A 57671-nucleotide genomic window follows, 5' to 3' on the forward strand; every position below is an offset into this window, starting at 1 on the left:
CCAAGAAAACAAATGAATAAGGTTATTATACTAGTTAAACTATTTAGCACTAAGAGTTTGACAAAAATATTTACATTTTTAAGTAATAAATAGATCATTAAACCAATAAACAAAATATTGATAACTAAATAAAAATTTATCATGATACAAAATTAATTTAAACTGATTAGTTGATTATTTATCCATTCTAACATAAAATCCCGGTATCGTTAAGAGTTTGACTATTTTTTTATTTATAAAAATTTTATTTTATGCACAACACTGATATTATAATAATTGGTGCAGGTCCAGTTGGGTTATTTGCTATTTTCCAAGCTGGAATGCTTGGTATGCGTTGCCATGTTGTTGACTCGCAGGAGATAATAGGAGGGCAATGTAGCCAACTTTACCCAGAGAAACCTATATATGACATACCAGCATATCCTAAAATTATGGCAGAAGAGTTGATAGCACAATTGGCATTGCAAGCACAACCGTTTAATCCGGTCTATCATCTAAATCAGCAAGTAGTGCAGTTGGAAAAAGAAGAGGGGCAATTCCAAATTACCACTTCTAAAGACACCATAATTACTGCTAAAGTTATTATTATAGCTGCTGGATGCGGTTCTTTTGGACCTAATAGACCTCCATTACCTAATATAGAAGCATTTGAGGGAAAATCAGTATTTTATTTTATCAATAACCGCAATAGTTTTGCCAACAAAGAAATTGTAATAGCTGGTGGAGGCGATTCGGCTGTAGACTGGGCAATATCACTCTGTGAAATTGCTAAAAAAATATATTTAGTGCATAGGCGTGAGAGATTTCGGGCAGCTCCTGAAACTATAAGACAACTGAAAGAATTAGCAGATAATGGCAAAATTGAGTTGGTAATTAATTATCAACTAGACCATTTAGTAGGAAAAGATGGTATCCTAGAAGCAATCGGAGTAAAGGATTTTGAAGGGAATATTCGCACCTTACCAGCAAATATATTATTGCCATTTTTTGGACTTAGCCAAGAACTTGGTCCGATAAAAAATTGGGGATTAAATCTCAAAACTAATCATATAATTGTAGAACCTTCATATTTTGAAACAAATATTTCAGGCATTTATGCAATTGGCGATATTGCTAGTTATCCGGCAAAATTAAAATTAATTCTTACTGGTTTTGCCGAAGCAGCTAGCAGCTTACATCACGCCTATGGCAGGGTATTTGAGGGTAAGGCCTTACACTTCGAATATTCAACTACCAAAGGAGTGCATAAATAGTGAATGAACGTAGTAATATAATCAATGGTAAATATGTTGCAGAACAAATATTATCTAAGTTAAGGGCAGAGATTAATTTAATCAAGGAGCAACACAAGTTAGTACCAACTCTTGCTATTATACTAGTGGGTGATAACCCAGCTAGTAGTATATATGTAAGAAATAAGATCAAAGCAGCAGGAGCAATTGGTATGAACGCTTTGCAAATAAATTTGCCCAGTGAAATTGATATTGACCATATGCTGCATGAAATCAGCATGCTCAACAATGATTCAAATATTTCTGGAATTATCGTACAACTTCCTCTACCTGAACATATCAATAAAAATTTAATCTTATCTGCCATCGATCCTAGCAAAGATGTCGATGGTTTCCATCCTATAAATGTTGGTTATCTACATAGTAACTCAGGCAATGGCTTTATACCTTGCACGGCTCTTGGTTGCATTGAATTACTTAAACACGTTGAGAAAAATTTAGCTGGAAAAAATGCTGTAGTTATAGGGCGTTCTAATATTGTAGGTAAACCATTATCAGCTTTATTACTTAGAGAAGATTGTACTGTGACGATATGCCATTCAAGAACTCAAAATTTAAGTTCTATAACTTCCCGTGCTGACATAGTAATATCAGCTACCGGATCCCCTTTGACATTAACAGAAGAATATTTTAACCCTCAATCTATAGTGATTGACGTTGGTATTAGTAAACTTCCTAATAGCGACAAGATGGTAGGAGACGTTGATTTTACCAATGTTGTTGATAAAGTGAGATATATAACCCCAGTTCCAGGTGGTGTTGGACCAATGACTGTCGCTTATTTGCTAAAGAATACACTTAAAGCAGCAAAACAAAATATAACACATATTAGGTATAAAAGATGAGCTGGCTTTGTAAAGGTATTATTGCCATTTATTGGTTTCTAACCATAGCCTATGCTGAAGTAGAGTTCTTGCATAACTCTACTTCTACTGGTAATTTGGGCGTCGGGACTAGACTCGAATCCTCACGTACACTAGAGTACGCTACGGTTCTGCGTTCCGATCCTCCTACAAATTCCCTAGTAGAAGCGAATTCTGCTAGAGTTCTAATATTAGATAATAGATCTTTTGATAACAAAGCTATTGATCAACTTAAAATATATTTACGTGAAATAAAATCCATGGCTGTGGACTTTAGCCAAGAGGATTCAGCAGGGAATAAAGCTGAAGGTAAGTTATTAATAAATAAGCCTTCTAAGTTTCGATGTAATTATTACCCACCATTCCCTTTGGTAGTTATTGGTAATACTAATTATGTTTCCGTGTATGATTATGATATGAAACATGTAAGTCGTATTAAGGCAGAGGAGAATGTATTTAATTTTTTATTAGAAGATAGTATAGATTTTGATAAATATTTCAAAATTGAGTCAGTAATAGATCAAGATAATATGTTTAAAATTACTATTTATCATACTTTATCAGAGCGGCGTAGTCAGATTACCTTTGATAAAAAAACTAAACAAATAAAAAAGCTAGAAATACTTGAAGATGAAAATGTTATTACGATAATATTTAATCATATTGCAAAAGTACAAAAATTTGATGATGATTTATTTAAGCTTAAGAATCCAGACATATTCGGAACACCAAGTAGACTGACAAAAAACGATATAGAAAAAAAATACAATTTAGCTACTTAAATAACTTGCCTCTAGATGATAAAAGAACTATTTTATCATGTGCTAGTAGTGGGCATTGGTGCTGTTCAGGTGGTCAGGTTCGAAAGGAAGCAGCCAAAATAGTCTCTAGTGGGTCATTACTAGCATACTCTTCTGTTTTCAAGAATTGGATTTGAAATCATTTGAGTAGATCATATTTTTGTGAATATACCATAGTGACAAAAACAACTGACCAATATATTAATTTTGCTAGAAAATATCGCCCTACTAATTTCTCTGAGCTATACGGACAAGAAGTTTTAACAAAAATTTTAAGCTATACTATTCTAAAAAATCGTATATCTCAAGGTTATCTTCTTACTGGTATTAGGGGTGTTGGCAAAACTACTTCAGCACGTATTATCGCTAAAACTATTAATTGTACCAATCTGATAGTTGAAGGTGATAGTATTAAACCTTGTGAGAGTTGTCAGAATTGTAGCAGTTTTAATAAAAATAACCATCCCGATATAATTGAAATTGATGCTGCTAGCAAGACAAGTGTTGATGATATCCGTAAAATAATAGAAAGTAGTGAATATAAGCCGCTAATCGCTAGGTACAGTATCTTCATAATTGATGAAGTTCATATGCTATCTAAAGGTGCATTCAACGCTCTACTTAAAATCCTTGAAGAACCACCAGCACATGTAATATTTATATTTGCTACTACTGAACCACAAAAAATTCCATTAACCGTAATTTCTAGATGTCAGCGATATGATTTAAGGAGGCTAACATTTGATGAGATTTTTCAATTGCTTCAGTCCATCGCTAAAAAAGAACAGTTAAACGTTGAGATAGAGGCTCTTAGAATAATTGCATCTAGATCTGATGGTTCAGCTAGAGATGCAGTTTCAGTACTAGACCAAGCAACAAGCTTGGCAGCAGGAGACTTGATCACTCCTGAAATCGTTTATCAAATACTTGGTTTGGTGGATACAGCTAGTATAGTTAAGTTTTTTGAATATATTATTCAAAAAGATGCTGCTAAATCTATTGATTTAGTAAACAATCTCTATATGTCTTCAGCAAATTTAGAAACTTTTGTAGCATTAGTTGCTGATTTTACTGCCTATCTTAGTAAAATAAAGATATTACCTAATTATCAAAATCCTATATATGTATCTTTTAATGATAATGTTACAAATATTCTAACAAAAATTACTTTTCCTCAATTATCTATTATTTGGCAAATATATAGTAAAGGAATTATAGAGATGAAAACTTCACATAATCAATTGATAGAAGCTGAAATGCTGGTGATAAAATCTATTTACTCCCAGATGTTACCATCGCTAGAAGAATTAGTGGAATATAATGATGGGGAGCAACTAGAACAACCGGTATTACAACAATCAACTAAGAACTATCAAATTACCGGTTTTCTTGAGTTTTTACATTTGCATAATGAGATGGAAGTTTATTACAGATTACTAAACCAAGTGGAGTTAAAATCTTTTGTTCTTCAAACTATAGAAATTGCTGGAAGCGATCTCAACACAAAAATAAAAGAACAAATTGCTAATTTATTATTTGCTTGGTCAGGAAAAACTTGGAATGTTATCATTACAAAACAGTTAAAAATAATCACTCTTAAAGAACAATTGCTAAATAAAGTAAAATCAAGTCAAGATTGGAAAATTTTAACACAACACTTTCCAAATGTTACAATTTCAGATATTTTGTTAGAAAATTAAAAGGTACATAGTATGACAAATTTTAATCAATTTTTAAAACAAGCTCAGTCAATGCAGAAAAAAATGCAAGCAATGCAGGAAAAAATGGCAAATGCTGAATATTTTGGAAAAGCAGGTGGTGGGTTAGTAAATATTACCGTTAGTGGTCGTGGAGAGGTTCAAAAGGTCTCTATTGATGCCTCTTTGCTTAAAGAAACAGAGAAGGAATTATTGGAAGATTTAATTGTTGCTGCTTTCAACGATGCTAAAAGCAAGGTCGATGAAGATTCACAAAACTCTATGTCTGATGCTTTAGGTAATATTGGTTTGCCACCTGGACTAAAGATGCCATTTTAAATCTTCCCAACTTCCGCATAGAGGATTTGTTACATGGATCATGAGTAGGTCATTCCCGCATAGGCGGGAATCTATAATATCTCATAGCCTTTAGGCATGTCTATAGCAACTACCGATCGCGGCTTTTAAATTGCCCTGACTTACTCTTTAACAGTTTTTTCTTGCTTAGATAAAAGCTGTGCTTGCTCAATACTCTTGTCTAATTCTACTTGACTACAAATTCCAAGTAAAACTGGATCACGTGGGCGAATGTTTTTCATGTTCCAGTGACTACGATCACGGATAGCTTCTATGGTTGACTTAGTAGTACCAACGAGTTTTATAATTTGATTATCTAAAATTTCTGGACAATTTTTAAGTAACCAATATATCGCGTCTGGTTTATCCTGACGTCTAGCAATAGGAGTATATCTAGATTGTTGTTTTTTCTTTGTACTTACCAAATCATAGGCACTACTCACAAAAAGTCTTAAACTACTACTTGGATCTTTCGTGCAACGCATTATTTCTTCTTGAGTTAATTGTCCTCCAGCAATAGGATCTAACCCCATAATACCTTGAGACACTTCACCATCAGCAATACCTTTAATTTCAAGCTCATGAACCCCACAAAAATCAGCTATCTGCTTAAACGTTAAAGCAGTATTATCAATCAACCAAATAGCAGTTGCTTTAGGCAGTATAGGTAATTTTTGTTGTGAACTCATAGTAAAAAACTAATAATATAATATTGATATGTCTAGAAAAGATATAGTCTCTTCTAACTAATAAGTCAACAATAGACATCTTAGACTATTTCAATTTCTCGTTTAATTAGGTCAGGCAAGCCTAAAACCTAAAACCAATACCTACTGCAATCATTAACGGATTAAACCTTACTTTAGATGATATAGGTTGTTTTACTAAACTATTTTTATAATCAACTTTGGTCTTAAGAAAATACTGCCTTACATCTAAGTTAATCAATGTATCATCCTTAGCATATAAGTCAACCCCGATCTGTAATACAGCACCGTGACCATTTTTGACTGTACATCCTTTAGATTTACTGAACATATAAGCTCCATGATAACCAACGCCAACATAAGGTCTAATAGCACCAAAGGGAGCTATATGATATTGTCCCGTAACAGTTAGGGGTATCATATAAAGATCTTTTCTCTTACCAACATCTGCTGGATTACCACCATAATTATAAGCCACATTCTTTAAACTATTATTTTTAGGACGTAATACATTAAAACCTAAAGATAACTCTGCAGCAACATTACTAGCAAAGAATATTGATGTAGAAGCATCAAAACCGTAACCATTTTCAACAAAATTACCAATCGATACTGGGCTTGCGGCGGTAGCCTTAGGAAAGCCTTTTTGCTTTGCACTAGATTTTATCCCCCCCCCTCTTATTTTAAACACAAGATTACCTTCATTTTCATAATAATCGGCATCATAGTCATTATTAGTTAAATCAGAATTAGCAAAGCTAGAGATACTTACACAACTTACCAATAGCAATATTCCAAATTTTTTTGTGACTTTTATCATAACTATAAACCTTTTCTTGCTTTAAATATATTGCTGTATTATATATATTCTTTCTTATTTGGAAATCAAATTGATAATAAGATTTTTAAATTTGTTTAACATTAGTGACACTATAACACTAAATATAGAAAACACTAATACAAAAAATATAAAAAAATAACGAATTAAGGTCTATACAATGAATAATAAATTAAACACTTATTTTGTTGGTATTGGTTGGTTTATATTAAGCTTGATAAGTAGTGTAACTAATGACATAACAGCAAAATATCTTGGACTTAGGCTACATAGTTTTGAGGTGGCTTGTTTTCGCTTTTTCTTTAGTGCTTTAATTCTTGTCCCTTTTATTTTATATTATGGGAAACAGACTCTTACAACTAATCGTCCTTTTATACATATTGCAAGAGGGGTTTTATTGTTTTTTGGTATGACGTCTTGGACTTATGGTCTCAGTATTGCCCCAGTGACTACTGCTACAGTTATTAGTCTTGCTACACCTTTATTTACTCTAGTGCTAGCAGTGTTTTTCTTAAATGAGAATATTATTTGGCAAAGATGGGCAGCAACTTTATTTGGTTTTATTGGTATTGTTATTACCCTGAGACCTCATGCTAGTGACTTTAATCCACAGATATTGATTTTTGTTTTAGCTGCTATAGCTTTTGCCATGTTAGATATTATCAATAAGAAATTTGTAGTAAAAGAATCAATGATTAGTATGCTATTTTATTCTGCTTTAGTAACATCTTTAGTATCAATACCACCATCAATAATGTATTGGCAAACACCTACCAGTTCAGAATTTATTTTGCTATTTACCTTAGGAGCTGGGGGTAGTTTAATCTTATTTTTCTTATTAAAGGCTTTCTCTCTAGTTGATGCCACAGCCACAGCCCCTTATAGATATTTAGAGTTAATAATTTCAGCATCAGCTGGATATCTTGTGTTTAATGAAATCCCTGAAAACAGTACTTTATACGGAGCATTGATAATAATACCTGCAACATTGTTTATAATATATTCTGAGAAAGGAAATATAACACAAAATGATAAAGCTACTGCATGAAGAAGTACTAGCAATGCTTGTTTTCTTCAAACATTTTGTTGACATGATATTGAATGTACAATATCATGTACTAGTTATGTGTATATACTCAAATGATTTGGAAAATTGGATTTACAAATAAGGGACAAACAGAGCGTACACGAGTCCTTGATATTTTCAAAAAACAATCCTTCAAAGCGAGTATACTTATAAGGGAGATAAATTATGAACGTACAAACAATATCGGTAGCAAGGGCTAATTTATTTAGCCTTGTACAAGAAACAAACGAAACACATAAGCCAGTATATTTAAAAGGTAAGCATTATGACGCAGTACTATTATCTAGAGAAGACTACGAATCTTTGCAAGCGACATTAGAATTATATTCTATACCTGGATTAGTTAAGGAAATACTAAAAGCTCGGCAAGAACCTTTGGATGAGTGCTTAAATGAAGATGATATGAATTAATGTCATTGTACAATTTGAAATTTACTAAAAAATCATTTAAAGATTTCCAAAAGTTAAAGTCAGAAAAGCTTGATAATAAGGCTAGAAAACTATGGACTGAATTAAAAAATAATCCAAGACCTATCAGCAGTGAGAAACTCGTAGGCAACTTAAAAGGTTGCTATTCTCTAAGAATTAATATCAAACATAGACTGATATACGAAATCTTTGAAGATGAAAAGACTGTACTAATAATCAGCTTGAGTGGGCATTATGAGTAAGCCATCATATTATGTTGCTAACAAGCATTCTAACCCTTGACACCAATGAAATAATAAAAAATATGAATAAACGTAAGTTGGTTTTTGCAAGCGGTGTAGCAAATGCATTTGAGTGGTATGATTACGCACTATTTGGTTACTTTGCTCCTATAATAGGAGCAAAGTTCTTTCCTGGATCAAGTCCTAGCTCGTCTTTATTGCATGCTTTTTTGGTATTTGCTATCGGTTATTTAATGAGACCAATAGGTGGGGTATTTTTTGGGATACTGGGAGATCGTTTTGGTAGAAAAACTGCTTTAAGTACATCTATATTTTGTATGTCTCTGCCAACGGCACTAATTGGCATATTACCAACTTATGACAATATAGGTGTTACCGCAACTATATTAATGATTCTACTTCGGATGCTGCAAGGTTTATCAATGGGCGGAGTACTTACTGGCTCAATTGCATTTGCTATTGAACATACAGGTAAGGTACATCGTGGCTTTACTGGCAGTATACCAATGTCCAGTATTTGTATTGGTATATTATTTGGATCACTCATTTCGCAGCTTATACAAAGCCTTTTATCAGGACAACAATTTAATGATTGGGGGTGGAGAATACCATTTTTATTAGGAATTTTTATTTTATTTGCTGGACTTTATATAAAAAAATATACCAGTGAAACCCCTAGTTTTCAAAGTATAAAAGAAAATGGTGGGATTTTAAAATCTCCTCTGAAAAAAGTTATCTCTGTATATTGGATTGATATGTTAATATCAATCTTCATCAATTCTACAGGTTCAGTAATATTCTATCTACAAGCTACTTATCTAATGTCATTTTTGAGGATAAATCGTGGTTTTACCGATGACCAAGTTAGCAATTTAGCTAATTATTGTTATATAATCATGGCTATTGTTACTTTATGTTCTGGCTATTTATCTGATGTAATTGGTCGAAAGAAAATTTTTGTGATTAATTTACTGGTAATTATTTTAGTTATTCCTTTTTTGATGAATGTAATTGAAACTGGAGAATTTTATTTTATAATTATATCTCAAATCGTATTATCAATTTTAGCTGCTTGTTATATTGGTCCTGAACCTGCACTGCAAGCTGAATTCTATCCAACCAATATCAGAAATACTGCTTTATCATTGTCTTATAATACAGCAACCAGTATTTTTGGTGGTACAACACCTTTAATACTAGAATATCTTGTACAAAAAACTGGTACTATTACTTCATCTATTTATTATGTAATTGCTTGTGCTATTTCAAGCCTAATAGCTCTTTGTTTTTATAAGGATCGTTCAAGAGGGTAACAACTAATACGCGAATTTGGGATAAGAATTAGTCAATTCTTATCCCAAATTCGGTAAAATTATCGAAACAATCAGATTTGAGACGGCTCTGCATCTGATTGTTAAATTAATATTTTGCTAAAAACATGATTTTAATCTTTTAAAATCATGTTTTTAGCTTTAGAAAGGTTTAAAATGCATTTGCAAAACCGCTTTAAAAATGCATTTTTCCTTATATTAAAGCCAATTAGGGATAAGAATTAACTAATTCTTATCCCTAATTGGGGTAACTAATCTAAAAATTTTTCTAGTATTTATAGCAAAATTATCTATAAACTACTTAGTGGCTTGATAAAAATAATATATACTAGCCATATTACAATTTTTGATAAACAATAAACTTTAATTTTATGACAGAAGTGATCGCTAAAGAACAATTAGAACAATATATAAATCAAATAGAAGGGCTTGAACAAGAAAAAGCTGAATTATCTGAAGCAATAAAAGATATATTTGATGCAGCCAGCTCTAGTGGCTTTGATACCAAGGCCATGAAGTCGGTGTTAAAACTAAAAAAACTTGATAGAAATAAGCTAGCTGAACAAGATGCGATCTTAGAATTGTATAGACAAGCTCTCGGTATATAAATTAAAGAATTCAATAATGCAATTATATCCATTAAGGCTTTTACCTGATAAAATCAACTTTGACTTTATCAGATTTAAAAAAGTAAGTTATACGATATCCATTATTTTATCTCTTGTAAGTATTATTTGGATAGGGATTTACAAATTTAATTTTGGTATTGATTTTGCTGGTGGGATTGTTATAGAAGTGCGGCTGGATCAAGACCCTGATTTAACCAAAATGCGTGAAGTGCTTAATAACCTTAAGATTGGTGAAATAGTATTGCAAAATTTTGGTAATCAGCATGATTTGTCAATACGAGTTGGCAGCAATAGTGAAGATACTTTAATGCAAAATATTGAGCTTATCAAATCAACTTTAAAAAACCAATTTCCTTATAAATTTGAGTATCGTAAAGTAGATTTTGTCGGTCCACAAGTTGGTACTCAACTGATAAAATCAGGAATAACAGCACTAATTCTTTCGTTTCTTGCCATAATGGTTTACACTTGGGTTAGATTTGAGTGGTATTTTGGGCTTGGTATACTTGTAGCTTTATTACATGACGCCATATTAAGCTTAGGTTTTATGAGTGTAATGAGGCTAGATTTCAATTTAAGCTCCATAGCTGCTATTCTTACCATAATAGGTTATTCTGTGAATGATTCAGTAGTTATCTATGATAGAATCAGAGAGAATTTACGCAAATCACATAAGAAAGTAATGCCACAAATTATTAATCTGAGTATTAATGAAACTCTGTCTAGGACTATTCTAACAGTTGTTACAACCTTACTCGCAAACCTAGCTTTGGTAATATTTGGTGGGGAAGCTATTTATAGTTTTAGTGTATTAGTGTTTTTTGGTATAATAGTTGGTACATATTCATCTATTTTTATATCTGCTCCTATATTGACCTACTTCAAAAACTTGAAGAATTGATAAATCAATTTTCAAGTTTTTGGATAAAAGTTGAGTGGCAGAATTGAAGTAGAGGTCTTCAATTCTGCTACAAAATAATAGACTTCCTGCATAAGTCAATCTAGTTGGTAATTTTGTCGTCGAAACTCGCCTGCGCTCCTCACGTACGCCTGTGTACGCTGCGGTGCTCGGCTTCGTTTCTCCTAAAAATTCCTCAACTATTTTTGACTTATGCAGGAAGTCTAATAATAAATATTAAAAAAAATTAGTTTAAAAAATGTTTATTAAAAATTTTGATAGTAAAGGTTTTCTATATCAATGTACTGATTTAGAAAAACTAACAGAGCTAATGAAAAACAGTAAAATATCTGCTTATATTGGTTTTGATTGTACAGCACAATCTTTACATGTAGGTAGTCTGATGCAAATTATGATACTGCGTTTATTGCAACAATATGGTCATAAACCAATAGTACTCCTAGGAGGGGCAACTAGTAAAATTGGCGATCCTACCGGTAAAGATGAGGCAAGGAAATCTTTAACAAAAGAAGAAATTGCCCAAAATGCTGAAGGTATAAAAAAATCATTATCAAAATTTATTAAATTTGGTACTGGGGAAAATGATGCAATATTACTTGATAATTCAAATTGGCTAGAATCATTAAATTACTTAGAATTTCTTCGCAATTTTGGTAGTTTTTTTTCTGTGAATCGTATGTTATCTATGGACTCTGTAAAATTACGTTTAGAGAGAGAGCAACATATGAGTTTCTTAGAATTTAATTATATGTTGCTACAAGCCTACGATTTTTATCATTTAAATAAACTATATGGTTGTTCTTTACAAATAGGTGGTAGTGACCAGTGGGGTAATATAGTAATGGGTGTTGATTTTACAAGGAAACTAACAGGTAATGAAGTCTTTGGTATGACTACGCCCTTACTAACAACTGCTTCTGGCAACAAAATGGGCAAGTCTGTTGGTGGAGCTGTGTGGCTAAATGAGGATATGTTAAGCCCATACGATTATTATCAATATTGGCGGAATTGTGAAGATCAAGATGTGGTCAAGTTCGCAAAATTATATAGTGAGTTAGGAGAAGATGCCATGCAAGAGTTTATCTTACTTAGTGCATCTGATATTAATAGTGCCAAAAAGCAATTAGCCTTTAATTTAACTAAACTTTGTCATGGTAAAGAGGCAGCTATGACAGCTTTAGAAACAGCTAGCAAGCTTTTTGAACAAGGAGAAATTGATTGCAATTTACCAACTATTTATCTAGAACAGGGGAGGTTAGCTCTAGGTATTCCAGCATATGAATTACTTTATGAAGCAGGTCTTGCTAAATCAAAATCCGAAGGACGTCGGTTGATTAGAGGGGCTGGAGCAAAAATCAATAATCAACTAATCCAAGATGAAAATATGGTTGTTGATTTAACTTTTATGCAGGACAACCAGGTTATTAAGATATCCGCAGGTAAGAAAAAACATGTATTGATCAGGTTGACATAATAGTGAACGAAAAAATATATCTCTTTGGCAAACTCGTTTATGTGCAAGGATTTAAAGAGGCCACGAAACCTTGACCCGCAGTGGACGATGATGTACGTAAGGAGCAGAGTACCAAGAGGTCTATTATTACAAACAAAAAGATTGCCCTAGATATACTTCCTTTACTTGATAGCTTGTGGCTATTTCTTGTGGAGTTCCTTCTAATAGGACTTTTCCTTCGTAAATAACATAGGCTCTGTCAACTATATTAAGAGTATCTCTAACATTGTGATCGGTAATTAGGATGCCGATATTGCGGTTACGTAAGTGAACAATTAAATTTTTAAGATCCTCAATTGCTAACGGATCAATGCCTGCAAGTGGTTCGTCAAGCATAATAAATTTGGGATCTAGTGCTATTGTTCTTGCGATTTCTAGCCTACGTCTTTCTCCGCCGGATAATCCTATTGCTGGCATGTCTTTTAGATGAAGAATAGAAAATTCTTTAAGCAAATCTAATGTTTTTTGTTCGATAATTTCTTGGTCATTTTCTAAAATCTCTAGCATTAATCTAATATTATCTCCTACAGATAGCCCACGAAAAATTGATGGTTCTTGAGGAAGATAGCTAAAGCCAAACCTAGCTCTTAAATAAATTGGTAAATGAGTAATATCATGATCATTATAAAATAATGCTCCACTATCTGGTTTGGTAAGTCCTATAATAATACTAAAACAGGTAGTTTTACCTGCACCGTTTGGACCAAAAAGACCAACTATTTCTCCTGTTTTTAATTGAAGAGATACATCGTTTAGGATCACTCTCTTATTATAAGATTTTGAAATACTACTTACTTGTAATTTCTCTATTATTAAATGCGGCATACTTTAAAAATTTCTTACATAACTAATTTTTTGATTTGCTATAATCTATATTATTGAGTTCCGTATAATATACTAGTTTGTCAGTTTTTATAATACCATCCTTATTCTGTACTATTACATCACCAAGCAGTACTAGTTCTTTTCTTTCTACAAAATATTTTGCAGAAGTAGCAGTTAGTAACTCTTGACCATTATTCTTTTTAGCAATCAATCTTGACGGTATGGAGATGTAATCAATAGTTTTTTTATTATCAACTGTTTTATAAAAAATTTCTAAATTAGTTGTTTTTACCATCATATCATCAAACCACAAAATCACTTCTCCTGTAAAACAAGCTTGATTCTTAGTTTGATCAATTACTAAATTGTCAGAATGAATATATAATCTATCCATACTCGAATGCTTTGAGTACGGATGTTCCCCATAGGCTACGGATGAACTCATGATTAGAAAAAACAATACATAGCAAATCATGCTAAAAATCCGATACATCAATAACCGTCGATACATTACCTTTGAAATTTATAATATCATTATCATGTGTAGCACTAAAATTATTAGAAGTAATTTTACAATTTTTATAAGATAATACCACTCCTGTGTTACTATATGTTTCTTTATTTAGTAGATTCAGTTGGGCTTCTTGTGCTTTTAATGTGCTTTCTCCTAAAAAAAACTGTACATCATTTTCTAATTTTAATATGTGACTACTCTCATTCAATATACCATTTTTTGCACTGATCACTAAGTCTTTGTTGTCATTTATTTTATATGTAGCATTAATTTCTTCTAGTTTATATTGATTACCTAAAGTCCTAACTGCTTGCACAGTCTGAATCTGGTAAGGATTTAAGTTTTTATTGAACCCCTTAAAAATTGAATTTGAAATTTTTATTTCATAATCTTTATCATTTGGATTAAAAGCACTATTGCTACTATTATCCTCCGTTGATTTTGAATTATTACTGATAGGATTTAAATTTATATAAATTAAACATAAGGTTAATATTATTCCTAAACAAGATAAGATCTTTGATAGACTAATTGAACGTCTATAAGATGAAATGATAGCACTACTACCTTTATCTATGAAGGGAATCTTAACCATAATATTGCCAACATTATCATGGACATTCATCAACTAATTCCTGCCCTAAGTAAATCATGGATATGAACAATACCAATCACCATATCATTTTCAGTTACTGGTATGCTAGTAATCGATTTACTATTCATTATACCTAAAGCCTCTCCCGCTAATTTTAAAGGAGAAATTTGTTTTGGGTTAGAAGTCATTACATCGCATGCATACTTCATATCTATTTTATCATTAATATGTCTACGCAAGTCTCCATCTGTTATAATACCAACCAAACTCAAATCTTTATTTACCACTATAGCACATCCAAGACTCTTTTGATTCATAACCAATATAGTATCGGTAAATGAGGTATCAGCATATACTAAAGGCAACTGATCTTTCACCCGCATTAAGCTCTCTACCTTTATAAGATTCGCTCCAATCTTTCCTCCAGGATGATACAGCCGAAAATCATCTTCAGAAAAGCCTCGTGCTTCATGTACAGAAGTGGTAAGTGCATCTCCAAGAGATAACATCATTACTGAAGAAGTTGTTGGAGCGGCAATATAAGATGCTTCATTGATTCTTGGTATTAATAATAGGAAATCACTATTGATTGCTATAGTAGAGTTGGCATTCATAGTCATGGCAATTATTTTTATAGAAAATCTCTTACAATATTTCATTATATCAAATAATTCTCTGGTCTCTCCTGAATTAGACAACATAAATACTACATCATTGTCAGTTACCATACCAAGATCACCGTGGCTAGCCTCAGCTGGGTGCAGATAAAAAGCAGCCGTACCGGTAGAAGCAAAACTTGCTGCTATTTTATGAGCTATATAACCACTCTTTCCTATACCGGTTAAAATAACCCTACCTTTACAGTTAATTATATAATCTACTATATTGTTAAAATCACTAGGAATATTATTAGATAATTCAACTAATGCAGCAGATTCTTTTAATATAACCCTTTTGGCAACATCACAATGGTATGGTATTTTCATATAGTGTCCGAATTGTTCAATGATGTTGTCGTAGCTAGAGGAATGACAGAATATTAGTTGAGCATATTACACATCAAGCCTGACGCCGAGTGATACATTATGACCTTTATATGCTAATGACTTAATATGATTTTTTATTTCTTTTGTGCTACCAAAATCTTTCCAACTGTAAGCTGCTTCAACTTTTACTCCTGGGGCTAACTTTGTAGCAGCTCCAAGAGTAAGCTGGTAGACTAGGTTATTTTTTTTACCACTAGAAACTGATACACCATTATTCTTAGTAATTTGGTTTTTTAGTTGACCAACTCCAGCACCAGCACCGACAAAAAATTCACAAATACTTATATCAACAATATCCACATAACCATTAAGCATTAAAGTAGCAATTTGAGGCTTAATTTTTGAGTCTGTACCGGCAAAAGAATGCTTAGATTGATGATTAGCAATCCAAGCAAGCATGAGATCAGCTCTAACATTATCTAGAATATAATACCCCAAACCTCCGCCAAGAAACATAGCGGTATTTTGCTTTAGTTTTTTATCATTTAACTTAATGTTAGCCATTTTATTCGCCCCAACCTCTGCTTTCAAATAAAATTGATTTTCAATAGCCAAAGAGGAAAAAGAGACTAAAAGTGAAATAGCTATAATCGTTACTAAGAGTAAATTTTTCATAGTTCTATTTTTTAATTTACATTTTACTATAAATTAAACTAATCTGCTAGCTTATTTTCAAGATAACCCCACAAATAACAAAAGAAGAGGGTTACTAAAAACCCTCTTCTTTTGTGGAACAAAAATAATAAATCTATAAATTATTTACTATTAGATATCAAATCTTAAGCCAGCCATTAAATGGTGACCTCTGTAAGCACTTTCTGATTTGCTCTCTTTCCCTTTCCCATATTTTGCTGCTCCATAATCTCTCCAGCTATAGGCAAGCTCAACATTTATACCATCAGCCACATTAGCAGAAGCACCAACACTCAACTGATAAGCAAAATTATTAGAACTCTTAGACTTTAGGGATACATTGACTGGTATTCGAGCAACCTCTATAGTGTTATGTGTACCCACTACAGATCCATTTAGAGTTGCTTTCTCTTTTATTTGAGCCATACCAACACCTGCTCCTGCAAAGAACTTAGCAAAACCTGCGTCATACAAATCAACATAACCACTGAGCAACAATGATATTACTTGTCCTTTACGTTTTGATTCTAGAGTTCCTTGGAGCTTTCCCTCGCCTTTTGCTACCGCACCAGCAACAGTAATAGAATCTTTGAATTCTATATTAGGAAGGAAATCAAGTGTCAATTCTGCTCTAACATTATCCATTGCATAATAACCAGCACCAAGACCAACAACACCAACAGCACTTCTTTTAACTTTCTGTGTCAAGGATAAGTTTTCCATTTCTTTAGGTAATTTAGGTAATTTAGCCTTTTCTTTATTCAACATAGCTGCACCACCTTCAGCTTTAAGATAAAACTGCCCTACATCTGCAAAAGATGTAGCAGAAGTTAAAAGAGCCGTACTTGTAGCAGCGATTAAAAACAACTTTTTCATAATATTTCTCCTTAAATTATATAGACAAGAATTCCCTTATTAGATTCTCAAATAATGCCCGTGAAACACAAATCTCTCCAAATCCCACTTAGGCTACCTAGTTCGGTATATATAGCATACTATTTCCCTTAGGACAAACTAAAAACTATTATGAGCATTAATCAATAGTGTTATAGAGATACTTTGTGGCAATAAAAACACAATAGACTGAATCTGTAGCTAACCCGAAAATGTTTGAGCCATCGTAATGGTGATAGAATTTATGCCATTGCCCTGATATTACGCGAATTCAGGATAAGAATTTGTCAATTCTTATCCCTAATTGGGGTATATTCAGGCATAACTGAAAACATCTAGCAAATTCTCTACGCTATCTGTGCTTGCAAGCTTGTTGTTTTTATATTCTCCACATTTAAGACATTTATGAGTTAGAATTATGCCCTTTTTACTATCGAGTTTATAGGAAACTGGCTGCATTAGTCCGTTACATCTAGAGGCTCTATCCCCAGGGTTAATATCCACATGTTTGCTGTAGAAACATGCTGAACAATGGTTAGTATAGCCATTTCCTTGTACCGATTCACTACATATATCACAAATAAAATCTTCTTTATTTCTATAAAACTTTTTTGTAACCATTTTTTAACTTTTTTTTGGCAATATACTGCTCGTAAATGAAGAGTTGGTAGACGATAGTATAACTTCAAGAAGAGCTAGGAGTGTCAAAGTCGAGCAGCGGAGATCTTTAGACACGACAACGCCAATTCTTGAAGTTCACCGAGTATACATGCTATTTTTTTAGCCCCCTACTTACGCAAGGAACACCCTAGGCTATTAAACCGATGTCTTACATCACCCCAATTTGGCATAAGAATTGACAAATTCTTATCCCGAATTCGCGTACATCGATATTTGAGGTTAACTAATGATAGCAACAACGGGTATATGATCAGAAGGCTTAATTTTAGTTCGTAGATTATAATGCATGTAGCAATCATTTAGATAATCTGCAACATTGCTTGATGCAAGTATCATATCAATACGCATACCTTTATTTTGTTCAAAGCAACCTGCTCTATAATCCCACCAAGAAAATTCTTGCTTAGTAGGATTTGATAATCTATATAAATCCTCAAAACTAGAATTTAAAATAATTCTCAATCGTTGTTTTTCTTCATTAGTAAAACAAGTAGTATTTTGTAACTCTTTTGCTGAGTATACGTCAATATCAAAAGGAGCAATATTAAAATCTCCTCCAACTATCACCTTAGTATCAAGAGTTCTTTTGGATTCGAAGTAATTAATTAAATTATCATAAAATTCTAATTTCATTTTAAATTTATCACTACCTACCAATGAACCGTTAGGTGCATATAATGAAGTGATACTACAAAAACCTATAGGAGTTTGTAGAGATATTTCTATAAACCGTGCTTGATTAGTACAATTAATACCCGGAAAGTCTTTTACCACTTCATCAGCTGGAAACTTTGATAAGATAGCTACACCATTATAGGATTTCTGACCATACACATAGAAATTATATGCTAGATCTGATAGTTCATCAAAAGGAAACTTATCAGTCTCACACTTGATTTCTTGTAACAAAACAATGTCTGGATCTACTTCTGTTAAAAAGTCCCGTAAATGTTGTAGTCTTATTCTTATAGAATTAATATTCCAAGTAGCTATTTTCATTTCTAATTCCTAGTGTACGTTTATATGCGAATTTGGGATAAGAATTTGTCAATTCTTATCCCGAATTCGCGTATTTTACATCGGCTTAAAAACCATTAAAAAGAAAATAATAACTAGGCTGATAAATGCTGGCCAGCCAAGATAAAACCATAAATTAAATAATTTATAATACTGTGCTGGTAATTGCTCATTATTTTTTAATGTTCTGACTGCAATATTCCGTAATTGTATTTGAATCCATACTACTGGTAGCCAACATGCTCCTGTAATAGCATATCCTAAATAAGTTAGAACAAGCCATAAATCAAAGAAATCATATCCAACTATATTGATTAATATTATGCCGCTAATTGGTTGAATAATAGCACTAGTGGTAGTAAAGAGAAAATCGGCAATAACCGTAGTACGTGCTGCATAAATTTTGGCTGCTAAATCCCCGGTTTTATTCGCCCACCACATAAAAAAAGCAATACCAATACCTGTACCAAACAAAATAGTGGAGCTAATGATATGAATAGTTTTGACGACAGAATACCAATCCATTATTTATCCTTTTCTATAGCAAGTAAGACAAGAGTAAGAAGTATTATAGGAATATTTTTAGTCAGTACCCCCAAGGGTTCTAGCCATAAATCAGGCTTAAGAAAGGTTAGAAAAAATGTATAAGCTAGCATTAATAAAATCTGTAGTATACATACTCCTATAATTCTTGGCTTAATAATCATCAGAGTTCCAAGAATTATATCAGCAAGACAGCTTGAATATAACATAATTTGTGCAATTTGCTTGATAAATCCTAACTCTGTTATTATTTTCAGACCTTGTTCTGAAGTAAAAACCCCCGTAATGACGCCTGTCATAATCCAAAATAAACCTAAAATGATTTTTAATAGTGGTTTCAACAAAAAAAGTCTTGCATGCCATAGTGATTGGACAGTAAGAGGTTCAGTGGCTAATCCTTGCTCAAAATTTCTTGGAACGACAGAAGTAAAATTGATAAAATCTTTCTTATCGGCAATATTTGGTTGTAATAACATATTATATGAAGTGCTATTAAGTGGCCCTATACTAAAAAAGTCTCCTAACTTAGCTGCAATTCTAATGAATGTTAAAGGAATCTTTATTAGTTTGGCAGGATCTAGACCAAGCCAGCTCCTAAAATTAATCAATATATCTTTTACTGTAACTATTTCTGGACCAACTATTTTTAATACTCTACAAATCTTTCCTTCTCTTTTAGTGCAATTAACAACCACTTTAGTTAAGTCATCCATATGTATGGGTTGGAATTGTTGTGATCCATCTCCTATTAAAGGAATAAACCAAGGTAAAGCTGAAAGAGATCTAAATAATGAAGTACCTCCATAACAACCACTTGTATACACAAGCGATGGTTGTAAAATCACCCAATCAATATTTTTTAAAGTTTTTAAATAATTGTCAATTTTTTTCTTTGTTATAGCATAGTCAGTAGTTTTCTCATTATCTATACCAAGAGCTGAAATATGAATAATTCTTTTTACTTTAGCTAAAATACATGCATCAAATAAAGCTTTTGGACCAAAGAAATGAACATTCTCTATTTTGTTGTTATTAGTTGAAGTTAACACTCCGGATACATTAATGACTACATCAATATTTTGTAAATTGTTAAGCCACTTTTGTTGATCAGTATCATTGTTAAAATCACAAGCTAAAATTTCTAGGTTAGGAAATTTTCTTTTAGTAGCTTTTATATCTCTAACTGCACAAACTACATCATGATTATCTTTTAATAACTCAGCGGTGATATATGAACCAATAAAACCATTAGCACCTACTACTAAAACTCTCACCCTATCCTCTCTATAACATAGCAAATTCAAATCAACTGATTGTATAATAACATAAAATAACTAAACACTAAGTACATTAATCTCAATTCGATATAAAAATTGTTTAACAAATTATATCATTTGGAAAATCTTTCTTATTTATAAATTAATAATTTGATCTTGACAGGGTAATAGTTTTTATTAATATTACAGGTATATTCGATGCTTTTGAAGAATTGCCTTCGTAAATACTTGCGAATTCTTGATAGTAAAGTATATATAATAATCTAAATCAATAATTAAAGTAACAGTGTGCATTTTATGTTATACGAGGATATTGATAATTTACACAATATCACTGATATTATTAGTACTAAATTGCAAGAGAATTCTATAGTAGCGAAGATATCTTGCAGATTAAAAGACCCTTATTCGATCGTAAAGAAATTGGTAAGAAAAGGTATTGGTTTTTATCAATTAACTGACCTCATTGCTTTTAGAATTATAGTTGATACGCTAGAAGACTGTTATAAAGTACTGGATATTATTAATGATATATATCCTAGTAACCATGAAAAATATAAAGACTATATTGTTAATCCCAAAGATAACGGCTATAGTTCCTTGCATATTGTGACTACTATTGGTACATCTAGACGTAATATGGAAATACAAGTACGGACTAGTCAAATGCATGATATAGCAGAGTTTGGCATCGCTAATCATGGTGAATATAAAGAAGCACAAGAAGCAAGGATAAAAAAATTATTTTCTCCAGAATTACTTAATATAATTGTTCTGCACATCGGACTAAATAATTTATATAAACTTTTTGAACAATTTAATTGGACTATGTCTGAACTGGTTGCTTACGAACAAGAAATTAAAAATTTTTGGGATAATTTTCAAGATAACTTGCAAATAATACAAGAGCAATTTATAAAAGAAATAAATAATGTAGAACCGTTAGAGAGAAATTTTGTCTAACTAATCCAAGGTTGGCGGTTGGCTAACCCTATAAATATTTGTGGGTAATAGTAAACTCTACTGTTTGGAATAACGTCCATAACTGTCGAAAGTTAGTAAATAAATACATCTTCTCTATACGTCTATTAGCAAGGAGGGCTGTAAGACCGACGAAGCAATCCAGTAACATCATTTATCTATAAGTTGTTTCCTAGATTGCTTCGCTTACGCTCGCTAATAGACTCTGTGGTATAGGTATTTGTAAACTTTCAACAGTTGTGGGATAACATCAGAGTTGGTCATGCCAATCATTATAAAACTTGCCTAAATCAAGTCTTATTCTTTTCGATCGCTCAGCAGTGATTATAGAATATATTGTTTCAAGAGTGGTATCAAAATCATCGTTAATAACCACGTAATCATATTGTTTGGCATAATACACTTCTTTAGTAGCCAATTTCACACGCAACTTTATTGATTCTTTACTATCTTGTCCTCTATTTTTAATTCGTTGTTGCAAAATACTAAGACTCGGTGGCAAAATAAAAATTGTAATTACATTTGGCAAGGTTTTTTTTATTAGCTTTGTACCTTGCCAATCTATATCAAACAAAACATCTAACCCTTGACTTAGTAAGTCTTCTACAACTTTTTTAGGTGTTCCATAATAATTATTGTAAATATTTGCATATTCAAGAAATGCATCTTGCTCAATTAATTTATTAAATTCCTCTTTGGTCTTGAAATAGTAACTTACTCCATCAACTTCATCTGTTCTTGGCCTTCTAGTAGTTGCAGAAATGGATAATCTAAGATTACTGTCGATTTTTAAAACTGCTTTAGCTAAGCTAGATTTACCAGTAGCTGAGGGCGAAGACAAAATAATAGCTAATCCTTTACTTCTGAGAGATAGTAGCATTCTTGGTGAAACCTTTATATAGCAATAGAATTTTATCTTTTAATATTAATTTTTGTTTCTTTAACTGCCTGACTTTAGTATTATCTTGCAAATGCAAAAATCCGGTATTTATTAGTCTTTCTAAATCATTATGTTTTTTTTGTAAACTTTGTATGTGGCTCATGAGACTCATCTGTAAACTCCATAATCAGTTAAAAGCTTGGTTTTTTGTAAACCAAGCATCATTTTAATATAAGCAAATACACTTTGAAAGGAAAAAATATAGCTATGACTAGCGATAATAAAAAAAAATTGCTTGTGGCAATCTCTGGAGCTTCTGGAGCAATATATGGTATAAGGTTACTTGAGATTCTGAGGCAGATAAATATTGAGAGTCATCTAATTATTTCAAAATCTGCTCATCTTACCATATTACATGAGACGAATTATTCCATAGAACAAGTAAAAGATCTAGCAGATTACTGTTACAATCTTTCTGATATTGGTGCTAGGGTTTCTTGCGGTGCTTTTAGGACATTTGGCATGATAATAGCTCCATGTAGCATGAGAACTCTTGCATCAATTGCTGGTAGTATTGAGAATAATTTAATCAGTAGAGCAGCAGGGGTTACACTAAAAGAACGAAGAAAACTGGTGTTGATGATAAGAGAGACTCCTTTACATCTAGGTCATTTAGAAAATATGTTAAAAGTAACGAATTATGGTGGGATAATTGCACCTCCAGTACCTGCTTTTTATAGTTTACCTAAAACCTTGGATGACATGATAAATTATTCAATTTCGCGGGTTCTTGATATTTTTGATATTAATACTGATTTAATAAAACGTTGGGATGGTATGCCTACAAAAATTTAAAATCTATTAGTGCTTGAAAAATATCTGCTATAATTGTAGTGACGTCTTGAGGGTCATATATGCAACAAAGTTTTGAAAAAATACTAAAAGGCTATCAGCTATTTAGAAAAAAATATGCTTATGGTAATAAATCTATTATGCAGAGTCTATCTCGTGATGGTCAACAACCAAAGATTATGGTGGTTGCTTGTTGTGATGCACGAGTAGATCCGGCATTAATACTACAATGTGATCCAGGGGATTTATTTGTTGTACGTAATGTAGCAAATATTGTTCCTCCTTACGAAAAAGATGGATCTCATCATGGCACAAGTGCTGCCTTAGAGTTTGGAATATGCTTTTTGAAAGTTGAACACTTAATTGTATTAGGACATAGCCAATGTGGAGGAATTCAAGAATTATTAAATAGTGACGATAGAGTGCAGAATGATTTTATAACCAACTGGGTTGCTCTGATAAAAACACCTAATTTTAGACATCATAATGCTGATGATTATACAAAATTAGCACTTAAACAATCACATCAAAATTGTATGACGTTTCCATGGATTAATGAACTAGTGACCAGGAGAGAGCTAACTATTCATTTATGGTTTTTTGATATAAAAACTGGGCAAATTTTTACTTATTCTGATAAGCAACAAACATATCTACCCCTTGCTTAGGTTCTTTAGCATATTCAGGTAGAACTTCAAGAATTAAGATTCCCGCGACCTAAAAATCGAATGCAGTCATGTATCCGGCTTATAGCAAAGTAAATTTTATTAATAGATATCTTTGGCAAACTCGCTTATTAGAAATCTAAAATTAAAAAATTAGACTAAAAAGCAGGATTATTAGAATTAGTATTTATCTAATATTTATTAAATTGACCATTTTTATAATTTTAGTTACTATGTATATAGTTGTATCTTTATATTAATCTTAACATTATCGGTATATATTATGACAGCATTAAAAAGTTATATAGATAGTAATGGGAGACTTGCTATCCCCGCTAAAATTAGAAAAAAACTGCATCTTAAAGCTGGTGATGAAGTGTCCATTAAATATAAAGATTCTGAATTAATAGTTTCGACTTATCATGCTAATATAGAAAAAGCTAGAAATATTTTAAGTAAATACAAGAATATTGATTTACAAAAAGAGCTAAAACTGATGAGGAACGAAGATGCAAACAAGTTCTAAATCTCTAATCAAGACTAAGAAATTTTTATTAGATACATCTGCAATCATTGCCTTATTAAAACAAGAATCAGGTTATAAAATATTAGAGGATGTTATTGCAAGTAGTGCCTTATCATCAGTTAATTTAAGTGAATTAGTTTCTGTCTTAACTAGATCTAATATAAAAGAAAATGAAATTGATACAATTATAACAGATATAGTTCCAGACATCATACCATTTTCTGAAAGTATAAGTATCAAAGCAGGCAAGTTAATAAGTTTAACAAAAGATTATGGTTTATCTTTAGGTGACAGAGCATGTATAGCAACTGGTAGTTATTATAATATGGAAATTTATACTACTGATAAAATTTGGTTAAAGTTATCTGATAAGCTTCCGGTAAAAATTACTTTAGTACATTAGACCTCCTTCGAAACTCTACTTCTGCTGGTGATTTGGACAATGATGCGGTACTCGAATCCGTAACGGAATTAGAGTATACTCAGGTAGAACTTCAAGAATTGGCGTTTCCGCGACCAAAGATCGAAGCTGCCTAGTTACTAATAGACTTACTGCATAAGTCAATCTAGTTGGTGATTTTGTCGTCGAAACTCGCCTCCGCTCCTCACGTACGTCTGTGTACGCGAAGGTAGCCGGCTTCGTTTCTCCTAAAAATCCCTCAACTATCTTTGATTTATGCAGCAAGTCTAATGTACGCTACGCTGCTCGACTTTGCTACTGCCTAGCTCTTCTTGAAGTTATACTATCGTCTACCAACTCTTCATTTACGAGCAGTATACGCTGCGGTTTGAGATGAAGCGTTTCCTTCAAATCTCTCAGCACAAGCGAGTTTCGAAAGAGGTCTATTAATAAAAAGATGTCATCCCTACAAAAAAGCAGAGGGATGACATCAAAGTACGCGAACTTTGGATAAGAATTAACTAATTCTTATCTAGAGTTGGGGTAAAGTGTTATTCGTATGAAGACATGAGCGTTAGAAGTCCATACCGCCCATGCCACCCATACCGCCGCCCATGCCACCACGTGGCATAGCAGGCTCATCTTTATCAGCTGGTTCATCGATAATAAATGCTTCAGTAGTAATAATCAAAGAAGCAACCGATGCTGCATCTTGTAAAGCAGTACGCACGACCTTAGTTGGATCGATAATACCAGCCTTAATCATATCAACATAAGTCATATCTTGAGCATTGAAGCCAAAGTTTTTCTCTTTACTATCAGTAAGTTTTCCAACTACAATAGCTCCGTCCATACCAGCGTTCTCTGCAATTTGCCTTACTGGAGCTTGTAGAGCTTTCTTAACGATGTTAATACCAGCTTGCTGATCTTCATTAGTACTTTTTAACGACTCTAAGGATCTTGCTGCATAGAAAAGAGTAACACCACCACCAGCAACAACACCTTCTTCCACTGCAGCTCTAGTAGCATGCAATGCATCCTCAACACGATCTTTTCTTTCTTTTACTTCAACTTCAGTAGCACCACCAACTTTTAAGACAGCTACGCCACCAGCAAGTTTAGCTAAACGCTCTTGTAATTTCTCTTTATCGTAATCTGAGCTAGATTCATCAACTTGTGTACGAATTTGAGAACAACGAGCTGCAATGTCTGCCTTACTACCAGCACCATCAATTATGACAGTATTTTCTTTGGAAATAGTAACTTTTTTAGCAGTACCTAGCATTTTGATATTAACATTTTCAAGTTTCATACCAAGATCTTCACTGATGAGCTGACCGCCTGTTAAAATAGAGATATCTTCCATCATGAATTTTTTTCTATCGCCAAAGCCAGGAGCTTTAACTGCAGCAACTTTTAACCCACCACGTAATTTATTTACTACTAGAGTAGCAAGTGCTTCTCCTTCTACATCTTCAGCGATTACTAGTAAAGGACGTCCTGATTGCACTACTGCTTCAAGTACTGGTAACATTTGTTGTAAATTTGATAATTTCTTTTCAAATAGTAAGATAAACGGATTTTCCAATTCTGCTACCATCTTTTCGGAATTAGTAACAAAATATGGTGATAGATAGCCTCTATCAAACATCATGCCTTCAACTACATCTACTTCAAAACTAAAATTCTTAGCTTCTTCAACGGTAATTACGCCTTCTTTACCAACTTTTTCCATTGCCACGGCAATTTTTTCGCCAATTTCTTTGTCACCATTTGATGAAATAGTACCAACTTGAGCAATTTCCTCTTGGCTGCTGATTTTTTTACTAGCTTTCTTAATTTCTTCAACTACTAGGTTAACAGCTAAATCTATACCACGTTTTATATCCATAGGGTTAAAACCAGCTGCTACTGCTTTGTTACCTTCTCTTGCTATTGCTTGAGTTAGAACAGTTGCGGTAGTTGTTCCATCACCAGCAACATCTGATGTTTTACTTGCCACAGATTTTACCAATTGAGCTCCCAAATTCTGAGCCTTATCTTTTAGTTCAATAGCTTTTGCCACTGTTACACCATCTTTGGTTAGTCTTGGTGATCCGAATGACTGTTCAATTGCAACATTTCTACCTTTTGGACCTAATGTTACTTTTACGGTATCAGTTAAAATATCAATACCTCTTAGCATTTGTTCACGTGCATTTGAGCCGTGTCTTATTAATTTTGTTGCCATATTTATGTTCTCCTTACAATAAATAAATTATTAACCAATTATGTCCACAACTGTTAAAAGTTTACAAATACCTATACCACAACGTCATTGCGAGCGTAAGCGAAGCAATCCAGGAAACAATCTATAGATAAATGATGTTACTGGATTGCTTCGTCGACCTTACGGCCTTCTCGCTAATAGACGTATAAAGAAGCTGTATTTACTAACTTTCAATAGTTATGCAATTATGCCCATGACATCACTTTCTTTCATAATGACCAAATCTAAACCATCAACTTTTACTTCAGTGCCAGCCCATTTGCCATAAAGTACTTTATCTCCTACTTTAATTTCTAATGGATGGACAGTACCATTCTCACTTTTTGTTCCCTTACCTACAGCTACTACTTCACCTTGTATTGGTTTTTCCTTTGCTGTATCAGGAATAATAATTCCTCCACTTGTTTTTTCTTCTTGTTGAATTGGTTTTACCGCAATTCTATCGTGCAATGGTCTAAAAGACATTCTTACCTCCATAGATTTAATACTTAATAATGTGTATTCTATATATGCTTGATTTTGTAACAGTTCAAGGGGTAAAAAGAAAAATTTTAAAGAATAATTGCTGTGAGCAAATTGTGTATAATACCTTTTTTATCCTCGCATAAGTTTTTCTATTATTGACTTTATAGGAGTATAGTTTAAAATTAAAAATGAAGTAACTGCAAAGTTACTTTGGGGTGTAGAAACCTGTAATCCAACAGTGGTGAATATCAACCATTAAATGATGTATCCTCGACTTTCATGGTCGGGGAGATGTTAGCTATGTTCAGGGCTTAAGGTTTTTTCCTTAAGCCTAAAGGCTAACATAGCTGTCTGTTGGCAGTTTTTCTAACTCCCCGATCGCCAAAGTAATCCCTCAAGGTTCTTTGGTGGTTAAAACTTAATAACTTTAAGTTTAATCATAAAGGGGATACTGCTATGACATACACAACAACTTTACCTTCTGAAGCAATCATCTTTTTTGATCCAGCTTATGACCATTCTAAGGATATAAAACTTAGAGATGATGTCACTACTACCAGCCAACAAGAAGGACTAACAGTAGTAGAAATTATCGAATCTAAAGGACCTTATGACCACAGTACTTTTGGTAAGTTAATCCGCCGGGTAATGAGCTGCAATAATAAGCCTGTCACCATCCTCATTAATGAAGATATACGGCATACAACAATTAACACTCTACTTTGGTCTGTACTTGGTACTTTGTCATCTGCCGGTCTAATTACCGTTACTACTTACGAAAGATCCTATAAAAAAGTACTCTTGAAAAAAGTAAATATAGAGGATGATTATTTTTTATACGTGGCTGCTACTTATTGTAAAAACCATTATAAATTTGCTAATGAACCATTAAATTTCAATACAGATGAGTAATATGCTAACTAACACGAGTTGCCAATTAACTACAAAGCTGAGCTTAATCATGATGATATACAATCTCACCTAAAAGCTGGTTCTTCTCATCAGATTCTATTGACACATCATGCACTACTTCATTATATGAAGGTGGTATTGGAGGTGGTGGTGCAGGTTTACGAACTTTCGGGTAAGAGTACATTGGGGATGTAGTTGTAATATCTGGAGATAGTTGCGGGTATAAAGGTTGATTTACACTAGGTGGTGCAGAAGCTGCTGCTGGATGGTTGTTATTAGTAACATACGTATTATTACAGTTACTTGATCCTTCAAGAAGAGTTGATAGGGATAGTACTGGAGCACTTGCTCCACATTCAGCTTGATGTGCTTCTAGTATTATGTTATATTCTTCCCGTTTAACTTCTAAATATTTATCCAAATTTTCAAAAAAAGCATCTTCTGTTATCCATATTCTACTTACCCATGGTGCACCCTTCTTAATTATATAGCTCAACCCAGCAATCTTCAGTGCTTCCTTAAAATCATGTTGGTCAATACATTTAAGTAACTTTCTAGCTTGAATTATTGTGTGTATTTGGTCACTACGTTCTTCAAACTTTTTGCAATTAACTGTATTATACTTTGATAAGACAGATTGTTGACTATGCAGACCTTTTAAACTAGCTTTTAATTCCTGACTAGCTGATGATCTATCTTCCGTAGTTTTTATAAAATTACAACATTCCCCCAAATTAGCAGCCTTCAATATCTCATAAACACTACTATCAGTAGCAAACAACTTTATAGCTCGTTCTGTCTTATCAATTTTATTTTCAAGTAATTGTTTTGCGGTAGAAAGCCTTACTAATAGCGTACGATCTTTTGACATAATAAACACATAATTAAGATTATATTAATATGATATAATATAATCTTAATATATATTAATATGCAAGGTTTAGTAACAATATAGTTAAAATTAGTTATCTAAATTGTCATATTTATATCATGATCACATACTATTTTGTTTCATTTTATTTTTCTTGATGGCATAGCTAATCAGTTCATCCATAACATTGTTTCTTATGGCTACTGCAATATCTACTTCATTTTTTTTCTGAATTTCTTGCCTTTTCGTCTTATCAATTCTTTTTGATTTTACATAAGCAAAATACGCCTTATCTTTTGACTGAAAAACTGGAGTATTGGAATCAATGTTAGCATAAAAAATTGCTGATAGTAATTCTGTTGGTAATTGCTGATTATTATGAACTTCATACCTAGAAAAAGTTGCAGCTTGGTTGGTAGTAATATCTAGAGGTTTTTTACTTTTACCAGGTTTATATTCTTTAGCAAGACTCTCTATGTTTCCTAAATTTATCTTTCTAATATATTGCTTATACCATAGTTCGTATACTTGATCCTTGACTGCCGAGAATTCTTGTAGTTTACTTGGTTGAATAGATTTAATCTCAACCAATATAAAAGCTCCTTTATCAGTTAACTCCATTGGATATGATAATTCTCCTTCTGCAAGATCAAAAATACTGTCAGCATTTTGGCCAAGATCAACATACCATTCGCCTTTTAAGTGTTGGCGTTGTGGCACGATGGGACTTCGCGTAGGAACAACGGTTTGACTACGCCTAGTCCGCTCGCCACTCGCAGGCTTAGCCAACTCTTGAAATTCATCTTGTATATTATTAGTTAAATCCTTATAACTTACAGAATCTAAATTCTGTATTGGTAATTCATATTTTTTGGCAATTTCTGTTAAACTTGAACCAGCTGCCACATCATCTTCTAGATTTTTTGCTAACAGTAGCTTCAGCTCTTCTATTTTTTGTTGTTGCAATAATTCATTAACCTGTTTTCGTACCTCGCTAAATTTTTTATTAGCAAATTCTTCTTGGTTATCCTGATAAAACTTTAATAATTCTTCATCGCTATTATGAATTTGCTTACCTAACACTTCACTTGATATTTTTACATAAGACAAGCTACGTTTTTCCGGTATTTCAAATAACTCTTGGTTTTGCTTGTATAATTCTTCTAACTCGGCCGGAGTTGCATAAGTCATAAACGCACCTTTAGGTTGGGCTTTTAAGTCAATTTGTACAAGGTCGACATCTCTTGTTTCGGCCATATAGTCTACGATATTTTTGACCATTATTTTTGGTGTTTGAAATGATTCTATAAAAATACTAATTAGAGTATTCTTTAAGGTATGTTCTTTAACATCAAATACATAGTCCTCCTCATTAATATAAGAGTTTTTTAAAAAACCTTTAAAGAGTGCTATGTCAAATAGACCTTGCTCATTCTTAAAATTAGCGGATTCTTTAATAAACTGAATCACAGTATCATCAGTTATATCTAGATTATAATAGTGTACTAAATAATTCATAATGCGATTATTGATAAGTTTTTTAATAATAAAATTATCAATATTCAACTGCTTTATATCTTCTTCACTAAGATGTGTTCCAGTTTGTTTTTGAATAACACGAATTTGTTCGGCTTTTGCCTTTAGAAAATCTTCTTCACTAATAGTTTTTGCATCAGAAAATGTAATCAAATCAAAATTATTGGTAGTCTGTAATACATCTTTAATTCCCCATCCAACAAATGCAAAGGCAATCATTCCAAGTAAAACACGCATTACAAAACTATCAGCAGCGTTTCTAATATTATTTAACATAAATTATAAATTTCTTCTTCAAGTTTTTGTAGTATACTACAATAGTTCTGTACACTAATATCTGCAAGCGATTTTTATGAAAAAACTTATTATTGCTAACTGGAAAATGCATATAAGTTTAGATGATGCATTTAAATTTTGTGCTAGACTGATAGAGCAGCAACATAACAACAAATTTATTATAGCTCCTCCTACTCCCTATCTTGCTTATTTATCTGATAAATTCAAATCTATAGAGTTTTGTGGACAAAATGTCAGTCAATTCGAAGAACAAGGAAGTTATACTGGAGAATATTCAAGCCTATTACTGAAACTAAGTGGTATTAATTACGCTATTGTTGGTCATAGTGAACGTAGAAGCTTTTTTCAAGAATCCAATAAATTAATCAGACAGAAAGCAGAGAATTGCTTAAATGCCAAGATTAGCCCTATTATTTGTATCGGAGAAGACCTAGCTACACGAAAAAATAATAATTATAAAAATTTTTTATTAAAACAATTAGTGGAATCCCTGCCAAATGATAAAATAGGGGAGGGGATAGATGTGATAATAGCCTATGAGCCGATTTGGACTATAGGAACAGGGATTATTCCTAACCAAGAAGAATTAATAGAGATATTTGATGTCCTCAATTGTTTTCTTCAGCAAAGCCAAGTTGCAAATAATGTTAGCTTAGTGTATGGTGGATCTGTAAATTTAGGTAATATAGAAAAAATATTAAGTGTACAGAATATTGATGGGGTTATGATTGGCAAATCTTCACTTGATTATCAAATTTTAGTTCAAATATTAAATTATAGGTTTTTTGAAAAATGATGAATATATTACTTTTTGTTCATATTGTAATAGCAATACTGCTAATTATCGTAATTCTGATGCAAAAGACTGGCAATGATGGGTTAAGTGGTATGAGCGGTGGTAGTGGTAATATGGGTGTTGTAACAGGCAGAACTGTAGCTAATTTCTTGACTAAAACCACGGTAGTGCTTGCCACCTTGTTTATAATTAATGCTATTATTCTTGCCAATCTGTCTTCTAAGAAAAACCTTGGGATAATTAAGAAAATTGAGCAAGTTGACGATAAACAAGAAGAGTCTAGTTTGCCAATTGCCAAGTAAAATTTAAGGACCAAGTTATGCAAAAGATAATTGATTTACATAATATCAAAATTGGTAATACCTTACCATTTGTGTTTATTGCTGGACCTTGCCAAATAGAAAGTCTAGATCATGCATTATTTATGGCTGACAAGCTTGTGACCCTTACTGCTAAACTTAACATACCCTTTATCTATAAATCGTCATTCGATAAAGCTAATAGAACTTCAATAAATGGTATCCGGGGTAGTGGTATTGAGAAAGGGCTGGAAATTTTGTCTAAAGTAAAAACAGCCTTTAACTGCCCTATTCTTACTGACGTTCATACAGAGAATCAGTGTGCTAAAGTTGCTGAAATTGTTGATATAATCCAAATCCCAGCCTTCTTATGTAGACAAACAGATCTGCTGCATGCTGCAGCTAGGACTAATAAGGTTGTTAATGTTAAGAAAGGCCAGTTTCTTGCCCCCTGGGATATGAAGAATGTGTATGCTAAGCTTGAAGCATTTGGTGCAAAAAATATCATGCTTACCGAACGGGGTGCATGTTTTGGTTACAACACACTAGTATCAGATATGCGTAGTTTGCCAATTATGGCAGAAACTAAGACCCCTGTAATTTTTGACGCAACCCATTCAGTTCAGCAACCAAGTGGCATAGGCAACAGTAGTGGTGGCGAAAGAAAATATGTTGAAATATTAGCAAGGGCAGCTGTTAGCGTCGGAGTAGCAGGTGTTTTTATGGAAGTTCACCAAGACCCAGATAATGCCCCAAGTGACGGACCTTGTATGATCAAGCTGGATGATTTAGAACCTATATTGGTTAGGTTAAAGAGCTATGATGAGCTAACTAAAGCAATATTTAAGATATAACCTAGATAACAACAAATAAGATTAGATATACTCTTCTGCTTTGAAGAATTGGTTTCGCGAAACTGCGGGGTACTCACGTACGCTCACCCTTGTTTTACGTTCCAATTCTCCAAATCATTTTAGTATACTGCTCGTAAATGAAGAGTTGGTAGACGATAGTATAACTTCAAGAAGAGCTAGGCAGTAGCAAAGTCGAGCGGCGTAGCGTACATGAGTAACGGAGCAGCTTCGATCTTTAGACACGACAACGCCAATTCTTGAAGTTCTACCTGAGTATATATATTTATGAGGGAGTAAATTATACTACTCATTGGAGTTTTCTCCCCCAAGATTGAAATACCCCACCTGCACTTTGTATAACCGTCTTATCCTGAATAATCTGATCCATTTCTTTTAGCATCTTTTCTATTTCTAAATTATCGATCAACTTATGCTTAATAAAATGTTCTTTTTCTTCTAAAAGAGATAATTTTAATAATAATTTTTCTTCAGCCCCATTAAAAACTGGTTGATGAAAATCAAATTTTACATCTGTTAATTGAAGAGTACACAAAGTATTAAATAGCTTTATACCATAAGAATAATCTACACTAAGTCTTTTTTCAATTTTATGTAATAATTCTTTATATTGTTCTATTGAACGAGCATATGGATAATTAAATATAGCTGTATAATCATGCTCTTCACATGCAATAGTTCCACCCGGCTTTAATAAACTTAACATATTATTTAAGGCTTTTTGAGGATGTGTTAGATGTATGAGTACAAACCTACAATATACGAGGTCATATTGCTCATTACCCTGATAATCTTGTATATCTGCAACTTGGTATTCAACAATATCGATGTTTTTACTACTTAACTTACTTTTAGTAAGCTCTATCTGTTTTTGGCTTATATCTAGGCATAATAGTTTGCCATCTTGTCCAATTTTCTGATATATTACATCAATAGACTCCCCCGATCCACAACCAATAATTGCCACTTTCATATTTGGACGAAGTGCTAGCCTATCCAATAGAATATTAGTATATTTGCCATATATTTTATTCAAAATACTGAGCCTATAATCCGTTTCATTGCCAGTTGCCAAAATATAGCTATTCTTTTTTACCATTTGATTTAATTTTATATATCTATTTTTTAGTAAATATATTGCTGATTTGGTTTATTGATAGCAAGAGAAAATAATATAGAAAATTGAAATAATAAATTCTTGATTGTAACAATATCACTAGTTCTCAATAGAATCCGAAAATTTTATTTCACAAATTAATTACTATTTTTTTTGCTAATATGCTTAGTGATTATTAGTAAATATGCTACAATGCGGTGAATTCAAGTAATTTATTACATTTTATGTTTCAAACATTAACTCAAAATCTAACGAAAATTTTTGATCGTATCAAAAGAAGTGGTACTTTATCGGAGTCCCAAATAAACGATACTATGCGTGATATTAGGATTGCCCTTCTTGAAGCAGATGTTGCACTACCGGTAGTTAAGGATTTTATTGCTGAAGTAACATTAAAAGCTACGGGGCAGGAAGTCATAAAATCAGTAGCTCCAGGGCAGATGATAGTAAAGATTGTCCATAATGAGTTAATTAATATATTATCCTCGTCTCTAGATGAAAGTAGTTTACAGCTTAAATCTGAACCGCCGGTAAATATTTTAATGGTTGGTCTGCAAGGTAGTGGAAAAACTACAGCAAGTGCCAAATTAGCACTTAGGCTAAAAAATCAAAATAAAAAGGTACTTTTAGTCTCTCTTGATATTTATCGACCAGCTGCACAGGAACAATTAACTATCCTTGGTAAATCTATAGGGGTAGATTGTTTAACTATTGTCCCCAACCATACTCCTATAGATATTGCGAAAAGAGCTTTACACGAGTCGAAATTATCTGCCTATGACGTCGTTATTTATGATACAGCAGGTAGGTTGCAAATCGATGATGAGATGATGAAAGAAGCATCAAATATAAAAAATTTAATAGACCCAAAAGAGATAATTTTGGTAGTTGACGCAATGACGGGGCAAGATTCGGTACTTATAGCTAGCAATTTTGATCAAAAATTAGGGATTACCGGCGTGATTTTATCCCGTATTGATGGCGATGCCAAAGGTGGGGCGGCTCTAAGCATTAAACATGTTACCAAGAAACCTATTAAGTTCTTAAGCACTGGCGAGAAATTGACAAATCTAGAATTGTTTGACTCAGAACGCATAGCTTCAAGAATATTAGATATGGGAGATATCATCTCCTTCGTTGAAAAAGCAGCAAGCATAATAGACCATCAAGAGGCAGAAAGAGCGGCTGCTAAACTTAAAAAAGGTAAATTTGATTTGGAAGATTATCTAATGCAAATGAGGAGTATAAAGAAACTAGGTGGATTCAGTAGTATGATGAGTATGTTGCCTGGTATTAATAAAATTATCGATAAAGTCGATCAATCGAAATTAAGTGGCAAATTAATAGACCACCAAGAAGCAATAATTTTATCTATGACTAAAAAAGAACGAAAAAACCCAGATTTGCTAAATGCCTCACGTCGAAAACGTATCGCTGAAGGCTCTGGAACATCAGTCCAAAAAGTGAATAGTCTATTGAAACAATTTAAACAAATAAGTGGTTTCATGAAAAAGGCAAGCAATATGAATCCCAAAAGCCTAATGCGTAGTGGTATAGGCAACTTATTGAAATTATGATAACCTGAATGACCTTAATTCGATATAAGAATTGTTAATTCTTATCCCAAATTCGCGTAACTGGAGATTAAATGCTTAGCAAGGTATATAACGATCTTATTTTACAGATTAAAGCCAATAAATATGATTTTTTAAGGTTTGATCTGATTAAGCAAGATGCAATAAAGGATCTCGCAGCTCAGCTTGCTTTAAAATATGATATTGTGGTAGTTATAGGTTTTGGTGCGTCTTCTCTAAATGTTAGAGCATTATTAAGTATAAAGGCAGTAGCTACTAAAAGGCTAATATATCTTGATAGTTTAGATCAGTTGGAAATTGATGAAAAACTGGCATTAGTTGATTTAAGTAAAGCAGTCTTTTTCTCATTGAGTAAGTCTGGGAACACAAATGAAACCTATTTATTAACTAAGTATGTTTTAGAAGTTTTACACGTTCCCCCTCAAAATATTTATGTAATAGTACCGTTTAGTAATAATTTATTACGTAATTTAGCAGAGTCTTTTGGTACAAATTGTCTAGAACATGATAACATTCGTAGTGGAAGATTTGGTATAATTTCTAATGCATCTTTGCTCCCAACCGCAGTTGCAGGAGTTGATGTACATAAAGTCGTACTAGCTGCTTCAAAAAAAATATCAGATATTATTTTTGATGGATTTAATATTTGTGAGATAGCGGAGTATTACCTTAATCAATATTCTTTAAATAGACATATGTTAGTTATGTTTAATTATTGTTATCAATTAGATGGTCTATGTAGATGGCAACAACAGATTATAGCTGAGTCGCTTGGTAAGAATGGTTTTGGTATAACTCCTATAATAGCAAAAGGAACATTTGATCAACACAGTCAATTGCAGCTTTATTTAGAAGGTCCGGATGATAAATTTTATCAAGTTATTACTAACAAAGCAAGCTCAGATATTGAAATAGCTCTAACTGCTCATGCTAATAATATATATAATGCATTAGATCAAGTTAAACGACCAGTGAAGCTAGAGAATTTTGTATATATCGATGAACAGGTAATTGTAGATCAAATTATTCACGTAATGTTGAGTACTATACTAATTGCAAATCACCTAAAAATCGACCCATTCAACCAGCCATCTGTGGATGAATATAAGAAGGTATAACAAACCTATTTCGCATCAGGAAGATCTGCAAGTGCTGAATTAAACAACTTAGAAAGATTTTTCTTATCTACTTTGTCACTATCAGAAAAACTAGCAATAGTGGTGTCAATCATATCACTAGACAGTCCTACCGAGTGTGTCCATAGTACCCTACCAATTGGTACATCAAGAATAGCTAATCTAACTCGCGAAAATTCTGATGGGTCTAAATTGACTCTACCAGTTATACATCCCTTCAAAATCTCTGTACAAAAATCCTTAGTTATTGCACCAGATGTTTTACTCTCCGCATAGAAATTCATTACAACTAGTAAATCAGCTCCGGCTTTTCCACCAAGATCAACTGCAGAAGGAATCTTTTCATCAATAGAATATGCCGCATCCTCTTTCCAAGCTCCACTAGCATAGAGTATATTTAGAGTCTCATCAAAATTATCCTTAATGTCAACGACGTATTTTGACAGTTTATTAGTACCAATTTCTGTTCTAGAGAAAAGTTTAATATTATACCCTTTGTCCTGCATTTTGGTTATGAATGTATCTACAATATTTTCTTCAAGGCGATCCTCATAACTATAAACTCTCGTTTTTTTGTTAAAAGCATCAATTTGATTTACTTCAACTGTTGGTGGTAAAAGTAAAACAATTTTGGACTTAGTTAGTGATTGCGAATAATCAGGTGCAGATCTAACAAAAGTCGTCTTAGTACAAGCCGATGTAGAAAAAAACAGTAAAATTATAAAGAAAATTCTGACCATTAACTATGTATTTTTATTAATTTTTATATGTAGCTGGAATGAGTCTAGATCTCTTCTCAGAAAGAATAACTAGAACATCTTGCCCCTCATTTATCACAGGATTGGTTTTATCTTCTTTAGCCTGCACAATGGTGATAATACCTGTCGCACGTACAGCTGCTATAGCATTTCTTAAAAGTCTGCTACCTTCGTAATAATCGTCTTTCAAATTCGATCTATTAACCTGTACGATATATTCTGTACCTTTTGATGTTCCCAAAGCAGATTGTATTATTGCACCAGTAACACCTCCAACAATAGCACCACCAACAATTATAGCTGAGTTATTAGTTCCGCTAGCAGCAACCGCCCCACCAGCGACAGCACCAGTTAGGCCACCAATTGCATTATCACTAAGTCTTTCATCCTCCGTGATTTTGACATCCCTTTTGGCAAGAAGCTTTCCTTCCAATACAATATTTAATGTTGAATCACTAGTATATGTATTTGCCACAAGATTCCGACCGCAACTAGAAAGAGTAGAAGCAATTATAAGAATCAAAAAAGTATATAAAAGTTTTTTAATCATAAAATTATTATTTTTATATTGCTAATAAAATTTAAGAATGAATTAAAAGTAAGATTATACTAAATGTACAAAGATACATGCAATAAATTACTATCTCCAGTTGCCAATTAAACTGAATAATTTTTGAGGAATTTTTAGGAAAAATGTAGCTGAATACCGCAAGCAGTACGCAGATGTATGTGAGAAACGGAAGCAAATTTTGACGACAAAATTACCACAAAGAATCCGTTCGCAACACTATCATTATTTTGATGACAAAACTACTTCTAAGTTGTACTTCTAAATTGCATGCAACAATAGACTTCTTACAGAACCCTCTTCTGCAGAATTTGTAGGAGAGCCGAAACTCCTTAACCCGCAACTTATCTTTGAGAAGGAGAAGTGCTTGAAGAGGCAGGAGAGTAAGGTTTACAAGAATTCTGCGATAAATGATATATTTTAAGAAAAAATGGTTCTATAGCCCGAAAAGTTGAGTTTGATAGGAATAACCGAGTTGAAAAACTAGTTAGCAAGGTGGAAGAACGTAATATATATGTATCAACGCATAAGAAAGCAAAGCCAAAAACTGGTTTAAGTAATATTCAAAAAATTGCTGAAGAATGGCGGATAGATAAATTTATCAACCTAAAATTAGACGGCAACCAAATAGTGGTTGAAATTGATCAAGATAAGAAAAAAGAGTTATTTGCTCTTGTTGCTGTTATGCGTAAATTACTCGCTTTTATGCACTCTATTGTCAAAAATAATTCTTCTTGCAATGAAAATTTATGTTAAGTTACTATTTCTTATTGACTTCCATTACGGATGCTGGGGTAAGTTATATTGAACTCATGTTAACTTTCAGTGTTGTTCTCTTCTATAGCCTCATCTACTTTACTATCCTCTAGTTTAAACTCAAGCAAATTAATTGAACCTATATGTATACCATTATCAGAAAACTCAATATCAAATTTCACCTTTTCATAAGTTGCTAATTCATTATCATCTGTCTTAACTACTCCAAATGAAGAAGAAGCAACAGCTTTCTCAATGATAGTTTTGACCATTTTTCTAGGTAATAACAAATTGTTAGGAATCAATTTATCGATGATATCATGGTAATTAGTCAATTCAAAAGATAATTTACCTTTTGGTAACTTACTATCAAAAAATTGTAAAAATCCTACCAAATCTACTTGGGCATTATCATCACAAGAAAAAACTAAACGATCGATATTTAAATTTCTGATAGAATTTGTATCTTTACCTTGGTTAGTAGCAATATTGATCAGTGTGGCTAAATCAAGCTGTGCTGTTTTGAAATTAAGAAAATCTTCCCCCGCAGAGTACAACAAACGTAATTGTAGAGCTATATTTTCACCGTCCTGAGATTTTGCCTTATTGATTAGGAAAACTAAATCAGCAATATTAAAAATTTCCTTATCTTCCTGAATGAAGGATAATAATTTATTGTTAACTTGCAGAAACTTTACGATAGATTTTAAACTATCTCCATGGGATAATTTATATATAGGTTTATTAAATTTAACTAGTGCTGTAATATATTCCTTGGACTGAACACTATACTCTACTAATTTACCATCAAAATTCTCTTGTTGTTTTATTCCTTGTTTTCCTAAAATCAATCTAGCTTTTTTAAAACTAAAATCAAACAAAAATGTCATTTCCTCAGTAGATATTTCTTTGGAATTAACATGATCGATAAATTTCATTTTTGGTTCGACTAAATGAATTTGAAAGCGAATAGGAAAGCCAGAAACTTTGATTTGGTTATAAGATATTTTAGTATTATCTGTCTCTGAATTCTTTATAGTATTTACTATATTGCTTTTGATAGTATAAGCAATGCCAAACCATATTATGGTGTAAATTAAACAAATAAAAAACAAAATTTTACGTATCACTCTATATACTCAATTATAAGTTAATATTACGGGTAGCAGATGGCAAGCGAACCCTTATACCGTCAAGTTCTTCACTAACAATAATCTGACAACCAAGTCTTGAAGTATGGGTAAGACCAAACGCTAAGTCAAGCATATCTTCTTCTGCTTCAGAAGGATTTTTTAATTTGTGATAAAATTCCTCATCTACAATAACATGGCAAGTGGCACATGCTAGTGAACCTTCACATGCACCTTCAAGATCAATGTCATTTTGATGAGCAATTTCCAAAATAGACAGTCCTATAGGGGCATCCACTATTCTTTCTGTACCATCTTTATCTACCACAAAAATTACTTTAGGCATTAATTATCATTCCTTTTTAGTTTATTTCATCAACATGCTTACCTTTAAGTAAGCTCAGAGTAGCATTATTTAATCTTTCAGAAAGAAAATGCTCTGTTATATTCTCAAAATTCTTGCTACATTCTATAATGTAATCACGATCATTTGAGTTTATTGCTTCTTCTAAAGTTTTAATTGCCATATCAATTTTTTCCATTTCATTCTTTGCAAGAAGATTTGGCATCTCCCTAATAGCATTTTTTATATTATAAATCAAAGATTTTGTATCAATAATTGTTTCCTGCAACAATTTCTTATTATGATCACTAGCCGCATTTTGATAAGCATTTTCTAAAATCTCGGTAATTTCACTTTCATTTAAACCATAACTTGGTTTTATTTCAAGGTTATGTGATATATTACTATTTTTTTCTAGAGCTGATACTGACAAAATACCATCTGCATCAATAGAAAATGTTACTTCTATCCTCACTCCACCTGCTTTCATTAGTGGCAATTTTAGTTCAAATCTTGCAAGTGACCGACAATCTTCTACCATTTCTCTTTCTCCCTGTACCACATGCAACTTCATAGAAGTTTGGTTATCTACATAATTGGTAAACTCCTTAGTAACCGATATCGGTATAGGACTATTACGCAGAATAATTTTTTCAGTAATTCCACCATTTAGTTCGATACCAAGTGACAAAGGCACTACATCAATTAATAAGGAATTAATATTTGCCGAAGTTAGGTTCTCTGCTTGCAGAGCTGCCCCCCATACTACTGCCTTATCTGGGTTAATATCCGAGAAAATAACAGTATTAAACGTTTTTGCTAAACTTCTACTAATTAAGGGTATGCGAGTTGAACCACCAACAAGGATGATACCTGAAATATTAGGATTCCCTGCATGCTCTAGCGTATCTTTGGTAATATCTATTGTACGTTCTACTAATGGTGATATTAATCGTTCAAAATCCTCTATATTTAATTCTAATATCTTCTCTTCATATATAATACTACATTTATTTTGTACACTAAGTGTTTCTTTAGCTTTTTTTGCTAATTTTATTAATTTGCTAGATTCTAGTAATTTATATTTATCACAAAAATGCCTCATCACTAAGTGGTCAATATCATCACCACCTAAAATATTATCTCCACCAGTGGCAATAACCTGAAGCACACCGGTTTGCATATTGAGAAGTGATACATCAAAAGTCCCGCCTCCTAAGTCATACACTAAATAACACCCTCTATACCCTTCATCTTTCAAGTGTTGGCGTTGTCGAGCTTCGGGACTACGCATGCTCATGTAGGTTTGACTACACTCCGCTTGCTCGCCACTTGCTCTCCTAGCCAACTCTTGAAATATATCGGGTATATTTTTATTTAGACCATATGCATAAGCTGCTGCTGTTGGCTCTGCAATTAACCTTAGTACTTCAAAGCCAGCAATTTTTGCTGCCAGCATTACTTCTCCTCTAGCGGCATCGTTAAAATGTGCTGGCACAGTTATTACTGCTTTTTTGATTTCTGAATTTAATTTCTCAGTAGCTTGTTGCTTTAAATATAGGAATATTTGTGCGGCAACTTCTGGAACGGTCATCAGTTTTTCAGCAAATTTTATTCGTAATATTTGACTGTTTAAGTCAATATAATCTTTCACTAAGGCAAAAAGTGCCGGATTATTTTGTATATCAGATAATTTTTTACCGAAAAGTCTTTTAATAGAACGAAAATTATCAATTATATTATCATTGCCAACAATAAAGTCTTTGCCATGGAATGCTATAACTGATGGTATAAGTTCTTGGCCATGATCATCTATGATAATTTGTATTATTTGTTTATTTGATAAAGCAATCAATGAGTTAGTTGTACCAAAATCAATACCAACTGCTATATCCTTATCATGTTCATGCTGGTTAGAAGAGCCAGCTTCGCTAATTTCTATTATTTGCATGACTTGATTTTTAGTTGAATATTATTAATTAAATTTTTAAGGTATTTAAATTTTATGGTAATATCAAGAGCGTTTTGCATATTTTGATCTTGAAATGCAGTAGTTAGAGATTCAATAAGTTTTTCTTTTTCAAGGATTTTGTTATTTAGCATATGCTCTAACTTAGTTAATTGTTGAGTAGTTTCAACAAGCTCTAATTCACTCCACACAATATTTAATTGTTCCTTTGAAATACCTTGCCTAACCGTTATTTCATCCAAGACTATATTGTTTAAAAGTAGAAGATACTCAGCTCGTGCTAAATCATCTTTAAGAATTGAATAAGCTTTATTTATATCAATAGAGAGAGCCAAATTTTCTTGCCTCGCATTGTTAGTTTTAACTCTATCTGGATGATATTTTGATTGCATAGCAAAATATTGACGATCCAATATATTTAAGTCAATATTATATTTTCTTTCTACACCTAATAACTCAAAATAACTGCTCATAATCACTTCTAGTAGATCAATTATCAAACCATGCCCCTGTGATTATATACTAGAAACCTCAGTTTTGGATTAAAATTTTTAATTTTAATCTAGAACTGGCTAGAATATCAGAAAAATGCATTCTTGAAGCGGCTGGCACGAATGCATTTTAAACCTTTCTAAAGCTAAAAACATGATTTTAAAAGATTAAAATCATGTTTTTAGCAAAATATTAATTTAACAATCAGATGCAGAGCCGTCTCAAATCTGATTGTTTCGATAATTTCACCGAATTTGGGATAAGAATTGACAAATTCTTATCCCGAATTCGCGTATATAGATAGCATAGTAAAGTATCAAATCTATTAAATCTTACGTATCCTTAAAAAGGCTGGTACAAATAACATGCTAAATAACGTAGTCAATAGAAAAAGTTGAGACCAGTCCATATAATTTGCACAAATGCCAGATAAAAAGGATAAAATAATCCGTACGAAGGAGCCAAAAGAAGATATAATTGAGTATTGTGTGGCTATCAATTCGCTACTACATAAACTAGAAAAATAAATAAGAATCGCTGTATTACCAAGCCCGCAACAAAAATTCTGTACAGTAATTGTTATAGTAAATATAAGCATATCATGGCCTACCATAGATAAAAACACAAACATTAAGGGTGACAGTAATTGTAGACTACCACATATTAGGATGCTTCGGGATATTCCTATTTTTGCAGTTAAAATACCGCTAATGACTCCTCCAGAGATCATTAGCATGAATCCATATGCTTTTGAAATAGAAGCAATTTCTTGAGAGGTAAAAGACAAGTCAATAAATACTGGCGAACTCATTGCCATAGGAATTGAGTCGCTTGCTTTATATAGAAAGACAAACAGTATAATGAACATCCAGTTTGGATGATTTCGTTTTAACAATAGTAAGCTATCACCAATAACTTGAAAATATTGTGCAGGTGAAATTAAATCAGTAGAGATGTGTTGAGTTTTTTTTGTAACAGGTTCTTGCATATATAAGGTTATTATAGGTGCAGCCATTGTTATAAGAAAGATATATAGATATACAAAGTACCAATTAAAGAGGCAAGATAAATATAATGCCCCTGTACTGTTAATAAGTATTCCTATGCGAAAACCAGTTGAGCTAAAAGTTGTAGCAATTGAGAGATCTTCTTTTTTTATAGTCCGTTCTATACGGTATGCGTCTAAAACAACATCTTGAGTTGCTGCACAACAGGAAATAATAAAAATTAAAATTGCGGTAATAATTATGTTAACAGGGGGGTCTATAATTAAAAACCCGCTAGTAGTGACTAATAAACATGCTTGGGTAACTAATGTCCATCCACGGCGTTGACCAAATTTTTGACATATAACAGGTATAGAATATTTATCAATAAATGGTGCCCATATTGGTTTTAAGCAATATGGAATAGATGTTAGAAACATTGCACCAATAATATCAGTTGAATATCCCGCCTGTGATAATTGGTAATGAATAGTAAATGATACTAAAGAAAAATTTACCCCTGCAACTATTCCAAGCAAGAAGAAACAAATAAAATAAGAGCGTGTATGATTAGTTAGCATATTCAGGAGTGATATCCATCTTTTCAAACAATTATCTAGACATTACACCCCAATTCGGGATAATAATTAGTTAATTCTTATCCTGAATTGGCTTTAATATAAGGAAAAATGCATTCTTAAAGTGGCTAACGCGAATGCATTTTAAACCTTTCTAAAGCTAAAAACATGATTTTAAAAGATTAAAATCATGTTTTTAGCAAAATATTTATTTAGTAATACAGCTTTTTTAATAATTTCATATAGTTAATATGCTAACCTCATGTATGAACCTCCTGTAAAATGCAAGAAAAAAATAACATATATAAACGATCCTAGCCAAAATATTTGCAAAATTGACTTGCAATAATACTTAAAAACATTATACTTACGTCTATTAGCAACGTGGCTTTGGTATGCCTAGTTTTTGCTAGACTGATCTTAAAATACCAAATAAAGGAATTATAATGCCTAAATTAAAAACAAAATCAGCGGTAAAAAAGCGCTTTAAGCTTACTGCTACTGGCAAAGTCTGTGCCACTCAAGCTGGAAAAAAGCACTTCATGCGACGTCGTACAAAATCTCAGCTTCGTAACCTTAGAGGAACAACAATTCTCTGTGATCAAGATGCAAAGAACTTGAAAAAATTCTTTCTTCCATATGGAATTTAATAATTTAAATAAGGAAATAGGTGAGATATGTCACGAGTAAAATCAGGAAAAGTTTCAAAAAATCGTCATAAAAAAATTCTCAAACTTGCTAAAGGTTATAGGGGGAGATCGAATAATTGCTTTAGGGTAGCAATTGAAAAAGTTGAAAAAGCTCTACAATATGCTTATAGAGATCGTAGAAATCGTAAGCGTGATTTTAGAGGGCTTTGGATACAAAGAATTAATGCAGCAGTACGTGAGCATGATTTAGTATATTCGCAGTTTATGGGTGGACTGAAAAAAGCTGCCATAGATATTGATCGCAAGGTGCTAGCTGAATTGGCAGTCAACAACCCACAAGGTTTTGCAGATATAGTGGTGCAGGTAAAGACTCATCTGCAATAGACTTATTATTAAACCTCTTGGATCATTCTACTTTTGCTGGTAATTTGGGCGTTGGGATTAGACTCGAATCCGTAACGGAATTAGAGTACGCTGCGGTTCGAGGTGAAGCGTCTCCTTCACACCCTTGTGCATAAGCGAGTTTCGAAAGAGGTCTATTGAATGGAGTGTTATATTTTAACAATCAGGTGGGCAGCTGCTTCAAACCTGATTGTTTCTATATATAATACTGAATTCGCAGGCTATTTTAATTAATTTCAACCACTATTTGGTTGCCATCTAGAACCGATTTAACTGTAACCGCTATACTGCATGATACCATTGAGGATACTAAACTGACCAAAAGCAAGATTGCCTATATCTTTAGTGATCTAATTGCTGATCAGATAGAAAAACTAACTAGGGGTAAGTGCGACAGAAAGATTAGCTCGGCAGAAATCATGGAATTATTATAGCAGCACAAGATATATGATATCATAATGGTTAAAATATTTGACAGAATTCACAATTTAGAAACTGTTAGTATAAAATCTCTAGAAAAGATTAAGAAGATAATAGAAGAAACTTTTAAAAATTTTATAAGTATTAGCATGTGTTGTGGAACAAAACAACTAGAAAATATATTAACATACTTTATGTTACAAACATTTACCAATTACTGAATCCCCCTTAGAGCTTACAACAATTATCCAACATAAATACCAGCTTCCTACTGCAACTTTTGAAAATGATACAAACCAAAAGTAAATCCTATACTTTCTTAATAATTAAGCTTGCATTAGTTCCTCCAAATCCGAATGAATTAGAAAGTACATAACTAATTTTTGTATTTCTAGCTTCTAAAGCAACTAAATCTATTTTTGCTTCTGCTATCGGTTTATGCAAATTTAGAGTTGGTGGAGCAACTTGGTCTCGCATAGCAAGAATTGAATATATTAATTCTACGCTACCAGCTGCTCCAAGCAAATGACCAATAGATGATTTGGTTGACGACATAAGAACATTCGGGTTAGCATCCAAAAATAATTTTTGAACAGCCGTTAACTCTATAGCATCACCAACTTGGGTAGAAGTGCCGTGGGCATTGATATAATCAATAAGACTTGCATCAATTTTTGCATCTTTAAGAGCATAAAACATAGCTCTATAAGCACCTCTTCCATCGGGATGAGGTGAGGTCATATGATAAGCATCGCCAGTAGAACCATATCCAATAATTTCAGCGTAAATCTTAGCGTTTCTAGCACAAGCATGCTCATATTCTTCAAGTACTACAACACCTGCCCCTTCTCCCATTACAAATCCATCACGATCTTGATCCCATGGTCTTGATGCAAGTTCAGGCGTAGAATTATATTTAGTAGATAATGCTCTTGCAGCAACGAATCCAGCCACCCCGACCGGAGTAACCGGTGCTTCGGCCCCACCAGCAACCATAACATCTACATTACCATATTGAATCATACGCATAGCATCCCCTATAGCATGAGAGCCAGTGGAACAAGCTGTAACGACAGCTTGGTTTGGTCCGGTGAATCCGTATTTAATGGAAACATGACCTGCAAAGAGATTAATTAATGAGGAGGGGATAAAAAATGGACTAACTTTGCCATTATTTTCTTTATGAAACTTTACGGATGTTTCTTCGATCATCCCAAGTCCACCTATTCCTGAACCAAGTATTAAGCCGGTTCTATCTCCCGATAATTCATCTTTTACTTTCCACCCGCTATCCTCGATTGCCTCAGTAGCTGCTCCTATACCATATTGGATAAATAAATCCATCTTATGGACATTGCGAGGGTCAATAAATTTTTCCGGGTTAAAACCATTATCTGTTGAGTGATCCACTGTACCCGCTATTTTACAGGCAAGGTTAGAAGTGTCAAATTTTGTGATTGACTTGATGCCACTGCGGCTCTTTATAATACCTTCCCAAGAGGGCTTTACACCAACTCCTAGTGGTGTGATAAGCCCAATACCGGTTATAACAACTCTTCTAGTCGACATGATTATTTATTAATTAGTTATTTTTTTATTTATGTACTGTACAACATCAGAAACAGTTAAAATTTTACTAGCATCTCCATCTGGTATATCACATTTATACTTTGCTTCTATTGCCATCATTAATTCAACTGTATCTAAACTATCGGCTTTAAGATCCTCAACAAATCTAGATTCAAGGGTAATTGAATCTTTTTTTACTTTTAATGTATTAGCAACGATTTCAATAACATCTTGTTCGATGATATTCTGAGCAACACTTGCATCCATAATTAGAACCTCATAACTTAATTTAATTTTAGTAAAATATTCAAACTCTAGCCACTCATGATTGACTTGTATGGAATAAACATAATCTATACATAAGTAAGCTTTGAATAAGACGATACAATAATTCCAAACTTCTAGCATAAAAAAATATTTTATGCCAGTGTAAAATTTCTTTAGTTCTTAAATTAAAATATTACTAATGGTTTACATTTTAGTATACACTCCTTTTCCTGATAATAGAAGTAATAATACCAAACAACAGAAGAGTAATAGTCATAGCCAATGCAGCGTAAGATGGAATCTCAATAAAATGTTCAGCGAATATTTTTATGCCAATAAATATTAATATTAATGCTAGCGAATATTTTATATAACTGAATTGCTCAACAATATTAGCTAAACATAAGAATAAGGCACGTAAACCTAATATGGCAAAAATATTAGAAGTATAAATTATGTAAGGATCCTTAGTGATAGCAAATATTGCTGGTATACTATCAATGGCAAAGACAATATCCATGATTTCTATAATTATTAATGATGCAAGAAGAGGCGTAATACTTAACCTATTATTAGTTTTAACAAAAAATTTATAACCGGAAATTTTAGGAGTAAGATTAAAGTATTTTTGTAGAATTCTATAAATATACGATTCCTCTACTTTAAAACTTTTTTTTGCTATATAAAAAGTTTTGATGCCTGTAACTATAAGAATAGCTGCAAAAATATATAATAACCAAGAGAATTTCGAGATAACAATGACACCTAGATATATAATTATGGCTCTAAAAACAATGACACCTAGAATTCCCAAGAATAATATCCGATGCTGATATATTAAAGGAATAGAGAAAAACTGAAAAACCATCAATATAATAAAAATATTATCCAATGACATAGCTTTCTCTATAAAAAAGCAAGTGTAGTATTCCCGGGCTTTTTCTCCTCCCATATCAAAAAAAATGAAAATACCGAAGAGGCATGCTATAATTAAATAAAAAAGGCTAAAATAAATAGTTTGGCGGAAGCTCATCACTTTATTTTCTTGGTTTGCAAAACCAAGATCGTAGATTAGTAAACCTGCAATCACTGTACAAAAAACAACCCAAGTCAAGATTCCCTCCATAAACTACTATAACAACTTGAAGAATTAATTCTCAAGTTTATGATCTGATGTTAAGCATTAGCCATTCGTGAAGTAAAGTGGGATTCTTTGATACCGAGATTGTGTAAAGCATTGTGCCACTTATTCTCTAGATGATCAGAAAAAATAAATTCTTTATCACATTTTGTTATTATCCACAAATTCTCCTTAATCTCTGTTTCAAGCTGCCCTGCCTTCCAAGCAGTGTATCCAATAATAAATAAACTATTTTTAGGACCATGACCAGAAGCAATATCATGAGGGATTTTAGGATTAGAGCTAACTGCTAAATGATTCTGAAACTTCAATAGTAGATTTTCATCATAATCATCAGAATGTAGGAAGAATCCGCGTTCATGCTCAACTGGTCCTCCTAGATATATAGGCATCATAATATTACTATCTACTTGATCATCAGATATTTTAAAAAACGATTTTACCTCTATATGATTCACCAAATTATTGAAAATTAAACCCATTGCTCCTTCTGCTGTATGAGACAGCATATAAATAAGTGATTTATTAAATATACCATCAAGCATGTAAGGAGTAGCGATCAGAACCTTACCAGATAAATTATCAAAAATCTTATCGTTTACACTCATAATGTTTATTGTATTTTAAAATTTATTAACATACTAGCTTTTAGATACATATAATGTTAAATTACTGCTATTCAATAGACCTCTTTTGAAACTTTATTTGAGAGGTCTAATAAAAATTAGAAACATGATAGTAAATATACTCAACTCCTGTTCTAAATTTAAAGTAATTTTTTAGAAAGTCTAATGTTTACTTGGTTTGATATAATAATATTGGCAATTATTACTACTTCATCGATGTTCGGGGCATATGGAGGAATAATAAAGCTTACTATTAGCTTACTTGGCTTTATAGTCTCAATTCTTTTTGCCTATTACTTATCTCCATATACTATTTCCATTATTACTCGATATTTTAATAACCACATTGCATTGGTAGTTACCTCTGGGATTATTTCCTATATTATCTCTCTAATCATATGCTCCTTTGTAACCCGTAAATTTCTTTTGATGATCTCTGTTATAAGTGGTGGGGTCATTGACAGATCTCTAGGCTTAGCCGCAGGCATGTTTAGAGGTATGATTATTTGTTTATGTATCTTCCTAGTCCTAACAATTTTCTTTTCTGACAGTTACTTACAAGCAGAAACCCTAAAAGACGTTATGCAAAATACCACTATTGATAAATATCCAAAATGGCTTAAGGAATCTGTGACTACATCGTATCTAGATAATTTAAGTAAAAATCTTATAAGAACTCTACCACAAGATAGTTTGGAATTCATTAAATTACCTAAAAAATCAAAGATTATTGATACTACAAATGTGTTAGAAAAATCACAATCTCAAGAATCTCCCAATAAAGTAAAACAACTCCCTGAAGATCTTATGCAAGAACTTGATGAAGTATTATCAAAAAAAGTAGAGAATCATGACTAGGCTATTGAATAACTATAATAAAAATAGTTATATTATTGGTAGGTATATTCAAGATATAGCTAATCATGAGTTTATTCAAGAGCAAAAATTTGTTGTCGAATATAAGGTAATTTAACCTAAGTTCGATGTAACAAATTATCAGTATTATCTCTGTTAGAGGTGACATCGGGGCTATTAAACCGATGTCTTACATCGAACTCAGATTACATGAATGCTATCTAGACTAAGTTAGTTTACAAAAAAGTTCCTAAATATTAAAGATATTGTTATTATTTGCTTGACATTAGTTAACAGATATTATTCTAATAGTATCCTATAGTAAATAAATTTTTAATAATCTGTAATATAACTGGAGAGAAAAAATATGGGACGTATTAATAAGTATAGTAATGGAGATCGGGTTAATCAGCATCGGAAGAGTCAAGGGAAGTTTCTAGAAAAACAAGATATTGAATCATACTTATTGAGTAACAAGCTGAATAATGGGAATAATATACAAGAGACTACACCAAAAATAGATGCCTTACCTGATATTCCTGCCATACTGGATTATGCACTTAATCTTCCAAAGCAGAATAATATAGACCCTCTTGACGGAGGTGCAGCACATACTCCTATTACACAAGCTTTATTACCTTTTCTTACCCTCTTTTCTGCCGCTTTTCCTAATATTACTGCTCCACCCAATAAAGCTATCGATAATTCAAATAGCTCATTGAGTAGAGTAACAAGTCCCACTAAGGTGAATACGCCTGTTCTTTTTGGTACTACTCCTTCAACTAGCCAAAACCATAACCAATCAAAAAAGCTGACAAAACATAGTGATGACCCATCTCTTATTAGGAAAAAAGATGGTCTTATACGGCATGATGCTGATGGTAATATTATACTAGGTGGTGATGGTAAAGAGTTAACTTTCAGCCATAATCTAGACATAAAGATACTCAAAAAACAACTCACAAATAATATTAATATTACTAAATTATGTCTATGGGCTCTTAAGATTGATCCTCAGGAAGTACAAGAGATTGGAGAAATTCTTAAAGATAGTAATGTTAAAGAATTAAGTATACTACATGGTAGTATAAGAAATATAGGAGCAATAGACTTTGGAACAATGCTTACAGGTACTAAAGTTACTATATTAAATCTACCACATAATGGAATAGGCAATAAAGTAGCAAAAGGTCTTGTAAAATCACTTAAAGAGACTAATGTTGAAGTACTAGATCTATCAGATAATAGAATAGGCAATACAGGAAAAGGAGCAAAAGATATTATAAAATTACTTGGAGAGACTAATGTTAAAGCACTAGATCTATCAAATAACAATATGAGTGATGAAAAGGTAAATAAGATTATACCAGAACTTAAAGAAAATACTAAGATTATTGCATTAGGTCTAAAAGACACAGGTATAGAACCTAATACATTAAAAGAAGTCTCAAAGGTACTAAAACAAAATAAACATGTTAATAAAGAGTCCACCTCTACAGTAGAGTCTAGTACTACTGAGGAAAAGGCTAGTACTACTGAGAAAAAGCGAGAGAAGCGTGATATTACTGATGAGACTCTTCCTAAGCAAGAGTCTACTGTTCTTACTACGGATGTATCTAGTACTACTACAATGAAGGTTACTACTTCTTCCCCTACTGAAGATTCAACTACTGCTAAGGAAGAGACTACTGTTCCTACTACGAAGAAGTCTAGTACTAGTACGACAGAGTCTACTACTACAGAGAAGTCTAGTACTAGTACGACAGAGCCTGCTACTACAGAGAAGTCTAGTACTAGTACGACAGAGCCTACTACTACAGAGAAGTCTAGTACTAGTACGACAGAGCCTACTACTACAGAGAAGTCTAGTACTAGTACGACAGAGCCTACTACTACAGAGAAGTCTAGTACTATTACGACAGAGCCTACTACTACAGAGAAGTCTAGTACTAGTACGACAGAGTCTACTACTACAGAGAAGTCTAGTACTAGTACGACAGAGCCTACTACTACAGAGAAGTCTAGTACTACTACGACAAAGTCTACTGCTTCCTCTGCTGGAAATCCTACTACTCCTAAGAAAAATCTTACTGAGAAACCAGAACCAATCGCTGCTGATGTAGTTGTTGATTCTATTACAGAAAAGCATACTCCTAAGGAATCAAATCCTAATGATCCTGCTAGTAGCACAATGTCAACAAAAGAAATCTTAGCTCTGATATCTTTTGTTTTAACTGCTGTAAGTATTGGTGGAGGTGTTGCTATATGTGTTGTCAAGAAGTTTTTTGATGGAGCAAGCCGTTTGGGTCATAACGTATTAGCATTAGCTGACTTAGCAGAATCAGACAATCATTTAGACAATAATGAAGAGACATCATCTTTAACAGGTGTAACAGTTAACGATGACATGGATTAAAACTAGGGTAATTTAACCTGAATTCGATGTGAGACATAGGTTTAATAGCCCGGTGTCACCCTGCGTAGGTAGGGGTGACATCGTTTTTGGTTCTGTAAGTAACCTGAATTCGATGTAACAAGTTAAAATGCACTCGCGTCAGCCGTTTCAAGAGTGCATTTTTCCTTATAACAAACTGGTTTAAAGAAGGATTTATTTTAGCCTATGCCTTAAGATTGATAGATCACCACAACAGTTTGTTTATGTTATCACAAATGCACAGAGGTTTGTTTGGTGCTTGGAAGAAAGTTTGGGAGTCAAGTAAGTCAAACTATCATGTATAACAAATTTCTATAGCTGTTTCAAATATAACACAGTTGATAGAAATTTATCAAAAAAATAGTCAAGTAGCTTGTAATTAATTATTTTTACATATATAGTAGCTACGTGTTTAGATATTTCTAAAAAGGTTTTTAAGGTATTATGATTGCGTAGGGTCATCCCTGTGCATTCGATGGTTATCCTTGCGAAAGTATGGGTCTAGAAAAGTTTAATATAGTCTGCTAGGCTGTTTTTTTAGATTTTTCTACCTGCACGGGAATGACATCGAGCAGAAATAACTTTTGAAACTAATTGCTCTAAGAAACTGTATTTAGAAAATGAATTAACTTAAATAGGAAAAAATTATGAATAATAAAAGTAAAAAAAGCAGTTTTTTGAGAAACTTGCTAGCGACTGCTTCTATTGCTTCAGTTATAGTCGGTGGAAGTAATACGGCATTTGCTGGTGCTGTCCCAATGGGTAGGATTACTACTGGTACCCCAGCTCCCGTTAGTGAAGTAGGTGCTGGAGGTCGCAATTTGTGGTCAACTGTTGATGCTGCTGGTGCTGTTATTGGTGCTGGTGCTGACGCAGCAGGTCCAACTGATAATCAGGCAGCTATATTTGGTCGTAATGCTGATGTAATTAATATTGATGCTCCTCGGATACTTACGGCAATTAGTGCTGGTGGCAAGAATAATGCTGTTGTAAATCTTAATGCAAATCTTACTGTTGGTTCTGTCGTTGATATTCTTGGTCATGCTGGTGCTGGTGCTAATGTAGTAAATTTTACTTTTGTTGCTCCTGGTAGTACTCTTACCTTAAACGGTGCAGCTGCTGCTGAGGCTCAACATGGTTTTACTACAGCTGCTAACAATTATGCCGCTTTAGGTACGATTGACTTCACAGCTGTAGGTGGTCATACCTTGAATATTAGTCCTACTGCTCCTGCTGACATCGTATTTGCGAATTTTAAAGTTCTTAACGGTGTAAATGCAACATTGAATATTGACAATGCTAACTCTAAGACAACATTTGAACAATCAGAAGTTGCCACGGTCCAGACAATTAACATTTTTGATGGTAGCGCTGTTGAATTCAACTCTACTGTAACTCCTGTTGCTGGTGGTGGTATTGCTAATACGTTGGACTTACAACAGAGAGCAGGTAGTAGAATCAACTTTGGTGCTAATGGTGATGGTACATTGTTGCTTACTTCTAATGCTGCTGCTCATAGCTTTAGAGTTAGGAATGGATCTCTTGGTGGTAATAATAAAGATGGAGATGGTATAATTCACTTCAATACTGCTGTGAACGCTGGAACTCTTAGTCATGCAACTTTAGGTAATGCCGTAGTTGGTATAAATAAGGAGAATAGAGCTAAAAAATTCATAGTTACTGCTGCTGGTGGTGCTCGTGCAACAATTGCAGGAAAAGTATATACTAAAGAGCTTGAATTACGCGGTGGGGATATTACTTTCGGCAATGAGGTTGATGTAGGAGATCAGGGTAAGACAAACATGATAACAGCAGCGTCGACTGTAATTCTAAACGACAATAGTAATCTTGGTACAACAGATTTCCATAATATAGATAGTACAATTACTGTGGTAGCTGGTAAAACACTTGAAGGAAACTTTCATGCTGACTTAAACGGTGCTGGTAGAACTGGAACGATAGTTTTTGCAGGTGGGGGTGCATTAAAAGGTACAGTAAACAACTTGCTTGCAATTGAAAACAGTAAAGCTGGTATTCTGAAATTGTCAGGACAGCATAATGTCGATGAATTAAAAGCAACGTTTGCTGGTGCACATTTTACATTTGCTAAGGATTATAAACTGACCGGTAATATTAATGAAACTGTTGCTTTTGCTTCAAATTTAACGTTTGAGGGTGATGCTGAAATTATTGGTAACATTGGTATTGGTGGAGCAGTTGGTAATATTATCATCCCTAAGGATAGCACAGTAAAAGTTGCTGGTGCTACGATTAATGCTGCTAGTATCTTTGATGATGCTGATAGTGGAACATTGAAATTAACTAATAAAGCAGGTGATGTAACCATTACATCTACAATGAGTGCTAATAGTGGCGGTATTATTGATGCAACTGAAATGAAAAAGGATAGTACTTTAAATATTACTGGCATTATTGGTACGGATCCTGCTGGTAATGATCCTAAGGCTTTAAAGAAATTATTACTGAACGGACAAAAACCTAACTTTGACATAGCTGCAGCTGCCAATAAATGGGTTAATATTGCTGGAATTGATTTTGGTGGTGGAGCTTCAACAGTTAAGATGGATGTTGATGCTGCTAAATATGCCTTTGGAGCTTTAACAAATGCAGAGGAAGCTACATTTGCAATTAGTGAGAATGTTGACTTATATAATACAACAACCTCTAAGGATGGGGGAGTAAAGGAAATCAAGTTTACAGAAGACAATAAGACTCTTACTCTTCATAAAGGTAATGATATTACTGCTAAGAGTATAACTGCTTTCGGTGGAGCTAATGGAAGTAATCTAGTTTTTGCTGGGGATGCTGCTCTAAAAGGCGACATAGGAACATCAACCAGGAAATTTAAAGGTCTCAAAGTAAATGCTGGTGTTAAGGCAATTACATCGGGTCAAGGCTTTTTCAGCGAAAATATAGAATTAGCAGATGACAGATCTACATTAGTTGTAGATGGTAATTATACTGCTAAAGCAGTTGTTGGTAATGTTCCTGGTGGTGGAACACTGAAATTTGTTAATGATGCTGGTGTTGGTACTGGTGTAAAATTCACTACTACAGCAGCTGCTAATGCTGGTGCTATTAACGGTATATCTACCTTAGAATTGCATGGTGGTAATGTTGAATTAGTAGGTGATAACGGTCTAAAATTTAGCAATATTAAGTTTGCAACTGCTGCAAGCTTAACTTTAGCTCCAAAGATGGAACTTAAAGATATAAATGTTGATAGTACTCTTGATAGTGCGAGTTCTAAAGGTGCTAGACCTACAGTTATATTATCAGCTATTGATCACACTATTAGTAAACCTAACCGTATTGGTGATAAGGATCATTTGGTTAATCTACAATTTGCTGGAGATAATACCTTAAATGTTACTATTACAGACTTCTTTGCTGGTGTAACAACTACAACTGATAATCAAGGTGCTGTTAACTTTAAGGCTGGTTCTGATAAGGTTTATGGTTTAGGTTCTAGCGGACTCAACTTAAAAGCTGCAACTTTTGAAGTAAATACCGAAAACTTTGGTGATACTTATGTCAGTAATGCTATTATTAATGACAATATGAAGTACACAGCTGGTGGAACAGTAGCTGGTGGACTACAAGTTGGTAGTGATAAAGGTAGTTCTGTAGCTGAGTTTAAAGATGGTGTTATTTTGACAGCTGCTGTAACCAGTAGGGGAGCAGATAATAAGATTAACTTCACAGATAATGCTGCTATTGGTACTAAGCTTGGTACAGAGAATGCTCGTTTTAAGGATATAACATTTAATGGCAATAAAAAAGTAAGCTTGAAGAATGCTGCTATGTATGCAGGAGTAGTTAACTTCGGTACTGAAAGGATCGTAATTGCTGATAACAACATAATTAGTGGTACTTCACATGTTAATGGCAGTATTAATTTGAACTCTGGTAAGTTAATCTTCCAAGATAACCAAAATGACGTAAATTCTACATGGGGTCCTAAAACTTCTATTAAAACTACCTTAACTGCAGATGGAAAACTTGGTTCTATAGAAGTTAATACTCCTATAGAGGTGGCTGCTAGTGTACCAGTTAATCTTATAGTCGTGAAGGATGAAGCTCAATTAGGGGCGGATCAAGAGTACAAGTTGATTAGCAATGGTAAATATCTAATTCTAGGTAATGATGCACGATTTGGTCCTCTAACAGTAGCAAAATCAACAAATCAAGCATATGTAAAGTGGACTGTTTCTACTAAAGATGATAAAGATGTTTACTTGTTGCGTTCAAATGATGCTGCAACTATAGCTCCAGCTGATGTGAAACTTGCTGGTGGTGATGATAAAGATCAGGAAAATGCTGCTTTGCTTGGTCGTGAGGCATTTGCTGCTATGACTGATGTTGGTACGTTATCACAAGACCCAAAAGTACGTGGTGATGCAGTAAAAAGAATTGTAAATGCTGAGAATTCACTAGTGACTGATGCTGTCGAACATAATAATGCTGGGATTGCTGGTTTAGTGGGAGCAAGACTTGCTCAAGTTGAT

General features: G+C 33.0%; 64 protein-coding genes and 1 other RNA gene (2 of these 65 cut by a window edge). 33 read left to right on the forward strand and 32 right to left on the reverse strand.

The features are described from left to right. Nucleotides 1–143 carry the 5' portion of a monovalent cation/H+ antiporter complex subunit F gene (locus AAGD36_RS00435; protein WP_341748154.1) on the reverse strand. It extends 118 nt beyond the left edge of the window, so only the first 143 of its 261 coding nucleotides appear in the window; the start codon lies at nt 141–143; its stop codon lies off the left edge, out of view. A gap of 108 nt (nt 144–251) precedes the next feature. On the opposite strand from AAGD36_RS00435, the gene AAGD36_RS00440 reads away from it, so the two are divergent. The 6 genes from AAGD36_RS00440 (at nt 252) to AAGD36_RS00470 (ending at nt 4991) form a co-directional block, all read left to right on the forward strand. After that, nucleotides 252–1253 carry an NAD(P)/FAD-dependent oxidoreductase gene (locus tag AAGD36_RS00440; protein ID WP_341755472.1) on the forward strand — a complete coding sequence of 334 codons (1002 nt, stop codon included), beginning with the start codon at nt 252–254 and terminating at the stop codon, nt 1251–1253. Continuing rightward, nucleotides 1253–2137 (forward strand): bifunctional 5,10-methylenetetrahydrofolate dehydrogenase/5,10-methenyltetrahydrofolate cyclohydrolase, encoded by an 885-nt coding sequence (locus AAGD36_RS00445; protein WP_341751590.1) that lies wholly within the window; start codon nt 1253–1255, stop codon nt 2135–2137. The genes AAGD36_RS00440 and AAGD36_RS00445 overlap by 1 nt, the downstream gene beginning before the upstream one ends. After that, on the forward strand, nt 2134–2937 hold the full coding sequence (locus AAGD36_RS00455) for an outer-membrane lipoprotein carrier protein LolA (protein ID WP_410521237.1): 804 nt from the start codon (nt 2134–2136) through the stop codon (nt 2935–2937). Before AAGD36_RS00445 ends, AAGD36_RS00455 begins: the two co-directional genes overlap by 4 nt. 36 nt (nt 2938–2973) lie before the next feature. Continuing rightward, an RNA gene (gene ffs / locus AAGD36_RS00460) (signal recognition particle sRNA small type) lies at nt 2974–3069 on the forward strand. Between the two features lie 59 nt (nt 3070–3128). Next, nucleotides 3129–4655, forward strand: a complete 1527-nt coding sequence (gene dnaX / locus AAGD36_RS00465; RefSeq protein WP_341755973.1) for a DNA polymerase III subunit gamma/tau — start codon at nt 3129–3131, stop codon at nt 4653–4655. Nucleotides 4656–4667: 12 nt separating this feature from the next. After that, nucleotides 4668–4991, forward strand: coding sequence for a YbaB/EbfC family nucleoid-associated protein (locus AAGD36_RS00470; protein WP_341755473.1), 324 nt, complete (start codon nt 4668–4670; stop codon nt 4989–4991). 140 nt (nt 4992–5131) lie between these two features. Here AAGD36_RS00470 and AAGD36_RS00475 read toward each other — a convergent pair whose 3' ends face one another. Beyond that, complete coding sequence (locus tag AAGD36_RS00475) at nt 5132–5698, reverse strand: cell cycle transcriptional regulator TrcR (protein ID WP_341755474.1); 567 nt, start codon at nt 5696–5698, stop codon at nt 5132–5134. A 121-nt stretch (nt 5699–5819) separates the two neighbouring features. Then, nucleotides 5820–6536 (reverse strand): OmpW family outer membrane protein, encoded by a 717-nt coding sequence (locus tag AAGD36_RS00480; RefSeq protein ID WP_341751593.1) that lies wholly within the window; start codon nt 6534–6536, stop codon nt 5820–5822. 178 nt (nt 6537–6714) lie between these two features. Between AAGD36_RS00480 and AAGD36_RS00485 the strand changes: the two genes are divergently transcribed. The 7 genes from AAGD36_RS00485 (at nt 6715) to tyrS (ending at nt 12665) form a co-directional block, all read left to right on the forward strand. Next, nucleotides 6715–7602 (forward strand): DMT family transporter, encoded by an 888-nt coding sequence (locus tag AAGD36_RS00485; RefSeq protein WP_341755475.1) that lies wholly within the window; start codon nt 6715–6717, stop codon nt 7600–7602. A 204-nt stretch (nt 7603–7806) separates the two neighbouring features. Further along, entirely contained in the window at nt 7807–8052 is a 246-nt protein-coding gene (locus AAGD36_RS00490; protein ID WP_341751595.1) for a type II toxin-antitoxin system prevent-host-death family antitoxin, read from the forward strand. Further along, on the forward strand, nt 8052–8312 hold the full coding sequence (locus AAGD36_RS00495; RefSeq protein ID WP_341751596.1) for a Txe/YoeB family addiction module toxin: 261 nt from the start codon (nt 8052–8054) through the stop codon (nt 8310–8312). The genes AAGD36_RS00490 and AAGD36_RS00495 overlap by 1 nt, the downstream gene beginning before the upstream one ends. 62 nt (nt 8313–8374) lie before the next feature. After that, nucleotides 8375–9625, forward strand: a complete 1251-nt coding sequence (locus AAGD36_RS00500) for an MFS transporter (RefSeq protein ID WP_341751597.1) — start codon at nt 8375–8377, stop codon at nt 9623–9625. A 389-nt stretch (nt 9626–10014) separates the two neighbouring features. Beyond that, complete coding sequence (locus AAGD36_RS00505) at nt 10015–10251, forward strand: DUF2312 domain-containing protein (RefSeq protein WP_341751598.1); 237 nt, start codon at nt 10015–10017, stop codon at nt 10249–10251. A 16-nt stretch (nt 10252–10267) separates the two neighbouring features. Beyond that, nucleotides 10268–11173 carry a protein translocase subunit SecF gene (gene secF / locus AAGD36_RS00510; protein WP_341755476.1) on the forward strand — a complete coding sequence of 302 codons (906 nt, stop codon included), beginning with the start codon at nt 10268–10270 and terminating at the stop codon, nt 11171–11173. A gap of 256 nt (nt 11174–11429) precedes the next feature. Further along, entirely contained in the window at nt 11430–12665 is a 1236-nt protein-coding gene (gene tyrS, locus AAGD36_RS00515; RefSeq protein ID WP_341755477.1) for a tyrosine--tRNA ligase, read from the forward strand. A 126-nt stretch (nt 12666–12791) separates the two neighbouring features. On the opposite strand, the gene lptB is transcribed toward tyrS, so the two are convergent. From lptB to AAGD36_RS00565, 10 genes are all read right to left on the reverse strand, one after another. After that, nucleotides 12792–13529 carry an LPS export ABC transporter ATP-binding protein gene (gene lptB / locus AAGD36_RS00520; protein ID WP_375331938.1) on the reverse strand — a complete coding sequence of 246 codons (738 nt, stop codon included), beginning with the start codon at nt 13527–13529 and terminating at the stop codon, nt 12792–12794. A gap of 22 nt (nt 13530–13551) precedes the next feature. Further along, nucleotides 13552–13974 carry an LptA/OstA family protein gene (locus AAGD36_RS00525; RefSeq protein WP_341755478.1) on the reverse strand — a complete coding sequence of 141 codons (423 nt, stop codon included), beginning with the start codon at nt 13972–13974 and terminating at the stop codon, nt 13552–13554. Between the two features lie 31 nt (nt 13975–14005). Further along, nucleotides 14006–14668, reverse strand: coding sequence for an LPS export ABC transporter periplasmic protein LptC (lptC, locus tag AAGD36_RS00530; protein WP_341755479.1), 663 nt, complete (start codon nt 14666–14668; stop codon nt 14006–14008). Beyond that, a complete protein-coding gene (locus AAGD36_RS00535) occupies nt 14668–15624 on the reverse strand; it encodes a KpsF/GutQ family sugar-phosphate isomerase (RefSeq protein WP_341755480.1) in 957 nt (318 codons plus the stop codon). Before AAGD36_RS00535 ends, lptC begins: the two co-directional genes overlap by 1 nt. Before the next feature lie 66 nt (nt 15625–15690). Continuing rightward, the gene (locus tag AAGD36_RS00540) at nt 15691–16299 is read right to left on the reverse strand and encodes an outer membrane protein (RefSeq protein ID WP_341755481.1); all 609 of its coding nucleotides are present in this window, start codon (nt 16297–16299) and stop codon (nt 15691–15693) included. Nucleotides 16300–16449: 150 nt separating this feature from the next. Beyond that, complete coding sequence (locus AAGD36_RS00545; RefSeq protein WP_341755482.1) at nt 16450–17193, reverse strand: outer membrane protein; 744 nt, start codon at nt 17191–17193, stop codon at nt 16450–16452. Nucleotides 17194–17526: 333 nt separating this feature from the next. Beyond that, nucleotides 17527–17832, reverse strand: a complete 306-nt coding sequence (locus AAGD36_RS00550) for an RNHCP domain-containing protein (RefSeq protein ID WP_341755483.1) — start codon at nt 17830–17832, stop codon at nt 17527–17529. A gap of 279 nt (nt 17833–18111) precedes the next feature. Next, on the reverse strand, nt 18112–18891 hold the full coding sequence (xth, locus tag AAGD36_RS00555; protein WP_341755484.1) for an exodeoxyribonuclease III: 780 nt from the start codon (nt 18889–18891) through the stop codon (nt 18112–18114). 75 nt (nt 18892–18966) lie between these two features. Then, entirely contained in the window at nt 18967–19434 is a 468-nt protein-coding gene (locus tag AAGD36_RS00560) for a DUF2269 domain-containing protein (protein WP_341755485.1), read from the reverse strand. Next, a complete protein-coding gene (locus tag AAGD36_RS00565; protein ID WP_341755486.1) occupies nt 19434–20726 on the reverse strand; it encodes an NAD(P)H-binding protein in 1293 nt (430 codons plus the stop codon). The genes AAGD36_RS00560 and AAGD36_RS00565 overlap by 1 nt, the downstream gene beginning before the upstream one ends. Before the next feature lie 300 nt (nt 20727–21026). Here AAGD36_RS00565 and AAGD36_RS00570 point away from each other — a divergent pair, with 300 nt between their 5' ends. Continuing rightward, complete coding sequence (locus AAGD36_RS00570) at nt 21027–21692, forward strand: bifunctional (p)ppGpp synthetase/guanosine-3',5'-bis(diphosphate) 3'-pyrophosphohydrolase (protein ID WP_341751608.1); 666 nt, start codon at nt 21027–21029, stop codon at nt 21690–21692. 268 nt (nt 21693–21960) lie between these two features. Here the strand turns inward: AAGD36_RS00570 and gmk are convergent, their stop codons facing one another. Then, a complete protein-coding gene (gene gmk / locus AAGD36_RS00575) occupies nt 21961–22590 on the reverse strand; it encodes a guanylate kinase (protein ID WP_341751609.1) in 630 nt (209 codons plus the stop codon). Next, nucleotides 22568–22753 (reverse strand): DUF465 domain-containing protein, encoded by a 186-nt coding sequence (locus tag AAGD36_RS00580; RefSeq protein WP_341755487.1) that lies wholly within the window; start codon nt 22751–22753, stop codon nt 22568–22570. The genes gmk and AAGD36_RS00580 overlap by 23 nt, the downstream gene beginning before the upstream one ends. Nucleotides 22754–22857: 104 nt before the next feature. On the opposite strand from AAGD36_RS00580, the gene AAGD36_RS00585 reads away from it, so the two are divergent. The 4 genes from AAGD36_RS00585 to AAGD36_RS00600 all read left to right on the forward strand — a co-directional run bounded on the left by AAGD36_RS00585 (nt 22858) and on the right by AAGD36_RS00600 (nt 25036). Next, nucleotides 22858–23445: a UbiX family flavin prenyltransferase gene (locus tag AAGD36_RS00585; protein WP_341755488.1), complete on the forward strand. Its 588-nt coding sequence runs from the start codon at nt 22858–22860 to the stop codon at nt 23443–23445. Between the two features lie 59 nt (nt 23446–23504). Next, nucleotides 23505–24110, forward strand: a complete 606-nt coding sequence (locus AAGD36_RS00590) for a carbonic anhydrase (RefSeq protein WP_341755489.1) — start codon at nt 23505–23507, stop codon at nt 24108–24110. Nucleotides 24111–24390: 280 nt separating this feature from the next. Beyond that, entirely contained in the window at nt 24391–24633 is a 243-nt protein-coding gene (locus AAGD36_RS00595; RefSeq protein ID WP_341747931.1) for an AbrB/MazE/SpoVT family DNA-binding domain-containing protein, read from the forward strand. After that, nucleotides 24617–25036 carry a type II toxin-antitoxin system VapC family toxin gene (locus AAGD36_RS00600; RefSeq protein ID WP_341747932.1) on the forward strand — a complete coding sequence of 140 codons (420 nt, stop codon included), beginning with the start codon at nt 24617–24619 and terminating at the stop codon, nt 25034–25036. Before AAGD36_RS00595 ends, AAGD36_RS00600 begins: the two co-directional genes overlap by 17 nt. A 15-nt stretch (nt 25037–25051) precedes the next feature. On the opposite strand, the gene AAGD36_RS00605 is transcribed toward AAGD36_RS00600, so the two are convergent. The 3 genes from AAGD36_RS00605 to AAGD36_RS00615 all read right to left on the reverse strand — a co-directional run bounded on the left by AAGD36_RS00605 (nt 25052) and on the right by AAGD36_RS00615 (nt 27767). Further along, on the reverse strand, nt 25052–25318 hold the full coding sequence (locus AAGD36_RS00605) for a hypothetical protein (RefSeq protein ID WP_341755490.1): 267 nt from the start codon (nt 25316–25318) through the stop codon (nt 25052–25054). Nucleotides 25319–25607: 289 nt separating this feature from the next. Next, nucleotides 25608–27263, reverse strand: a complete 1656-nt coding sequence (gene groL / locus AAGD36_RS00610) for a chaperonin GroEL (RefSeq protein WP_341755491.1) — start codon at nt 27261–27263, stop codon at nt 25608–25610. Nucleotides 27264–27479: 216 nt separating this feature from the next. Continuing rightward, a complete protein-coding gene (locus AAGD36_RS00615; protein ID WP_341751614.1) occupies nt 27480–27767 on the reverse strand; it encodes a co-chaperone GroES in 288 nt (95 codons plus the stop codon). A 456-nt stretch (nt 27768–28223) separates the two neighbouring features. On the opposite strand from AAGD36_RS00615, the gene AAGD36_RS00620 reads away from it, so the two are divergent. Then, a complete protein-coding gene (locus tag AAGD36_RS00620; protein ID WP_341755492.1) occupies nt 28224–28679 on the forward strand; it encodes a hypothetical protein in 456 nt (151 codons plus the stop codon). Nucleotides 28680–28722: 43 nt separating this feature from the next. On the opposite strand, the gene AAGD36_RS00625 is transcribed toward AAGD36_RS00620, so the two are convergent. Both AAGD36_RS00625 and AAGD36_RS00630 read right to left on the reverse strand, forming a co-directional pair. Further along, a complete protein-coding gene (locus AAGD36_RS00625; protein WP_341755493.1) occupies nt 28723–29550 on the reverse strand; it encodes a hypothetical protein in 828 nt (275 codons plus the stop codon). Nucleotides 29551–29673: 123 nt separating this feature from the next. After that, nucleotides 29674–31362 carry a peptidylprolyl isomerase gene (locus AAGD36_RS00630; protein ID WP_341755494.1) on the reverse strand — a complete coding sequence of 563 codons (1689 nt, stop codon included), beginning with the start codon at nt 31360–31362 and terminating at the stop codon, nt 29674–29676. 76 nt (nt 31363–31438) lie between these two features. On the opposite strand from AAGD36_RS00630, the gene AAGD36_RS00635 reads away from it, so the two are divergent. The 3 genes from AAGD36_RS00635 to kdsA are packed head-to-tail and all read left to right on the forward strand — an operon-like array spanning nt 31439 to nt 33332. Next, nucleotides 31439–32179, forward strand: a complete 741-nt coding sequence (locus tag AAGD36_RS00635) for a triose-phosphate isomerase family protein (protein WP_341751618.1) — start codon at nt 31439–31441, stop codon at nt 32177–32179. Beyond that, complete coding sequence (gene secG, locus AAGD36_RS00640; RefSeq protein WP_341755495.1) at nt 32176–32481, forward strand: preprotein translocase subunit SecG; 306 nt, start codon at nt 32176–32178, stop codon at nt 32479–32481. Before AAGD36_RS00635 ends, secG begins: the two co-directional genes overlap by 4 nt. Before the next feature lie 17 nt (nt 32482–32498). Further along, a complete protein-coding gene (gene kdsA, locus AAGD36_RS00645; protein WP_341755496.1) occupies nt 32499–33332 on the forward strand; it encodes a 3-deoxy-8-phosphooctulonate synthase in 834 nt (277 codons plus the stop codon). A gap of 307 nt (nt 33333–33639) precedes the next feature. Here the strand turns inward: kdsA and AAGD36_RS00650 are convergent, their stop codons facing one another. Beyond that, complete coding sequence (locus AAGD36_RS00650; RefSeq protein ID WP_341755497.1) at nt 33640–34449, reverse strand: class I SAM-dependent methyltransferase; 810 nt, start codon at nt 34447–34449, stop codon at nt 33640–33642. Between the two features lie 242 nt (nt 34450–34691). Here AAGD36_RS00650 and ffh point away from each other — a divergent pair, with 242 nt between their 5' ends. Together ffh and AAGD36_RS00660 are read left to right on the forward strand one after the other, a co-directional pair. Continuing rightward, on the forward strand, nt 34692–36044 hold the full coding sequence (gene ffh / locus AAGD36_RS00655; protein WP_341755498.1) for a signal recognition particle protein: 1353 nt from the start codon (nt 34692–34694) through the stop codon (nt 36042–36044). 71 nt (nt 36045–36115) lie between these two features. Further along, nucleotides 36116–37180, forward strand: coding sequence for a hypothetical protein (locus tag AAGD36_RS00660; RefSeq protein WP_341755499.1), 1065 nt, complete (start codon nt 36116–36118; stop codon nt 37178–37180). 5 nt (nt 37181–37185) lie between these two features. Here AAGD36_RS00660 and AAGD36_RS00665 read toward each other — a convergent pair whose 3' ends face one another. Continuing rightward, a complete protein-coding gene (locus tag AAGD36_RS00665; RefSeq protein ID WP_341755500.1) occupies nt 37186–37938 on the reverse strand; it encodes a hypothetical protein in 753 nt (250 codons plus the stop codon). A gap of 16 nt (nt 37939–37954) precedes the next feature. Continuing rightward, on the reverse strand, nt 37955–38506 hold the full coding sequence (locus tag AAGD36_RS00670) for a hypothetical protein (protein WP_341755501.1): 552 nt from the start codon (nt 38504–38506) through the stop codon (nt 37955–37957). Nucleotides 38507–39019: 513 nt separating this feature from the next. On the opposite strand from AAGD36_RS00670, the gene AAGD36_RS00675 reads away from it, so the two are divergent. Next, nucleotides 39020–39280 carry a hypothetical protein gene (locus AAGD36_RS00675; RefSeq protein ID WP_341755502.1) on the forward strand — a complete coding sequence of 87 codons (261 nt, stop codon included), beginning with the start codon at nt 39020–39022 and terminating at the stop codon, nt 39278–39280. 59 nt (nt 39281–39339) lie between these two features. On the opposite strand, the gene AAGD36_RS00680 is transcribed toward AAGD36_RS00675, so the two are convergent. The 5 genes from AAGD36_RS00680 to AAGD36_RS00700 form a co-directional block, all read right to left on the reverse strand. Then, nucleotides 39340–40410, reverse strand: coding sequence for a hypothetical protein (locus AAGD36_RS00680; protein ID WP_341755503.1), 1071 nt, complete (start codon nt 40408–40410; stop codon nt 39340–39342). 13 nt (nt 40411–40423) lie between these two features. Next, nucleotides 40424–40756 (reverse strand): ferredoxin family 2Fe-2S iron-sulfur cluster binding protein, encoded by a 333-nt coding sequence (locus AAGD36_RS00685; protein WP_341747952.1) that lies wholly within the window; start codon nt 40754–40756, stop codon nt 40424–40426. Between the two features lie 16 nt (nt 40757–40772). Continuing rightward, the gene (hscA, locus tag AAGD36_RS00690) at nt 40773–42704 is read right to left on the reverse strand and encodes a Fe-S protein assembly chaperone HscA (protein WP_341755504.1); all 1932 of its coding nucleotides are present in this window, start codon (nt 42702–42704) and stop codon (nt 40773–40775) included. Next, nucleotides 42695–43195, reverse strand: coding sequence for a Fe-S protein assembly co-chaperone HscB (gene hscB, locus AAGD36_RS00695; protein WP_341751630.1), 501 nt, complete (start codon nt 43193–43195; stop codon nt 42695–42697). Before hscB ends, hscA begins: the two co-directional genes overlap by 10 nt. Nucleotides 43196–43539: 344 nt before the next feature. Beyond that, a complete protein-coding gene (locus AAGD36_RS00700) occupies nt 43540–44781 on the reverse strand; it encodes an MFS transporter (protein WP_341755505.1) in 1242 nt (413 codons plus the stop codon). A gap of 443 nt (nt 44782–45224) precedes the next feature. On the opposite strand from AAGD36_RS00700, the gene rpmI reads away from it, so the two are divergent. The 4 genes from rpmI (at nt 45225) to AAGD36_RS00720 (ending at nt 46471) form a co-directional block, all read left to right on the forward strand. Then, nucleotides 45225–45428: a 50S ribosomal protein L35 gene (rpmI, locus tag AAGD36_RS00705; RefSeq protein WP_341747956.1), complete on the forward strand. Its 204-nt coding sequence runs from the start codon at nt 45225–45227 to the stop codon at nt 45426–45428. Between the two features lie 27 nt (nt 45429–45455). Next, complete coding sequence (rplT, locus tag AAGD36_RS00710; RefSeq protein ID WP_341747957.1) at nt 45456–45812, forward strand: 50S ribosomal protein L20; 357 nt, start codon at nt 45456–45458, stop codon at nt 45810–45812. A gap of 269 nt (nt 45813–46081) precedes the next feature. Then, nucleotides 46082–46264, forward strand: a complete 183-nt coding sequence (locus AAGD36_RS00715) for a hypothetical protein (protein ID WP_341751631.1) — start codon at nt 46082–46084, stop codon at nt 46262–46264. A gap of 24 nt (nt 46265–46288) precedes the next feature. Beyond that, nucleotides 46289–46471, forward strand: coding sequence for a hypothetical protein (locus AAGD36_RS00720; protein ID WP_341751632.1), 183 nt, complete (start codon nt 46289–46291; stop codon nt 46469–46471). A gap of 88 nt (nt 46472–46559) precedes the next feature. Here the strand turns inward: AAGD36_RS00720 and fabF are convergent, their stop codons facing one another. The 4 genes from fabF to AAGD36_RS00740 all read right to left on the reverse strand — a co-directional run bounded on the left by fabF (nt 46560) and on the right by AAGD36_RS00740 (nt 49835). Further along, the gene (fabF, locus tag AAGD36_RS00725; protein ID WP_341755506.1) at nt 46560–47819 is read right to left on the reverse strand and encodes a beta-ketoacyl-ACP synthase II; all 1260 of its coding nucleotides are present in this window, start codon (nt 47817–47819) and stop codon (nt 46560–46562) included. A gap of 9 nt (nt 47820–47828) precedes the next feature. Continuing rightward, entirely contained in the window at nt 47829–48086 is a 258-nt protein-coding gene (gene acpP, locus AAGD36_RS00730) for an acyl carrier protein (RefSeq protein WP_341755507.1), read from the reverse strand. A gap of 211 nt (nt 48087–48297) precedes the next feature. Then, nucleotides 48298–49200, reverse strand: coding sequence for a TerC/Alx family metal homeostasis membrane protein (locus AAGD36_RS00735; protein WP_341755508.1), 903 nt, complete (start codon nt 49198–49200; stop codon nt 48298–48300). Between the two features lie 62 nt (nt 49201–49262). Beyond that, entirely contained in the window at nt 49263–49835 is a 573-nt protein-coding gene (locus AAGD36_RS00740) for a YqgE/AlgH family protein (protein ID WP_341755509.1), read from the reverse strand. 183 nt (nt 49836–50018) lie between these two features. Between AAGD36_RS00740 and AAGD36_RS00745 the strand changes: the two genes are divergently transcribed. The 4 genes from AAGD36_RS00745 to AAGD36_RS00760 form a co-directional block, all read left to right on the forward strand. Further along, nucleotides 50019–50711, forward strand: coding sequence for a CvpA family protein (locus tag AAGD36_RS00745; protein ID WP_341755510.1), 693 nt, complete (start codon nt 50019–50021; stop codon nt 50709–50711). After that, a complete protein-coding gene (locus AAGD36_RS00750) occupies nt 50704–50826 on the forward strand; it encodes a hypothetical protein (protein ID WP_341755511.1) in 123 nt (40 codons plus the stop codon). Before AAGD36_RS00745 ends, AAGD36_RS00750 begins: the two co-directional genes overlap by 8 nt. A gap of 249 nt (nt 50827–51075) precedes the next feature. Beyond that, nucleotides 51076–53124: a hypothetical protein gene (locus AAGD36_RS00755; RefSeq protein ID WP_341755512.1), complete on the forward strand. Its 2049-nt coding sequence runs from the start codon at nt 51076–51078 to the stop codon at nt 53122–53124. Nucleotides 53125–53789: 665 nt separating this feature from the next. Next, nucleotides 53790–57671, forward strand: partial view of an autotransporter outer membrane beta-barrel domain-containing protein gene (locus tag AAGD36_RS00760; protein ID WP_341755513.1) — the 5' portion only. It continues 900 nt past the right edge of the window; 3882 of the gene's 4782 nt are visible here — the first part of the coding sequence; it begins with the start codon at nt 53790–53792; the stop codon falls past the right edge of the window.

The sequence above is a fragment of the Candidatus Tisiphia endosymbiont of Ptychoptera albimana genome (assembly GCF_964026605.1).
Classification (GTDB): domain Bacteria; phylum Pseudomonadota; class Alphaproteobacteria; order Rickettsiales; family Rickettsiaceae; genus Tisiphia.

Coding starts and splice junctions, on each gene's coding strand:
- AAGD36_RS00505 (WP_341751598.1), top strand. CDS start 10,015: ATGACAGAAGTGATCGCTAAAGAACAATTAGAACAATATATAAATCAA.
- hscA (WP_341755504.1), bottom strand. CDS start 42,704: ATGCAAATAATAGAAATTAGCGAAGCTGGCTCTTCTAACCAGCATGAA.
- AAGD36_RS00650 (WP_341755497.1), bottom strand. CDS start 34,449: ATGGTAAAAAAGAATAGCTATATTTTGGCAACTGGCAATGAAACGGAT.
- AAGD36_RS00740 (WP_341755509.1), bottom strand. CDS start 49,835: ATGAGTGTAAACGATAAGATTTTTGATAATTTATCTGGTAAGGTTCTG.
- fabF (WP_341755506.1), bottom strand. CDS start 47,819: ATGTCGACTAGAAGAGTTGTTATAACCGGTATTGGGCTTATCACACCA.
- AAGD36_RS00440 (WP_341755472.1), top strand. CDS start 252: ATGCACAACACTGATATTATAATAATTGGTGCAGGTCCAGTTGGGTTA.
- kdsA (WP_341755496.1), top strand. CDS start 32,499: ATGCAAAAGATAATTGATTTACATAATATCAAAATTGGTAATACCTTA.
- xth (WP_341755484.1), bottom strand. CDS start 18,891: ATGAAAATAGCTACTTGGAATATTAATTCTATAAGAATAAGACTACAA.
- AAGD36_RS00585 (WP_341755488.1), top strand. CDS start 22,858: ATGACTAGCGATAATAAAAAAAAATTGCTTGTGGCAATCTCTGGAGCT.
- AAGD36_RS00570 (WP_341751608.1), top strand. CDS start 21,027: ATGTTATACGAGGATATTGATAATTTACACAATATCACTGATATTATT.
- acpP (WP_341755507.1), bottom strand. CDS start 48,086: ATGGATGCAAGTGTTGCTCAGAATATCATCGAACAAGATGTTATTGAA.
- AAGD36_RS00600 (WP_341747932.1), top strand. CDS start 24,617: ATGCAAACAAGTTCTAAATCTCTAATCAAGACTAAGAAATTTTTATTA.
- gmk (WP_341751609.1), bottom strand. CDS start 22,590: ATGCTACTATCTCTCAGAAGTAAAGGATTAGCTATTATTTTGTCTTCG.
- AAGD36_RS00670 (WP_341755501.1), bottom strand. CDS start 38,506: ATGATTAAAAAACTTTTATATACTTTTTTGATTCTTATAATTGCTTCT.
- AAGD36_RS00660 (WP_341755499.1), top strand. CDS start 36,116: ATGCTTAGCAAGGTATATAACGATCTTATTTTACAGATTAAAGCCAAT.
- AAGD36_RS00490 (WP_341751595.1), top strand. CDS start 7,807: ATGAACGTACAAACAATATCGGTAGCAAGGGCTAATTTATTTAGCCTT.
- AAGD36_RS00480 (WP_341751593.1), bottom strand. CDS start 6,536: ATGATAAAAGTCACAAAAAAATTTGGAATATTGCTATTGGTAAGTTGT.
- rpmI (WP_341747956.1), top strand. CDS start 45,225: ATGCCTAAATTAAAAACAAAATCAGCGGTAAAAAAGCGCTTTAAGCTT.
- AAGD36_RS00615 (WP_341751614.1), bottom strand. CDS start 27,767: ATGTCTTTTAGACCATTGCACGATAGAATTGCGGTAAAACCAATTCAA.
- lptC (WP_341755479.1), bottom strand. CDS start 14,668: ATGAATGTCCATGATAATGTTGGCAATATTATGGTTAAGATTCCCTTC.
- tyrS (WP_341755477.1), top strand. CDS start 11,430: ATGTTTATTAAAAATTTTGATAGTAAAGGTTTTCTATATCAATGTACT.
- rplT (WP_341747957.1), top strand. CDS start 45,456: ATGTCACGAGTAAAATCAGGAAAAGTTTCAAAAAATCGTCATAAAAAA.
- AAGD36_RS00620 (WP_341755492.1), top strand. CDS start 28,224: ATGACATACACAACAACTTTACCTTCTGAAGCAATCATCTTTTTTGAT.
- AAGD36_RS00625 (WP_341755493.1), bottom strand. CDS start 29,550: ATGTCAAAAGATCGTACGCTATTAGTAAGGCTTTCTACCGCAAAACAA.
- AAGD36_RS00550 (WP_341755483.1), bottom strand. CDS start 17,832: ATGGTTACAAAAAAGTTTTATAGAAATAAAGAAGATTTTATTTGTGAT.
- AAGD36_RS00745 (WP_341755510.1), top strand. CDS start 50,019: ATGTTTACTTGGTTTGATATAATAATATTGGCAATTATTACTACTTCA.
- AAGD36_RS00665 (WP_341755500.1), bottom strand. CDS start 37,938: ATGGTCAGAATTTTCTTTATAATTTTACTGTTTTTTTCTACATCGGCT.
- hscB (WP_341751630.1), bottom strand. CDS start 43,195: ATGAGCAGTTATTTTGAGTTATTAGGTGTAGAAAGAAAATATAATATT.
- AAGD36_RS00580 (WP_341755487.1), bottom strand. CDS start 22,753: ATGAGCCACATACAAAGTTTACAAAAAAAACATAATGATTTAGAAAGA.
- AAGD36_RS00720 (WP_341751632.1), top strand. CDS start 46,289: ATGGTTAAAATATTTGACAGAATTCACAATTTAGAAACTGTTAGTATA.
- AAGD36_RS00635 (WP_341751618.1), top strand. CDS start 31,439: ATGAAAAAACTTATTATTGCTAACTGGAAAATGCATATAAGTTTAGAT.
- secF (WP_341755476.1), top strand. CDS start 10,268: ATGCAATTATATCCATTAAGGCTTTTACCTGATAAAATCAACTTTGAC.
- AAGD36_RS00545 (WP_341755482.1), bottom strand. CDS start 17,193: ATGAAAAAGTTGTTTTTAATCGCTGCTACAAGTACGGCTCTTTTAACT.
- AAGD36_RS00700 (WP_341755505.1), bottom strand. CDS start 44,781: ATGCTAACTAATCATACACGCTCTTATTTTATTTGTTTCTTCTTGCTT.
- groL (WP_341755491.1), bottom strand. CDS start 27,263: ATGGCAACAAAATTAATAAGACACGGCTCAAATGCACGTGAACAAATG.
- AAGD36_RS00560 (WP_341755485.1), bottom strand. CDS start 19,434: ATGGATTGGTATTCTGTCGTCAAAACTATTCATATCATTAGCTCCACT.
- secG (WP_341755495.1), top strand. CDS start 32,176: ATGATGAATATATTACTTTTTGTTCATATTGTAATAGCAATACTGCTA.
- AAGD36_RS00590 (WP_341755489.1), top strand. CDS start 23,505: ATGCAACAAAGTTTTGAAAAAATACTAAAAGGCTATCAGCTATTTAGA.
- AAGD36_RS00630 (WP_341755494.1), bottom strand. CDS start 31,362: ATGTTAAATAATATTAGAAACGCTGCTGATAGTTTTGTAATGCGTGTT.
- AAGD36_RS00475 (WP_341755474.1), bottom strand. CDS start 5,698: ATGAGTTCACAACAAAAATTACCTATACTGCCTAAAGCAACTGCTATT.
- AAGD36_RS00455 (WP_410521237.1), top strand. CDS start 2,134: ATGAGCTGGCTTTGTAAAGGTATTATTGCCATTTATTGGTTTCTAACC.
- AAGD36_RS00595 (WP_341747931.1), top strand. CDS start 24,391: ATGACAGCATTAAAAAGTTATATAGATAGTAATGGGAGACTTGCTATC.
- AAGD36_RS00755 (WP_341755512.1), top strand. CDS start 51,076: ATGGGACGTATTAATAAGTATAGTAATGGAGATCGGGTTAATCAGCAT.
- AAGD36_RS00540 (WP_341755481.1), bottom strand. CDS start 16,299: ATGAAAAATTTACTCTTAGTAACGATTATAGCTATTTCACTTTTAGTC.
- ffh (WP_341755498.1), top strand. CDS start 34,692: ATGTTTCAAACATTAACTCAAAATCTAACGAAAATTTTTGATCGTATC.
- AAGD36_RS00525 (WP_341755478.1), bottom strand. CDS start 13,974: ATGAGTTCATCCGTAGCCTATGGGGAACATCCGTACTCAAAGCATTCG.
- AAGD36_RS00500 (WP_341751597.1), top strand. CDS start 8,375: ATGAATAAACGTAAGTTGGTTTTTGCAAGCGGTGTAGCAAATGCATTT.
- AAGD36_RS00485 (WP_341755475.1), top strand. CDS start 6,715: ATGAATAATAAATTAAACACTTATTTTGTTGGTATTGGTTGGTTTATA.
- AAGD36_RS00750 (WP_341755511.1), top strand. CDS start 50,704: ATGACTAGGCTATTGAATAACTATAATAAAAATAGTTATATTATTGGT.
- lptB (WP_375331938.1), bottom strand. CDS start 13,529: ATGCCGCATTTAATAATAGAGAAATTACAAGTAAGTAGTATTTCAAAA.
- AAGD36_RS00535 (WP_341755480.1), bottom strand. CDS start 15,624: ATGAAAATACCATACCATTGTGATGTTGCCAAAAGGGTTATATTAAAA.
- AAGD36_RS00495 (WP_341751596.1), top strand. CDS start 8,052: ATGTCATTGTACAATTTGAAATTTACTAAAAAATCATTTAAAGATTTC.
- AAGD36_RS00470 (WP_341755473.1), top strand. CDS start 4,668: ATGACAAATTTTAATCAATTTTTAAAACAAGCTCAGTCAATGCAGAAA.
- AAGD36_RS00685 (WP_341747952.1), bottom strand. CDS start 40,756: ATGCCTAAAGTAATTTTTGTGGTAGATAAAGATGGTACAGAAAGAATA.